Here is a 55695-nt window from a genome sequence, read left to right as displayed (position 1 = left end):
TCGATTTCGTGCGCAACGAGAGCGTCGACATCACCGCGATCACCGGCGGCAACCCCGGGCTTTCGGCCGACAACCGCCATGTCTTCAATGCGCGGGTGAGCATTCGGCCGTTCACCGAGACCAATTTCGGGATCAACGCGAGCTACAGCGATTCGCGTGCGCGCAATGCGATCCTGGGCTTCCCAGGGGCCAGCGCGGAGATCGAGGCGGCCTTCCCCGATCGCTTCGTGCGTGATCCAGACGGGCGGCTGCTCAGCATCGATTACCGCCCGATCAACGTCGATCGGCAGGACCGGACCCAGTTGCGCTGGGGATTGGACTTCTCGATCCCGATCGGATCGCCGCAGGCCAGGGAGATGCAGGCCCGGATGACCGCCTATCGCGCGGCAGTCGTCGAATCGCGTCGCACCGGCCAGCCACTGCCGCCCGAATTCACGGCCCAGCAGGAACAGATGCGCCGCCTGGGCCAGCAGCAGAGCCTGTTCGGCAGCAACCAGCGCCGTCCGGGACAGGGCCAGGCTCAAGGTCAGGGCCAAGCCCAGCCGCAAGCGCAGGGCCAGCCGGGCGCGGAGCAAGGTCGCGAACGCGGCGAGGGCCAGGGCGCCGGCCCCGGTGCCGGTGGCGGCTTCCGCGGCGGACAGGGCGGGGGACGCGGCTTTGGCGGCGGCCCGGGCGGCAATCGCGGCAACCAGATCCGCTTCACGCTCAACCACACCTGGATACTCAAGGACGAGATCCTGATCCGCTCCGGCCTGCCCGTGATCGACCGGCTCGACGGATCGAGCGCGCAGAGCGTTGCGGCGCACCAGGTCGACGGGCTCGTCGCAGTCAAGCGCGATGCCTGGCTGCTACAGGTCAATGGGCGGTGGCAAAGCGGATCGCAGCGGATGACCGGCGCGCTGGGCAGCCAGACCGAACTCGACTTCGGCAGCCTCGCCACGATCGGCCTGCTGGCCGAATATAATCCGGGCCAGGACTTCGATGCCGTGCTCAGGCATCCGTGGCTGCGCGGATCGCGGGTCCAGCTTCGCGTCGACAATCTGTTCAACGCCAGGCAGCGGGTTACCGACGGCAATGGCGAGGTCCCGGCCGCCTATGTGCCGAACCTGGTCGATCCGTTCGGCCGGATCGTCCGGCTGACGTTCCGCAAGCAGTTCTTCTGACGCCTCAGCGGGCGGCGAGCACCGGCTGCTTCATCCCGCGGCCAGGCCGGCCGCTGCCCTTGTCCTGATCCATGATCCGGCGGAACAGGAGGGTGATCGAGACGCGGCGGTTGCGCGGGTCGGTGGGGTTTTCGACGATCAGCGGTTCGCGGTCGGCGACGCCTTCGATCCGTTCGAAGCGCATCTCCGGCACGCCGCCGCCGGACAGCCGCCGGCGGGTCGCTTCGGCGCGGCCGCTGGAGAGCATCCAGTTGTTCATGTTGCGCGGGTCGCCATAGCCCAGGCTGTCGGTATGGCCGCGGATCATGATCGGGTTTTCCATCCCCACGATCGATTCGGCCACCGTGCCGATCAGCGCGCTGGCATCGGTCACCAGCGCCGTGGTGCCCAGATCAAACATCGAATAGTTGGCGTCGTCGAGCAGATCGATGCGCATCCCGTCGCGCGTCGCGACGAAGCGGATATGCTTGGCGAGCTTGGCCAGCTGCGGGCGCGAGCGCATCTTCGCCTGGATCGCCTTGGCGGTCTGGTTGAAGTTCTTCTGGTCCTGCGCCTCCAGCGCGCGCTGGTCCTTGAGCGTGCCCTTCTCGCCCGTGCCGACATCCTTGCCGCCGGTGCCGCCGACGGGAACGGTCATCGATCGCGTCCCGGTCTGGCCGGCGCGGTTGGGATAATTGTCCTGCGCATTGATCGCATCGCCGCCGAACAGCCCGTTCGAGCCGGCGCTGTTCTGCTTGAACTCCACCAAAGTCGGCGCGAAATAATCGGCGAGCGCCTTGCGCTGCTTCTCGGTGGTCGCGCCGAGCAGCCACATCAGCAGGAAGAACGCCATCATTGCCGTCACGAAATCGGCATAGGCGACTTTCCAGGCGCCGCCGTGATGGCCGCCATGCCCTTCGATATAGATCTTCTTGACGATGATCTTGGGCGGCTGGTTCGATCCATGGGGCGCACGTGCAGCCATGACGTCAGCGTCCGCGCAGGCCGTCGAACACTTCGCCGAAGCCCGGCTGGTTGCTGTGCGCGATGCCCGAGCGTGCGGCCTCGATCACCAGCGGCTGCGGGTGGCCGTGGAGCGACGCGATGATGATCTGCTTGACCGTGTGATAGATCGCCGCATCGGCATCGATCACCTGCTGGAGCCGGGTCGCGAGCGGACCGACGATGCCGTAGGCGAGCAGCACGCCCAGGAACGTGCCGACCAGCGCCGAGCCGATCATCCCGCCCAGGATGCTCGGCGGCTTGTCGATCGAGCCCATCGTCTTCACCACGCCGAGCACCGCGGCGACGATGCCCAATGCGGGCAATGCGTCGGCAAGCCCCTGGAGCGTGGTCTGCGGGCCCTGGACTTCGTGATGATGGGTCTTGATCGCATTATCCATCACTTCCTCGACTGCGTGCACGTCGAGTGTGCCCGACGAGACGACGACGAGGCGCAGCGTATCGGTGATCAGGTTTATCAGCGTGTGATCGGCGAGAAGGCGGGGATATTCGGCGAAGATCGCGCTCGACTTGGGATCCTCGACATGCGGCTCCAGCGCGATCGGCCCTTCGGTGCGCAGCATCTTCATCAGCTTGGAAACCAGGAAGATCGTGTCGAGATAATCCTGCTTCTTGTACTTCGGACCCTTGATGACGCGCATGAAGCCGCCGCCCAGCGCCTTTATCTCCTTCATCGAATTGCCGATGATCAGCGCGCCGACGGCGGCACCGCCGATGATCAGCATCTCGTGGGGAAGGGCATGGAGCACAGGTCCCAGCGCGCCGCCGGTGATGGCGAATCCGCCGAACACCATGGCGATCAGGACGACAAAGCCGATCAGCGGAAACATGCGACTAAACTTCCCCCTGTGCCGCTATCCGGCCATTCGTTTTGGTAAACGACCGTTTCGCCGTAAGTTTGAGCGGAAAATCGTGCCCTTGCGGGCGCGACGTCAGAGATAATCGAACAGCGACAGGCCCGAGAGCTTGGAGAAGCTCGCCTGGGTCGCCTGCAGGATCGTCAGCGTCTTCTGCAGCTCGGTCACCGCCGTGGTGACGTCGGTATCCTCCAGCGCCGAGCGCACGTCCTCGCGCGCTTCGCCCGCGGCGGTCAGCCGGTCGGTGTCGAGCTCGAGCCGCGCCGAGCGCGCGCCCGCCGATGCCCGTGCCAGCGTCACGCTTTCCAGCGATCCCTTGATCCCCGACAGCGCGGTGTTGGCCGCCGCCTTGACGTCGCCACCGGCTTCCAGCGCGGCGGCGAAATCGGCGAGCACGGCGAACACGTCGCTGCCGCCGCTGGCGAAGGCGCGCGTGCCGGTCACGGTGCCCTGGATATCGACGCCGTCGCCGATCGGGATTGCCGATGGCTCGCCCGTGCCGGCAAAGGTGATCGATCCGTCGGTATTGCGGATATAGGCCACGTCGCCGCTCGCGCCGCCGAACAGCGGCTGGCCGCGCACGTCCTTGGTATTGGCCAGGGCGAACAGCGTATCGCGGATCGATTCGAGCTCCTTGCCGATCGCCGCGCGATTGGTGTCGGACATCGTGCCGTTCGCCGCCTGCGTCGCGAGCTCCAGCGCGCGGGTGATCTGCGCCTCGACGCTCTCCAGCGTGGTGTCGGTCTGGGCCAGCAGGCCCTGCGCCATGCCGATATTGGCTGCATAGGCGCCGTCGTTCGCATTCTGCCGACTGATGCCCTGCAGCCGCAGATAGGCGCCGGCATCGTCGGAAGGCGCGAGCAGCTTCTTGCCCGTCGCGATCTGGGTCTGGATCCGATCGGCGTCGGCAGTCAGCCGCGTCATCATCGACGTGGGGCGATTATAAAGCTGTGAAGTTGCGACGCGCATGGTCTGCCTCAGCGGATCTCGAGGATGGAATTCAGCGTCTCGCGCGCGATCTGGATCACGCGGCTCGATGCCTGATAGGCCTGCTGGAAACGAATGAGATCGACGGCTTCCTCGTCGACATTGACGCCCACGGCGGCGGCGCGCTCGGAAACCGCCGAATCGCGCATCGCGGTCTGCGCGCCGGCTACCGATTTGCGCGCCGAAAGCGCGGCAGCATTGGCGGAGGTTACGCTGGCGATGGTGTCTTCGAACCGGCCATCGGTACGCAGCGATTCCAGTCCGGCAAGATTGCTGTTGTCGCGGATGCCCGCACCCGTCGCCGCGGCGGCGATGCCGCGCGGATCGTCGAGCACCAGCTTGAGCTTGTAGGCAGGATCGCCGATCTCGAACATCGGCGCACCGGGATTGCCGTCGAGGTCCTCGCCCGCGGCCTGGACGGCGTTGACGCCCTCGGCGAATTCGGTGGCGAGCTTGCCGACTTCGCTGCGCGCCGCGGCGATGCGCTCGGCACCCTCGGCGAACCCGGCCAGCGCGCCGCCGGTCGGGAACACCGAACTGCCTTCGCCCTGAAAATGGAGCGTGTAGGCAACCACGCCTTCTTCGCTGCGCTTGTAGGTGATCGCCCCGGCGGTCTCGCCCTGGACGAGCACCGGACCGGCGACGCCGCCGACGCGTACGACGGCGCGCCCGGCAGTGTCGGTCATCACCGAGACGTCCGAAATCGCACTCATCTGTTCGAGCAGCCGGTCGCGCTCGTCGAGCAGGGCGGCCTGGCCGCTGGTGCCGTTCTGCTGCCGCCCGAGCCCGGCATTGACGCGGCCCAGCGACTTGGCGAGCGCGTTGAGCTGGGTGGCGCCGGCCTCGGCGCTCTTGTCGAGATCGGCAAGCGCGCCGTCCAGCGAGGCGCCGGTGGCGGCGAAGGACGCGCCGATGCTCGACGCGGCCTCTATCATCGCCGCGCGCGGCGCCAGCGATGCGGGGTCGGCGGCGACGGCCTTGGCCGAATTGAAGAAGGTGGTCAGCTGGCTGCCGACCTTGTTGCCAGTCAGCGATTCCTCGATGCGCTGGAGCCAGGTCGCGCCGGTCTCGGTCTTGGCGAGATCGGCGGAGGCGTTGCGCACTTCGGCGGTCTTGTAGACGTCGGCGGCGCGCGTCAGCCCGCGCGCGACCACGCCCATGCCCTGCGTCGTGCCAGTGGTGATGCCGGCGGGCGCGACGACTTCGCGAATGTCGGTGGCCCTGCGCGAATAGCCGGCATTGCCGGCATTCGCGATGTTCTCGGACACCGTGGTGAGCGCGGTCTGATAGGCCTTGAGGCTCGACAGACCGATCGAGAGCATGTCGCTCATGGCGTGCTGCTCGCTTCGGGCTGCGCGGCGGGCTCGAGCGCGGCGGATTTGGCGAGGAACTCGGTCATCGCCTTGCCGATGCCCATCGGGGCATGCGCTGCCATCGCCTGGGCGAGCTGCTGGTCCTGCATGTCGCGGAACTGCTCGGTCGCCTTGCTGTCGAACAGCCCGTCGCCCAGCTTGGCCGCGCGCATCGACTTGAGCATCATGCCGGTGAAGATCGCCTCGAAGCGCTTGCCCGCGGCATCCAGATTGTCCTTCGACGCCAGCCGGGACGTGTCGGTCGACACGCCGCCGCCGGGGGCGATCGGGCTGGCGACGCTGCTCACAAGATCACCAGCTCGGCCTTGAGCGCGCCGGCTTCCTTGAGCGCCTCGAGGATCGCGACGAGATCCGCCGGCGACGCGCCGATCGCGTTCACCGCCTTGACCACATCGGCCAGCTTGGGCCCGGGCTGGATCAGGAACATCGGCTTCTTCTCCTCCTCGACATCGACGGTGCTGTGCTGCTCCGTGACGGTCTCGCCCTTACTAAACGGCAGAGGCTGGCTCACATTTTGGGCCTCATCGATACGAACGGTAAGTTTACCATGTGTTACCGCGGCCGGGCTGACCCGGACGGCCGAGTTGATGACCACGGTTCCGGTGCGTGCATTGACGATCACGCGCGCGCGCGCCTCTGCGGCCTCGACGGTGAGGTTCTCGATTTCCGACATCAGTTCGGCGCGGACATCGGCGCCGGCGGGGGCCTGCACGGCGATCGACACGCCGTCGACGGCGCGGGCGCGGCCGACGCCGAAGCGGCCGTTGATCGCGTCCTGGACGCGCTGCGCCGTCGTGAAGTCGGCGCGGGCAAGGTTGAAGGTCAGGAACGGCGCGCGATCGAAGCCGGTATCGACCGTCCGCTCGACCGTGGCGCCCTCGGGGATGCGGCCGCTGGAGGGGATGTTGACGACGATCTTCGAACCGTCGGCGCCTTCCGCGCCCAGCCCGCCGACTGCGAGGTTACCCTGCGCCATCGCATAGATCTGGCCGTCGGCGCCCTGGAGCGGCGTCAGAATCAGCGTGCCGCCGCGCAGCGACTTGGACTTGCCCATCGACGATACGGTAATGTCGAGCTTCTGGCCCGGCTTGGCGAAGGCGGGCAGCTCGGCGGTGATCATCACCACCGCGGCATTCTTGAGCGCGGGGCTCACGCCCGGCGGCAGCTGCAGGCCGAAGCGCGAAGCGACGCCCTTCATCGACTGGACGGTATATTCCAGATTGTCGTCGCCGGTGCCGGGCAGGCCGACGACCATGCCATAGCCGGTGAGCTGGTTGGTGCGGATTCCCTGGAAGCCGCCCAGATCCTTGACGCGCTGCGCCTGTGCGGGCGCGAAGGCCAGCGTGGCGGCGGCAAGCGTGAGGAGGAATCGGATCATGAATCGGGCTCCGATCAGAAGGGGCTGAGGATCTGGAAGAACCGGCTCAGCCAGCCTTGGCGGCTGGCACGGGCGATGTCGCCCTTGCCGGTATAGGCAATGCGGGCATCGGCGACGCGCGTGCTGGCGATGCGGTTGTTCGCGTCGATGTCCGCGGTGCGGACGATGCCCTTGATCTGGAGGAACTCGTCGCCGCGATTGAGCGTCACGCGCTTCTGGCCCTGCACCAGCATCGTGCCGTTGGGATAGACCGCGGCCACCGTCACGCTGACTTCGCCGGACAGGGCATTGGCCTGGTCGGCGCTGCCGGCGCCGGTGAAGTTGCGATTCCCGCTCATGCTCGCATCGCTCTTGTCGAACAGGTTGAGCGCGCCGGTGGTCGGCGGCGTCAGCGAGAAGCCGCCGCCGCTGTCGAGCTTGGTGCCCGCGGACTTGGATGCGCTGGTCCGCTCGACCAGCACGATGGTCAGCGGATCGCCGACACGGCGCGCGCGCATGCCTTCATAGAGGGCGGCATAGCCGTCCCCGGCCTGGAAGATGCTGCCGTTCGCCGGCGCCGCTAAGGGGACGGGCGCTGGAAGCGTGGCGGAGAAATCCTCCTTCGCCTTCTTCTTGCCCAGCCCGAGGAACTGCGCCTTGGCGGGCGCCGCGGTGAACGCGACGGCGGCAACGACGAGCGCGCCGGTGGCAAGGCCGGTGAGGAACTTCATGGCTGCGGCCTCAGATGTTCTGGTTGACATATTTGAGCATCTCGTCGGTCGCCGAGATCATCTTCGAATTGACCTCGTACGCGCGCTGGGTCTCGATCATGTCGACCAGCTCCTCGACGACGTTGACGTTCGAAGCCTCGAGCGCGCCCTGGCGGATCTTGGCGCGGCCCGCCTCGTTGGGCGCACCCAGGCTCGCCGCGCCGCTCGCGGTGGTCTCGGTCAGGAAATTGTCGCCCGCGGCCTGCAGCCCGCCCGGATTGGGGAAGGTCGCGACCTGGATCTGGCCGAGCTGCGCGCTCTCGGTCTGGCCCGAGATCTGCGCCGATACGGTGCCGTCGGCGCCGATCGTGATCCCGGTGGTGCCCTCGGGGATCGTGATCCCGGGCATCACCTGATAGCCGTCGCTCGTCACCATCATGCCTTCGGCCGAGCGCGAGAAATTGCCCGCGCGGGTATAGCCGAGCTGGCCGCCGGGCAGCTGCACCTGGAAATAGCCTTCGCCCTCCAGCGCGAGATCGAGCGATCCGCCGGTGTTCTGGAACGAGCCCTGCGTCTCCACCCGCGCCGTGCCCTGGATGCGCACGCCGGTGCCCAGATTGAGGCCCGTGGCGTATTTGGTCTCCGCGGTGCTCGCTGCGCCGGGCGCCGTCACCGTCTGATAGGCGAGCGTCTGGAACGAGGCGCGATCGCGCTTGAACGCCGTCGTGTTGACGTTGGCGAGGTTGTTCGAGATCACGCGCATGCGCATGTCCTGAGCGTCGAGCCCGGTGCGCGCGATGTGCATTGCCGAGGAACCCATCGTCTAAATCCTTTCGTTACGCGGGCAGGCGCATCAGCGATGCGGCGCCCTCGTCCATGGTCTTGGCTTCCTTGAGCAGGCTGGCCTGCACTTCGTAGCTGCGCTGGTTCTCGATCATGTCGACCAGCGCCTGCGTCATGTTGACGTTCGATTGCTCGAGCGCGCCCGACTGGAGCTTGCCGTCCATGTCCTCGGGCAGCGCGCCGCCGCCCTTCACATGGAGCAGGTTGTCGAGGCCCTTGGCGGTCTGGCTGCCTTCGGGGCTGGCCAGCTTGATCTTGTCGAGCACCTGCGGCTGGGTCGGGTCGCCGCCCGGCGGCACGATCGACACGGTGCCGTCATCGGCGATGGCGATCGACTGGTGGGGCGGCACGGTGATGGGGCCCCCCGACCCCATCACCGGGAAACCGTCGCCGGTTTCCAGCACGCCCGAGGGCGCGACCGACAAGTCGCCGCGCCTCGTATAAGCTTCGCTGCCGTCCGTGGCCTGCACCGCAATCCAGCTGTCCGACGTCACCGCCACGTCGAGCGGCCGTGCGGTCTGCACGATCGTGCCGGCGCGGCGGTCGAAATCCTCGACCTCTTCCGCCGCGAGCTGCCGCGTCTCGAGCCCCGAGCCCTGCAGCACGAGCCGGTCGAAGCTGACGCGCTCGGCCCGGAAGCCGATCGTCGATGCGTTCGCGATGTTGTTCGCGATCGTCGACTGCGCCGACATCTGGCTGCGCAGCCCCGACAATGCAGTGTAGACCAGACGATCCATGCGGTGTCCCCCTCAGCCCTGGATCAGCTGCGGATGTTGAAGATGGTCTGCGAGATCTGGCTCGCGGTATCGAGCGCCTTGGCGTTCGCCTGGAAGTTGCGCTGCGCCGCGATCAGCCCGACGAGTTCCTCGGTGATGTCGACGTTCGAGCGCTCGACTGCGCCCGACATCAGCCCGCCAAAGCCGTTCGCGCCGGGCTCGCCGAGCCGCGGTTCGCCCGACAGGCCCGAGGCCGACCAGGTGCTGCTGCCGAGCTGGCGCAGGCCGGTGGAGTTGGAGAAGCTGGCGAGCACCACCTTGCCCAGCGCCTGGCTGTCGCCGTTGGAGAAGCTGGCGCGCACCGTGCCGTCATCGGCGATCGTCACGCCTTCGAGCTGGCCGACCGGCGAGCCGTCCTGCGTACTCGCATCGATGCTGAACGGCGAATAGACCTGCGTCGTCGCGTCGCCGAAATCGAGGCTGACCATCTGCTCGGTGGTCGCGCCGGGCGCGAGGAAGCCGAGGAAGCTGGTCGGGCCGGCCGGCGCGGTCAGCTTGCCGGTCGCATCGAAGGTCATCGAGATCGGCTGGATCACGTCGGGATCGGTGCCCGAATTGAGCTGCTTGTCGCCGACGAACGAATAGGCGGTCCAGTTGCTGGTCGGTTCGGTCGTGGTCGGCGTCGTCTCGCGGACGAAATAGGTGGTCAGCGTCAGCGCGTTGCCGTTGGCGTCGTAGATCGTGCTCTGCGCCGAATGATTATAGGTCGCCGGGTCGAACCGGTCGAATGCGTAGGGCACGTCGTTCCAGCGATCATTCTCCGACGGGATCACCGAATTGGCGTTGAGGTTGAGCGACAGGCTCACTTCCTCGGTCGCCTCGGGCTTGCCGCTGATCTGCGGCAGCCGCAGGCTGACGGTGGAGGCGAGGCCGGTCGCGACCACCGCGCCCGAACCATCGACCGGATAGACCTGCAGCTTGTTGCCCTGCGCATCGACGACATAGCGGTCCGAATTGACCAGGAAGCTGCCGTTGCGGGTGAACGACACATTGTTGCTCGCGTCGCTGCCCTTGACGATGAAGAAGCCCTCGCCCGAGATCGCGACGTCGAGCGCCGAGCTCGACTGGGTGAAGCCGCCCTGGCTGAACTGCTGGCGGACCGACTTCACCACCACGCCCGAGCCGACCATCTGGGTCGGGTTCGAATTGGACGTCGATGCGATCACGTCGGCGAACTGCGTGGTCGAGCGCTTGAAGCCGTTGGTCGAGACGTTCGCGAGGTTGTGCGAGATCGTCGACATTTCGGTCTGGGCAGCCTGGAGCCCGCTCAAGGAAGTGAAGAAGGACATGTGCGTTACTCCTGGAGTTCAGCCGACTTGCCAGACGGCGTCGAGGGACACCTGGCCGATGCCAGGGAGGGTGAGGACGGGCTTGCCATCGGCGCCCAGCGAAACGGTGGAGACCGGTGCCCAGACGAGCGGTGCCGCATCGACCTTGGCACCCGCGTTGAGCGCGGCGACCTTGACGGTGAAAGGACCCTTGCCGGCATCTTCGCCGCTCTCGGTCTTGCCGTCCCAGTCGAAGGCGACGGCGCCTGCGGCCTGCTTGCCGAGCGCGATCGTCTTCAATGGCTTGCCGTCGGCGTCGCTGATCGTGACGTTGACGTCGGTGGAGTCCTTGGCGAGCGCGACGGCGCCGGCGATCCCGCCGCTTTCGCGCGGATAGGCAGTGGAGCCTTCGGTGAGCACGGTCTTGCCGACATAGCCCAGCGCATCGCTCAGCGAGCTGCCGCCCAGCTTCGACGCGATGGCCTTCAGCGTCGTGCTCATCTCGGTGATGCCCGAGAGCGAGGAGAACTGCGCCATCTGCGCAACCATCTGGGTGTTGTCGACCGGCTCGAACGGATCCTGGTTCTTCAACTGCGCCGTCATCAGCGTCAGGAAGTCGCTCTGGTCCATCTCGGTCTTGCCGAGGCCCGAAGTGTCCTTGGTGCCGTTCGACGCCGAGCTCGACGCGCCGAAGCGGCTGATGCCCAGGGTCTGCAGCGTGCTATCGAAATCCATGATCAGCGGCCCAGCTTGAGGGTATCGACGATCAGCTGCTTGGCAGTCTGCATGACCTCGACATTGTTCTGATAGGTGCGCGACGATTCGAGCATGTCGACGAGCTCGCGGGTCTCATCGACGGCGCTCTCCCAGATGTTGCCATCCTTGTCGGCGAGCGGGTTGCCCGGGTCGTAGCGCTTGGTCGGCTCCGAACCGGCAGTGACGATCTGCTCGACATCGACGGTCGACAGGCCGGAGACTTCGTCGAACGCGCTGCGGAACACCGGCTTGATCGTGCGGTATGCCGCCTCGGGGCTCGATGCGACGGTGCCGGCATTGGCAAGGTTCGACGCAGTGGTGTTCATCCGCAGCAGCTGCGCGCTCATCGCGCGACCGGAGACCTGGAAGATCGAAAGGGGCTGGTTACCCATGGTTATTCTCCCCTGAGCGCGCGCGAGATCGTCGAGATGCGGCCGTTCAGGAACGACAGCGTCGTCTGATAGGCGACGGCATTCTCGGCGAAGGCAGTCTGTTCGGTGGCAAGCTCGACGGTGTTGCCGTCCTGGCTGGGCTGGAGCGGCACGCGATAGAGCGTCGCGGCATCCATCCCGGCATCGCCCGAAATGCCGGGCGTCTCGATCGAAGCCAGCGCGGCCTGGAAGTCGATGTCCTTGGCCTTGTAGCCAGGCGTCGAGGCATTCGCGATATTGGACGCGAGCACACCCATGCGCTGCGAGCGCACGGTAAGCGCTGCGCCGTGTACGCCGAAAAGGCTGTCGTTGGGCATTGCACGTCTCCCGCACAAAAGTTCGGGCGTGTCGCTGCAATGGCCGTGCCAATTTGCTCAGGAAGGCGCCAACACGTCGATTTCGTTCTACGCGCGGAACGGGCGGCAACATCTTGCCGGTCTGGCGGCAACCACCTGCCGCACTGCCACCACCCCCGTCACCCCCGGCCTTGTGCCGGGGTCCACCTGGCATCTGGGTGAGAAGATGGAGGCTCGTGTCATAATGCCGGCGGCGCGGTGGACCTCGGAACAAGTCCGGGGTGACGGAAATCCGCGCAGACTTTCCGACGTCGCGAGGCGCGCCGCGACTTGGCCCGGCCCTTGCAACCATGGGCGCATGAACTTCGCCCCCTTTCTCGATCCGATCGCGCTCGCCATCGTGCTGGGCGGGACGGTGCTCGCCGTCGTGCTGCGCACGCCGCTCGGCGATCTCGGCCGCGGGCTCGCCGCGCTGCGGACGATCGGTCGGCGCCGCTTCGATGTCGCGCCTTTGCTCGATCAGGTCGCTGCGTTCGGCCGCATCGCCCGGCGCCACGGCGTGATCGCGCTCGATCGCTCGGTGATCGCCGACCCCGATCTGGCCGCTGCCGTCGCGGCAATCGTCGACGGGGCATCGCCCGAACAGGTTGCTACGCTGATCGATCAGCGCCGCGTCGCGCGCTTCGAGCGCCACCGCGCCGCTGCGGAGATGTGGACCGGCATGGCAGATATCGCGCCGGCAATGGGGATGATCGGCACGCTGATCGGACTCGTCCAGATGTTCACGGCGATGCGCGATCCCAAGACGATCGGCGCGGCGATGGCGGTGGCGTTGCTCACTACCTTGTATGGCGCGATCGTCGCCTGCCTGGTCGCCACTCCGGTGGCGTCGCGGCTCAAGCGGCACGCCCGGCACGAGGCGCAGGAGCGCGCCCGACTCGTGGCGCCGCTTGCCGAGCTGGCGATCCTCCAGCCGCGGCTCGGCGCGCGCGAGCTCGCGGCATGACGCTCGACGACGATCTTCCCGCGCGGCCGATCTGGCTGACCACGCTCGCCGACCTCGCGCTGCTGCTGGTCGGTTTCTTCGTGTTGCTCCAGGCCAACCAGGTCGATCCGGCGACGCTGGCTGCCAGCTTCCGCGCCGGCTTCGGAGTCAAGGAGAATGCCCCGGCAATGCCGGTCGATCTCGCCGCGGTCAGCGGATTCGCGCCCGGCTCGGCGCAGCTTCCCGACACACAGGCTGCGCTCGCCTGGGCGCGCACGGCGGCTACCGATCCGCGCACTCGCCTGCGCATCATCGGCGAAGTCGATGGCAGCGCCGGCGACGTCGACTCGCTCACCGGCAGCGGGCCGATCCTTGCCGCCGATCGCGCCCGCGCGGTCGCCGCCATCCTCGTCCGCTCCGGCGCGATCGCGCCGGAGCGCATCGCCATCACTACTGCCCGCGGCCAGCGCCGCGCGGTCCTGTCGCTCGGCTATGACGGAGGCCGGCAATGATCTGCCGCCCGGCAACACGGCCTTGCCGCCGCCTGACTTTCAAGGAGACTTCGATGCTGCTGTCCCTGGCCCTTCTCGCCGCCACGCCGGCGGCCGCGCAGGATTTCCAATCGACTCAGGTGCTCGACACCATCGTCGCCCAGTTCACCGGCAAGCCGCTCGGCGCGCAGGGCGGCGCGCGCACCCCGGTCGACAAGAGGCTCAAGCTCCAGACCTGTGCCGCGCCGCAGCTCGAATGGCGCAGCGAGGCCAGGGACGCAGTGGTGGTTCGTTGCATGGCGCCGGCCTGGCGCATCTTCGTCGCGGTGGATGCCGTGCCGCAGCCCAGGGCCGCCCCGGTCGTGGTTGCCCAGGCGCCGGCCGCGCCGGTCAAGGCTGTGCCGGTGATTCGCCGCGGCGATCCGATCACCGTCGAGGCCGGCTCGCCGGGCTTTTCGATCACCCGCGATGGCGTCGCGATGGGCGATGCCGCCGCCGGCGCGCGGCTGATGGTCAAGGTCGACGACAGGAAGCCGCCGATCCAGGCAGTGGCGCTCGAATCGGGCCGCGCACGGCTGCCCGGCTGGGTGGAGTGATTTTTTTCTAAAGCGTTTCCGAACCCGGCCGTTTTTATCGCTGCAGGATTAGCTCCGAGGAAGCAGCAATGGTGGATCCCATCGGCAACAAGGCAGGCGCGGTCGCTGACCGTCGCATTGCGCCGGTCGCTCCCGCCGCGCCGGCGGAAATGGCGAAACCCGTCCAGAACGAAGTGAAGACGGTCGAATCGACTGCCGTCCAGCTGTCGGGCACGATGGCCGCCAAGCCGCCGGTCGATGCAGAGCGGGTCGCCAAGATCCGCAAGGCGATCGAGGACGGCAAATTCCCCATCTACCCCTCGACGATCGCCGACCGCCTTCTCGCGCTCAAGCTCGAATGGAGCCCCAATGACCCGGCGTGATGCGCTGATCGACGTCATCGAATCGCTGCACGCCGAGATCGCGGCGCTGAAGGCGAATGACGTTGCCGCGCTCGAATCCGCGACGCGCGCGAAGCTCTCGGGGATCGACACCGTCGCGCTCTACGATGGCGAAGCACCCTCGCCCGAGATCAGGGAGCTGGCGGCCGAGGCGCATCGCCTCAACGAGACCTGCCGGATCTATGTGAACCTGATGGCGGCAAATGTTCGCCGCCGCCTGCAACTTCTTTCCGGCGAAACCGCCCCGGCCTATCGGCCCGGAGGCTATGCCCTCGCCTGAGGGCGACTGGCACGGTCCTTGCTGATCCAGCCCTTACCTAGGGCAATCGGATCACAGATCGATGAGTATCGTATCGGTCACTTCAAAGGCAGGCATCCAGACGGCAATCGCCGCCGCCAGCCGCAAGACCGGAATCGACTTCAACTATCTGCTTGGGCAGGCGCAGGTCGAAAGCGGCATGCGCGCCAATGCGCGCGCCACCACGTCCAGCGCCACCGGCCTCTATCAGTTCATCGAACAGAGCTGGCTCGGCGTGATGAAGGGTCATGGCGGCGAGCATGGCCTTGGCTGGGCGGCCGATTCGATCCGCCAGACCGCCAGCGGCCGCTATGTCGTCAGCGATCCCGCCACCCGGCGCGCGATCCTCGACATGCGCAGCGATCCCGGCACCGCGGCGCTGATGGCGGCCGAACATGCCTCGGACAACAAGGCCGCGCTTGAACAGCGGCTCGATCGCCCGGCGACCGGGACCGATCTCTACATGGCCCATTTCCTCGGACAGGGCGGCGCCGCCAAGTTCCTCGGCGCGATGGAGAGCAATCCGGGCCGAACCGGCGCGGCGATGTTTCCCGCCGCCGCGCGCGCCAATCGCGGCATCTTTTATGCGAGCAATGGCCAGCCGCGCACCCTCGCTGAAATCTACACCCGCTTCGCCGGCAAGCTCGACAAGGGTGCGGCCGCAGTCGGCGCCACCGGGCTGGCCTCGGATGCGTTCGACGATCTCTCCGGCGGGATCGACGCGTTCGGCGCTGGCATGGGCGATTCCGAAGTCGTGCTCGGCACCGGCGCGGTCGATGGCGATCGCCACTGGGTCGAGACCACGCTGGCGCAGCTGAACAGCGCACGCACCGGCGCCGATGCGCTTGGCCGTGAAGCGCTCAATCCGTTCCGGCCGACACCGCAGACGGCGAAGCTCGCTTATCTGATGCTCGCGAAGCTGGGGGCCTGATCCACGTGAATGGAATGACCCTGCCTGCCGGCTTCGCACCGGCGATGCGGAGCTTCTCGCTTCCCGGCGCGATCCTGCTCCTCGTCGCGCTGATGGTGGTGCCGATCCCGGCCTTCCTGCTCGACGTCTTCTTCATCATGAACATCATGATCAGCCTCGCAGTACTGATGGTGGCGCTGAATGCGCAGAAGCCGCTCGACTTCTCCGCCTTCCCCAGCGTGCTGCTGTTCGCCACGCTGTTCCGCCTCGGCCTCAATGTCGCCTCGACGCGCGTCGTGCTGGTCAACGGGCATGAGGGCGGCGCGGCGGCCGGCCATGTCATCGAGGCGTTCGGCAATTTCCTGATCGGCGGCGACTATGTCGTCGGCCTGCTGGTCTTCTCGATCCTGATCATCATCAACATGATCGTGGTGACCAAGGGTGCGGGCCGCGTCTCCGAAGTCAGCGCACGCTTCACGCTCGACGCATTGCCGGGCAAGCAGATGGCGATCGACGCCGATTTGAACGCTGGCCTGATTACGCCCGACGACGCCCGTGCGCGCCGCGCCGAGGTCTCGACCGAAGCCGATTTCTACGGCGCGATGGACGGTTCGTCCAAGTTCGTGAAGGGCGACGCGATCGCCGGGCTGCTGATCCTCGCGATCAACATTGTCGGTGGCCTGATCCTCGGCGTCGTCAGCCACCAGATGGCGGTCGGCGACGCGGCCCAGGCCTATATCCTGCTTGCGATCGGCGATGCGCTGGTCGCGCAGGTGCCGGCGCTTTTGCTGTCGATCGCCGCCGCCGCGATCGTCACGCGAGTCAATTCGAAGCACGACCTTGCTGGTCAGATCGGCAGCCAGTTCGGCAGCCACAAGACCTGGACGCCGGTTGCGGTCATCCTCGCGCTGCTCGGCGTGGTGCCGGGAATGCCGCATTTCGTCATCCTCCCCGCCGCCGCCGCCGCCGGTTTCGCCGCGTGGAAGATGCGTGCGCACGCCAATCGTCCCCCGCCGCCCGAACCGATGCCCGAACCCGCCGACCTCTCGAAGATCGGCTGGGACGAAGTCACCGACAACATGCAGGTGATGCTCGACATCGGCTATGGGCTGGTCCCGCTGGTCGACGAGCGCCGCGGCGGTCCGCTGATGGGGCGGATCACCGGGGTGCGCCGCCAGCTCTCCAAGGATCTCGGCTTCGTCGTGCCGCAGGTCCGCGTCCGCGACGACATCAACCTCGCGCCGTTCACCTATCGCATCGTCATCGGCGGCGTCGTCGTCGGCGAAGACACCGTCGCGCCCGACGAGATGCTCGCGCTCGATACCGGCCAGGCAGTCGGCAAGCTCCACGGCAAGCCGGTGCGCGACCCCACCTTCGGGCTCGACGCGGTGTGGATCGCCAGCGGCGACGCCGATGCCGCGACCGGCGCGGGCTATCTCGTCGTCGATCCCGGCACCGTCGTCGCGACGCACCTCAACCATGTGCTGATCCAGAACGCCGCCGACCTGCTCGGCCCCGACGAAGTCCAGGCGCTGCTCGACGGATTGAAGGAGCGCGCCGCCTCGCTGGTCGCCTCGCTCTGCCCGCAGCCGGTGCCGCTCACCACGCTCACCACGGTGCTGCGCGGCCTGCTGCTCGAGAATATTCCGCTCAAGGAATTCCGCCGGATCGCCGCCGCGATTGCCGTCGCCGCGCAGAAGACGCTCGACGCCGAGGAAATCCTCGAGCTGATCCGGCCCGATCTCGGCCCGCTGATCATCCAGCGGCTGTGCGGAGTGCGCGAGCCGCTGCGGGTGATGACGCTGGAGGGTCAGCTAGAGGCGCTGCTCGGGCAGGCGGTCCGTTCCGATCCGTCGCGCCGTCATACGATCGAGCCCGATCTCGGCCGTCGCATCGCCGACGCGCTCCAGCACGCTGCCGGTCCGCTGATCGCCGAGGCCAAGCCGTTCGCGCTCGTCGTCCAGCCCGCGATCCGCGTCGCGATCCGCAAGCTGGTCAAGTCGATCCTTCCCGACACGCCGGTGATGAGCTTCTTCGAAGTGCCCGAGGACAAGGCCGTCGAAGTCGTCGCGGTGATCGGTGCGCCCGAGGCGCTGCCCGCATGAACGCCCATTCCCCGAGGAACCTCAAAGACATGGCTTCTTTGGCACCCGCTCCGCTGACCTATGACCGCGCGCCGTCACCGCAACGCGATGCCGAGGCGATGGTGCGCAAGCATCTGCCGCTGGTGCGCCGCATCGCGTGGCACATCCATGGATCGATGAGCTCGATCGTCGAGATCGAGGATCTCATCCAGATCGGCATGGTCGCGCTGATCGAGGCCGTGACCGGCTTCGAGGACCGCGGCCAGGTCACCTTCGAACAATATCTGATGACGCGCGTACGCGGCGCGATGATCGACGAGCTGCGCCGCCAGGCGACGCTGACGCGCGGCGCGATGCGGCGCCGGAAAGCCTATCAGGAGACCGTCGCCATGCTCGCCACCGAACTGGGCCACGCCCCGAGCGACCTGCAGGTCGCCGAGAAGCTCGGCGTCACTCCCGAAAAGCTTCGCGCCGAATATGCCACTGCCGAGGCAGTGCGCTTCGATTCGATCGACGACATGTATTCGGACGAATCGCCATGGTTCATGTCCGACGAGCCCAATGCCTTCGACCAACTCGCCGATGGCGACCAGCGCGAGGCACTGATCGCGGCCATCGGCGAATTGCCCGAGCGCGAGGCGCAGGTGATCCAGCTTTACTATGTCGAGGAATTGAACCTCGAGGAAATCGGCCAGGTGCTCGGCGTCGGCGCCGCTCGGATCTGCCAGATCAAGGCCTCGGCGCATGCGCGCCTCAAACGGGCGCTTGGGCGCCGGCTGGGCTAGCCCGGCGCACGACGCCTAAGGTCGCCCCTCCCGGCAAAGGCCGGACTCCGGAGCCTCAGGCGCTGTCCTGCCAGGATTGGCGCCCCGGCCGTTGCCGGAATGACGCGGTATCGGATCTCTCAATTTCCCAGCGCAACGCGCGCGAAGCGTGATATGGCGCTTGCGTGCGCCGGACCCTGTATCTGATCGCCGGCTTCGCGTCGCTCGTCCTCGCGGCGTTCGGCGTCGTCCTGCCGCTGCTGCCCACCGTCCCCTTCGTCATCCTCGCCGCCTTCTGCTTCGCGCGTAGCAGCCCGAAGCTGGAGCGCCGGCTGCTCGATCACCGCATCTTCGGCCCGCACATCCTGCGCTGGCGCGAACGCGGCGCGATCAGCCGCAAGGGCAAGCGTGCCGCCCTGGTCGCCTTCGCCGTCAGCGCGGTGGTGGCGCTGGTCCTGTCGCCGCTGCCCTGGTCGCTGATACCGCTCGCCGCCGCGGCGATCGGCGGCACCTGGATCTGGCGCCGCCCCGAAGCCTGAAGCCCGAACAAGCGAAAACCCCGGTGGTCACGCGGACCACCGGGGTTCCCCTTGCGCCCTCTCCCCGAAGCGAGAGGTGACCGGCCACGGTGCCTGTCAGGGGGGTGACACCCCGACCGGCACGCGCTTAACGGAGCAGCGAAAGAACCGTCTGCTGGCTCTGGTTCGCCTGGGCGAGCATCGCCGTCGAAGCCTGAGACAGGATCTGTGCCTTGGCGAGCGCGGTCGTTTCTGCCGAGAAATCGGCGTCCTCGATGCGGCTGCGGGCGTCAGACAGGTTGGTGACGTTGGTGGTCAGGTTGTTGACCACCGATTCGAGCCGGCTCTGCGACGCACCAAGCGTAGCGCGGGCGGTGTTGACTGCAGTGAGCGCGGTGTCGGCGTTGCTCAGCGTGGTGCCGGCATTGGCGACGCTGTCGACCTTGAAATCGGTCGCTTCATAATTGCTGCTGTTGAAGAAGGCCTTGGTCAGCGCGACGGTGTCGGTGCTGTTGATGCCGACCTGGATGTTGACGTCGTCGCTGGCGGTGTCGGTCGACGCATAGTCGAACACGGCGACGCCGTTGAACTTGGTGTCCTTGAGGATCGACTGGATCTGCGTGGTCAGAGCGCCGGCTTCCTTGTCGAGGTTGGCACGGTCGGTCGAGCTGTAGGTGCCCGATGCCGACTGGACCGCCAGCTCGCGGATGCGCTGCAGCATGTTGCTCACTTCGTCCAGCGCGCCGTCGGCGGTCTGGGCCAGCGAGATGCCGTCGTTCGCGTTGCGGACCGCCTGGTTCATGCCGCGGATCGCCGCAGTCATGGTCGATGCGATGGCGAGGCCAGCGGCGTCGTCCTTCGCGTTGTTGATGCGCTTGCCGGTCGACAGGCGCTCCATCGCGGTGCCCAGCAGCTTGTTTGCCGAGTTCGACGCGTTCGAAGCGCGAAGCGAGGCGATGTTGGTTCCGATAACAGTCATGTTCATCTCCATGCTCGTCGGCTTCCCGCGTCCCCCCTGAACGGGAGCCCGGAGCCGCCAAGCCAAGGAACGGCAGCGCTGCGGACGGCTTAAGCGAAAAAATCGTCCATCACGCGCGCGCGTAGACGGGCGGGGACCGCAGAAGTGCGCCGTTACGTAGTTTTACGGCGCGTTAACCAACTTGCCCCCACAAGGCCCTCACAACAGGGGGTCATTCATGCGTTCGATCGTTCCTTCGGCAGCAGTTCTCCGGCAGAAATATGCTCTGGTCTCGTCGCTTCGGGCGCAGGGCTTCGCGATTGGATCGTGCGAAGACGGCAAGCCGGGGGCGCAGGATCTGTTCCTGATCGCCGAGGGCGAAGTTCCGCCGGCGCCGGCCCGCACCCTCATCCTGGGCGAAGGCGATCGCGCCGCGGTCCCGTTCCGCGACGGCAATCCCGCCCGCCTTTGCTATGGCAGCGAAGATGCCGCGATCGGCGCCGGTTTCGCCAGTGCGATGGCGCGGGGGCCCTACGAGCCCGTCGCCGCCGATCCCGAGAGCCTGGCGCTGCTGGCCCTCGCCGAGCGTGTCGCCGCCTCCGACATCACCGTGCTGATCAACGGTCCCACCGGCACCGGCAAGGAAGTCCTCGCCAAGGCGATCCACATGGGCTCCACGCGCCGCGACGGCCCCTTCGTCGCGATCAATTGCGCCGCGCTGCCTGAATCGATGCTCGAAGCGATGCTGTTCGGCCACCACAAGGGCTCGTTCACCGGTGCGTCGTCGGGCGGGCAGGGCTTTTTCCGCGCTGCGAACGGCGGCACGCTGCTGCTCGACGAAATCGCAGAGATGCCGCTGGGGCTCCAGGCCAAGCTGCTGCGTGCGCTGCAGGAACGCGAAGTCGTTCCGATCGGCGGCACGATGCCTGAGAAGATCGACGTCCGCGTCATTGCCTGTGCCAATCGCGATTTGCAGGGCGAAGTCACTGCCGGCCGCTTCCGCGCCGATCTCTATTACCGTCTCGCCGTTTTCCCGCTCGCCACCAAGGCGCTCGCCGAGCGCACTGGCGACATTGCCGCGCTGGCCGCGGCGATGGTGCTCCGGCACGCGGGCACCCGTTCGACGCTGCCATGGATCACTGCCGACGCGGTCGAAATCCTCACCGATCACGATTGGCCGGGCAATGTCCGCGAGCTCGAGAACGTCATCCAGCGCGCCTTGCTGCTCGCGCCGAGCGACGTCATCGCCGCGGAGCATCTGATCTTCGATCGCCGCCCCGAGACGCGCCAGCAGGACCGTCCCGAGACGCTGAGCAACATCGTCCAGATGCACGAGTTCCAGGCGATCCGCGAAGTCCTTGCCGAGTGCAACGGCAGCCGGATCGAGACGGCGAAGCGGCTCGGCATCTCCGAGCGCACGCTGCGCTATCGCCTCGCCAAGGCGCGCGAACAGGGTGACGATATCGCCCAGGCGATCTCGGCATGAGCGGCGCGATCTCAGGGGCAGGAGGCGCGATGAGCGTCGACCGCGTCCTCGCGCTCCGCTCGCAGATCCTCGAGCGCAACGCCGCGCTCACCCGCGCGCAGCAGGCCCCGGCGCCCACCGCGCCGGCGGATGCCAAGCCGGCGAGCTTCACCGATACGTTCCAGGACGCGTTCAAGTCGGTCAACCAGGCCCAGGCCCAGGCTGGCGCGCTTTCGGAAGCGTATGAGCGCGGCGAAACCGTCGACATCGCCAAGGTGATGCTTGCCCGCCAGCAGGCCTCGGTCGGCTTCGAGGCGACGCTGCAAGTCCGCAACAAACTCCTGTCCGCATACAAGGACATCATGAGCATGCCGGTCTGATCCGATGAGCAACGCACTCGCCACCGCAACCCCCGAAGCCGCCGGTACGCCGGTCCGCTTCGAACCGCTCAAACAGGTCTCGGGCCTGCTCGGCCAGCCTGCAGTCAAGCGCAGCCTGCCGTTCGTCTTCCTGATCGGGCTCCTCCTCGCCGGCTTCCTCGCCTGGTCGATGGTGTCGAGCTCGCCGCAGCGCATCCTGTTCGCCAATGTCAGCGATGCCGACAAGGCGGCGATCTCGTCCGCGCTTCAGGGCGCGAGCATTGCGAACAGCATCGATGGCTCGGGTTCGATCACCGTCGCCGAAGAGGATTACCACAAGGCGCGGATGCTGCTCGCCAGCCAGGACCTGCCCAAGGCGGCGCCCGGCGGCTATGCGCTGCTCGACAGCCTCCCGATGGGCGTCAGCCGTGCTGTCGAAGGCGAGCGCATGCGCCAGGCGCGCGAGACCGAACTCGCCCGCTCGATCCAGGAAATCGACGCCGTCGCCGAAGCGCGCGTCCATCTCGCCACGCCCGAAGCCTCCGCCTTCGTCCGCGATCGCGCAAGTCCCACGGCCAGTGTGATCCTCAAGCTCCAGCCGGGCCGCGCGCTCGCTGAGGCGCAGATCCGCGCGATCGTCAATCTGGTCGCCTCGTCGGTGCCGGGCATGCAGCCCGATGCCGTGACGATCGTCGATCAGATGGGCGCACTGCTTTCCAAGTCGGGCGGCAAGGATGCCAGCGCCGGCGATACCCGCATCGATTTCCAGCGCCGCGTCGAAGACAAATATCGCGAACAGCTCGCGCAGTTGCTCACCCCGATGGTAGGCGCCGGCAATTTCACGGCCGAGGTCCAGGCCGATGTCGATCTCGACGAGAGCCAGGCGACGCGCGAAAGCTATGACAAGCAGGGCCAGGTGATGCGCGCCGAGCAGGGCGCGTGGACCGGCACGTCGAAGGATGGCCAGCAGCCCGGCGGCATTCCCGGAACGCTGTCGAACACGCCGCCGCCCGCCAGCACGCTGGTCGCGCCCAATGAAGGCGGCGCCGCCGCTTCGGCCGCACCTGCCGCGCCGCCGCCGCCGCAGACCAAGCAGAGCGACAGCTTCACCCGCACCTATGAGACCGGCAAGGAAATCTCGGTCACGCGCGCCACGCCCGGCAATGTCCGCCGGCTGTCGGTCGCAGTGCTGCTGCGCGAAGAATCGGGCAAGCCGCGCGGCATCGCCGAGATCAACCAGATCAACGAGCTGGTCCGCGCCACGGTGGGCTTCAATGCCCAGCGCCAGGATCAGGTGACCGTGGTCAGCCGCAAGTTCAGCGTCGCCGCCGATGCCGGCAAGGAAGGCCCGGCCTGGTACGAGGCTTCCTGGGTGCCGATGGCCGCGCGCAACGGCACGGCCCTGCTCATCGCGCTGCTGGTCCTGTTCCTCGGCGTGCGCCCGCTCGCCAAGGCGCTGCTCAAGAAGCGCGAGGACGCGACGCCGGCTCGCCCGGCATTGCCGATCGGCGGACCCGATGGCGAGGGTATTGCCGGCGCCGCCGCCGCACCGGTTCCCAGCGTGTCGATCGACATGCTCGAGGATCGTGGCAACAGCTATGACGATCGCGTCGGGCTGGTCCGCGGCTTCACGCGGGAGAATCCCGCGCGCGCCGCGCTGGCGGTCCGCGACATGATCAAGGCGGACGCACAATGAACATGGTCCGCAGCTTCAATGGCGTCGAACGCGCCGCGGTGCTGATGATGCTCGTCGGCGAGGAGGAGGCTGCGGCCATCCTCCAGAAGCTCGAGCCCGACGAAGTCCGCGAGCTCGGCCGGGCGATGTTCACCGTCGCCGATGTCAGCGAGGCGGAAGTCGATCAGGCGCTCGATGATTTCGTGTTCAAGGCGCGCGGGCGCTCCAGCGTGGTGTTCGATCCCCGGCCGCAGGTCGAGGGGATGATGACCAAGGCGCTCGGCGCCGAGCGGGCCGAGAGCGTGCTCGCGCGGATCGTCCCGGCCGAAGCGACGGCGCGGCTCGAGCAATTACAATGGTTCGAGCCCGAGGAGATCGCATCGATGATCGCCGAGGAGCATCCGCAGATCGCCGCGGTGCTGCTCGCCCAGCTCGATCCCGAAATCGCCGCGCAGGTCTTCGATCATCTGCCGCAGGACGCGCAACCGCAGATTTTGCGCCGCGTGGCCAAGCTCGGACCCGTCCCGCCGGAGGCGATCGAGACGCTGAAACTGATGCTCACCACCCACGCAACCACCGCCCGAAAATCGGTCGGGCTCCAGATGGGCGGCACGCGCGAGGCGGCCAAGATCCTGTCGGGTGCGCGAAAGGTCACCGAGCAGCGCGTCATGCCCAAGCTCGCCAAGATCGACCGCGAAGTCGCCAGGGCGATCGAGGAGGCAATGTTCGTCTTCGATAATCTGCTCGAGCTCGACGACAAGAACCTCTCCACGCTAATCCGCAGCGTCGATGCCGATGTGCTGACCAAGTCCTTGAAGGGCGTCGAGGAGGATGTCCGCAACCGCTTCCTCGGCTGCATGTCGAGCCGTGCCGCCGACGGCATCCGCGACGAGATGGAAGCGCGCGGACCGATGAAGCTCGCCGATGTGCTCGACGCACAGAAGGTGATGATCTCGATCGCGCGCGGTCTGGTGAAGGACGGCACGCTGCAAATGCCGGGCAAGGGCGGTGATGACGACTATGTCTGAGTTCGCTCCCGGCTTTGCAGGCCGCATTCATGCGGCCGCGCACGTTCTCCACCGCGCGTTCGACGGCGCGACCTTTGCCGCCGCCGATGTTGGCAGCATCGGGCGCCGCGCGTTCCAGGAGCCCGCGCCGGTCACGCCGCGGCACTTTTCGCCCGCCGAGCCCGGCGTCAATCCCACCGAAGGCTGGGACCCGTTCGCTGCCGAGGCGCCCGCCGCGCCGACACCGTTCGTCGATCCGATCGCTGCCGCGCATGAAGCAGGCTTCGCCGAGGGGCGCGCTGCCGCACTGGCCGAGATCGAAGAGGCCCGCGCCAGAGAAGCCGCATTGCTCGATCAGGTGTCGCAGGCGCTCGCCGCCGGCGCGCATTTCGATCGCGAGCGCATGGCCGGGCACCTCCGCCAGACTGTGCTCCACTTGGTTCAGCGGATGATCGGCGATGCCGGCATCGCGCCCGACATCCTCGCCGCTCGCATTTCCGCCGCCGTCGACCTGCTTGCCGACGGCGCTGAATCGGCGCTGCTTCGCCTGCATCCCGACGATGTGCCGCTCGTCCAGGGCAAGCTCCCGGCGACGATCTTCCCGGTCGGCGATCCGCACGTCACGCGCGGCAGCTTCGTCATCGAAAGCGCTTCAACAATCGTAGAGGATGGTCCCGAAATCTGGCTGGAGCAGCTGGCGCTGGCCATTGATCGCGTTCCGATCCCGCCCGCATGCTGAACAAGTTCACCGACGATTATCTGGACGGTCTCGGCTGCCGCGACTTCGCGCCGCGGGCCAAGGTCTCCGGCCGGCTGTCGTCGTATGATGGATTGCTGATGGAGGCGGTGGGTCTTTCGCTTCCCGTCGGCACGGTCTGCGCGATCGGCGACGGCACCAGCCGCATCGAAGCCGAAGTCATCGGATTCCGCGCCGGCCGCACGCTGATGATGAATCTCGGCGGGCCCGCTGCATTGCTGCCCAATGCGCCGGTACGGCCGATCGGTCCTCCGGGCGAAGCCGAAGTCGGCGCCGCCTTGCTTGGCCGGGTGGTCGATGGCGCGGGCAAGCCGATCGACGGGCTCGGCCCGATCCGTGGCGCGGGCAAATGGCCGCTTGCCGGCAAGCTTCAGTCGCCGCTCGATCGCGGCCGCGTGCTCGAGCCGATGGATGTCGGCGTGCGCGCGATCAACGGGCTGCTCACCATCGGCCAGGGCCAGCGCGTCGGCATCATGGCTGGTTCGGGTGTCGGCAAGTCGGTGTTGCTCGGGATGATCGTCCGTGCCGCGCAGGCCGATGTCGTCGTGGTCGGGCTGATCGGCGAACGTTCGCGCGAAGTCGCCGATTTCCTCGAGACCAAGGTATTCGGCGCCGCCCGCGCCCGCTCGGTGGTGGTGGCGGTCCCGGCCAATCATTCGCCGGTGCTCCGCATCCGCGGCGCGTTGCGCGCCACCGCAATCGCTGAATCCTTCCGGGCCGAGGGCAAGAAGGTCCTGCTCATCATGGATTCGCTGACGCGCGTCGCGCATGCCGGCCGCGAGATCGGCTTGGCGCTCGGCGAACCGGCCAGCGCGCGTGGCTATCCGCCCAGCGCCATCGCGATGCTGCCCAGCCTGATCGAACGCGCGGGCACCTGTGTCTCGTCGGGTGGCTCGATCACTGCGATCTACACCGTGCTCGCCGATGGCGATGACGGCAATGATCCGGTCGTCGACTCGGCACGCTCGATCCTCGACGGTCATATCGTGCTCAGCCGTGCGCTCGCCGAACGCGGCGTTTATCCAGCGATCGATCTCGGCCCGTCGGTAAGCCGCGTGATGACCGACATTGCAGCGAAGGACCACATCCACGCCGCGCGCGTGCTGCGACGGCACCTGGCGACCTATGAGGAAAATCGCGATCTCGTGCTGATGGGCGCCTATCGCCCCGGTGCCGATCCCGAGATCGACGCCGCGATTGCTTGCCACCCGGCCGTGATGGAATATATCCGCCAGGGCTCGGACGAAATCGTGACCTTGCCCGACGCCGTCGCCGAGTTGACCGGCGTGTTCGGCGATGCCTAGGACGGCGAAGAAGCTCGAACGGCTTCTGCGTGTCCGCACGCTTCAGCTCGATCAGGTTCGCGCGGCAGAAGTCCATGCGCGCACCAAGCTCAATCAGGAAGAATCGCTGCGCGAGCGCATCGCCGCCCTCGCCGCCAATGTCGCGCCCACTGCTGCGCCTGCACCCACCTTCGCGACGTCGCTGATCGCCGCCGCGCATTATCGCGATCGCCTACATCAGTCGGCGCACGCTGCCGAGCGCCGCGTCGTCGTTGCGCATCAGGGCCTCGCATCGGCGCGCGCCGCAACCAAGGAAGCGCGCCGCGACCAGAGCGCGATCGAGAAGCTGATCGAGCGCGAGGACGCCAAGGCCGCGCTTAAGGCACTACGCGAACTCGAGACGCTGCCGGCCACTGCGAAAAAACGGCACGATATTTGCTGAATACCCCCTGATTGTTCGCGACCGGGGTCTTAGTCTCTTGATTCAGCTTTCGACACTTCTTCCTGGGACAGTGCCCGGACCGGTGCGTCCGGCGCTGCTCGCATCGGGGAGCACCAGCGGCTTCGCGGTCGCGCTGGGCGCGCTCGCCCTGCCGCGCGCGCCTGCGGTGCCGGGCGGTGAAGTGCTGCTGCCAGGGCGGCAGGCACTTGCCGAGCCCGGCAAGGATCTGCCGGTCGTCGCGTCGGAAACGGGGGAGGAAGCCGAAGCCGAAGACAAGAATGACCGCGAAGACGGGCCGGACATCGCGTTCGCATGGTTTGCCACTGCGCCGATCACCGTAGCGACACCCGCGCCGGGTCTGGCCATCGAAGCGTCCAAGCCTCGCATTGCAGTCGCCGGACGACTCTCGGAGACTGATGCGTCCTTGCTGCCGACTCCACTGCAGCAAGGCGGCCCCGTGGAAGTGCCCGCACCCGTCGCTGCGGAGACGGAGGGTTCGCCCGCGAAGCCATTCGAAGTGGCGGGGCCGGTTCTAACTGCGCCACTCGACGAAGGCGCGCCCGGCATCATGGTGCCGGCAGTCGAGCCATCTCTTGCCGAGCCGGTTGTTCCCACTGAACTGCACCTCTCCAAGACGACTGCGCCACCGGTCCAGGGCGGAGCTCCCAGCAAACCGGTTTCCGCATTGCTCCAGCCGATCGTGCAGCAGGCCCGGCCGGCCGAGGGCTCCATCCAGCGGACCGGGACCACCACCCGGAGGATCGACGCCACGGCTGCCTCGGTACGCGCATCGTCAGGGCTCGCGCAGGTCGCTGCTCCGACCGCTCCGGTACACACCGCCCCGCCGGTGTTCCAAGCGCCGCTGGCGACCGAACCGTCCGGGCCGTCGCTGGCAGCCACCGTCTTCGCCACTGCACTCGACATGCCACGCGGGCAGCGCCGGACGACGACCGCGGCCGATCTCGCGGGCGTCACAGTGGCACCCTCGGCGCCGGAGGCGCTGCGCGCGCATGTCGTCGCCGCGTCCGCCAACGTCGAGCAGGGCGCGCTCGACATGCGGCGCCAGGAATGGATGGGCCAGATGGTCGAGCATATCGAGGCGATGCGCGACGCCTCGCCAGTGCGTGAGACCCGAATCAGCCTCGCGCCTGAGGCGCTTGGCAAGGTCGATGTGTCGATCCGCCAGGAGGGCGAGCATGTCCATGTCCATTTCACCACCGAGACGCAGGCCGCGCGCCAGCTGATCGCCGACGCCCAGCCGCGGCTGAGCGAACTGGCCGAAGCGCGCGGGCTCAAACTCGGACAGACCAGCTTCGAGAGCGGCACCGCCGGCCAGGGGGCGAACCGCGACAGCCGCGAACAGCCCAGCCAGCCGCAGTCGCTCAAACCGCGTGCCGCCTCCCCGGAATCGACCGGCGGCAGCACTGACGACCGCATCGCCTGAGATCAACGGAGACCATCATGGCCGACAAGACCGACGCAAACGCTGCGCCCGCCCCCAAGGGGAAGGGCAAGAAACTGATGCTCCTGCTGGGCTTCCCGATCGTGCTGCTGGGTACCGGCGGCGGCGCCGCGGTATATGGCATGCAGGCGGGCTGGTTCAGCGTGAAGCCGAGCGAAGCCGAATCCGACGAACCCAAGCTTCTGCCGAAGGGCGAAGAGAAGCGCGCCGCGCTCAAGGGTGAAGGCAGCGGCGAAGGGCATAGCGAAGAAGGAGGGGCCGAGGGGGGCCATGGCAAGCCGACGCCCAAGGGCGAAGGGGGCGACAAATATGCCTCCAGCTATTATCCGCTCGAAAAGGAGTTCACCTCCAACCTTCAGGACAGCGTCCATTTCATCCAGGTCGGCATCGCCGTCTCGACGCCCTATGACGAGCGCGTCCTCGAAAACATCAAGACCCATGAGATCGCGATTCGCTCGCAGGTGCTGATGGCGCTGGGCGAAACCAATGAGGAAGAAGTCTTCACCGCAGACGGCAAGCGCCGCATCCAGGACCGGCTGGCAAAGGCAATCAACGCGGTTTTGAAGGAAAAGGAAGGTTTCGGGGGCGTAAGTAACGTCTACTTTACCAATTTCATCGTTCAGTGAGCGGGCATGGTTAACGCCCCTTCAGAACTCGGCACGACCGAACGGCGGGAACGCCCCCGGGCCAGCGCGGAACACTCGCCGGCGCTTGGGACGGCGAACCTGAATCCTTTCGGCGACCTCGTCACACTGCAGCATCTGTGCGCGCGGCTGGCCAAGTCTTTGAAGCCGGTGTTCGACGGGATCTGCCGCGCCGACCTGCGCACCTGGGCCGAGCCGCTCGCGGTGCAGCGCTGGGCCGACTATCGTACCGAGCGCGGCCATGACCTGACGGCGTGGCAGCCGCTGGCGATGGGCAATGCCAAGGCGCGCGTCCAGCTGGTGCTCGACGCGAAGCAGCTGCTCGCGATGCTCGACGCATTCTTCGGTGGCGACGGCGAAGCGCCGAACCCGCTGCCGAGCGAATTCACCCCCGCTGCGGAGACGCTGGCGGTTCGCCTCGCCACTGCGCTCGCCGCACCGCTTGAAGCTGCCTGGGAGCCGCTGACTCGCGTCGCATTCCGCGCGATCGAAGGCGGTAGCCTTGGCACGCTCCCCGAATTCTCCGGCGACGATCCCGTCATCGTCACCCGATTCGGCATCGCGCTGGGTGATCGCAAGCCGGCATTCGTCGATATTCTCTATCCCGTCGCGGCGCTCAAGCCGCACGGCGCCGCGCTCGCGGTCAAGGTCCATGGCGTCCCTGCCGAAGTCGAGCCCGAATGGCGCAGCGGCCTCACTCGCGTGGTGATGGGCGTCAAATTTCCGATCCGTTCGGTGCTCGCCGAGCCCGTGGTGTCGCTCGGTCGCCTGCTCGAACTGCAGGCCGGCGACGTCATCCCGATCGATTTCGGCCCCGAGGTTCCGGTGATGGTGGCGTCGCGCCGTCTGGGCACCGGCCTTGTCGGCACAGCCAACGGCCGCGCGGCCGTTCGGCTCACCCAACTCGAACCGCTCAGCGAAGAGGACTTCCGATGAACGACATGACCGGCGGATTTGCGGTCGACACCGCCCTGGCGACCAATTTCCGGTTGCTCCAGGACGTCGACGTCAAGCTCACCGTCGAGATCGGTTCGACGTCGCTGTCGCTGCGCGAATTGCTCGCGCTCGGCGAGGAAAGCGTCATCGAGCTCGACCGCGACGCCAACGAGCTGCTCGACATCTTCGTCAACGGCACGCTGATCGGCCGCGGCGAAGTCGTCACCGTCGGCGAGAAGTTCGGCGTGCGGATGACCGAGTTGGTGAGCCCGGAGAAGCGGACCGCACGCGCATGATGTGGTCCTACATCCTCAAGCTGGTGATCCTGCTGCCGCTGGTCTGCGGGCTGCTGATCGGCTGCCTTTACGCCTGGCGCAAGCTCGAGGCGCGGTTGCCGAAGAATCAGGGCACGCGGATGGTGCAGGTCAAGGAAACGATGATGCTCGCGCCGGGCCTCCGCTTGGCCGTGGTCGAGTTCGAGGGGCAGAAATTGCTCGTCTCGGTCAGCCGTAGCGGAGTCACGCTGGTCGATAAGGCCGCGGGCTGATGTTCGCCGGTCTCATCGCACCCCGCACGATCGGCGGCCGCGCGGCACTGTTCGTCGGGCTGCTTGCCTTTTTCATTCTCTTCGCCGCGCCGGCATTTGCCCAGGCAGTGCCGACGCCGGCACCCGTTCCCGGCGTAGGCGACGCGGTGGACCGCGCACTCGGTGACCTTGGCGGCGGCGATGCGCCGCTCAGCCTGTCGCTCCAGGTCCTCATCATCATGGGCCTGCTCACGGTGCTGCCGGGCATCCTGCTGATGATGACCAGCTTTACCCGGATCATCATCGTGCTGTCGGTGCTGCGCCAGGCGCTGGGGCTCCAGCAGACTCCGCCGAACCAGGTGCTGGTCGGGCTGTCGCTGTTCCTCAGCTTCTTCATCATGTCGCCGGTAATCAACCAGGCGAACACTACCGCGATCCAGCCCTATGCCGCCGGCCAGATCAGCGCGACGCAGATGATCGAGGGCACCGGTAAGGCGCTTCACGGCTTCATGATCAAGCAGACCCGCAACCGCGACGTGAAGATGTTCGCCGACATGGCCCAGGCGGGTCCCTTCGCCAGTCCTGCCGATGTGCCCTTCTCGGTGCTGCTCCCCGCCTATGTGACCAGCGAGCTCAAGACCGCGTTCCAGATCGGCTTCCTGATCTTCTTGCCGTTCATCGTCATCGATCTCGTCGTCGCCACCGTGCTGATGAGTCTCGGCATGATGATGATGTCGCCGACGATTATCTCGCTGCCGTTCAAGCTGCTGCTGTTCGTGCTGGTCGATGGCTGGGCGCTGACGATGGGCAGCCTCGCCGCGAGCTTTGCGACCTAGCGATGGACGCCGATTATTTCCTTACTGTCGCGCGCGAGGCGATGTGGGTCGTCGCGCTCGCCTCGGCGCCGATCCTGATCCCGGCTTTGCTCGCGGGCCTCATCCTCGGCATGGTCCAGGCCGCTACGTCGATCCAGGAACAGACGTTGAGCTTCGTGCCCAAACTGATCGTCGTAGCGGTGAGCCTGGTGATCTTCGGCGGCATGATCCTCGGGCTGCTCGGCGACTTCACGACGAGCATCTTCGAACGCATTCCGGATCTGGTGAAGTGATCGACGCCGTCTCTTCTTCCCTCTCCCCTTGTGGGAGAGGGAAGGGGCCTGCTTGCGGAGCGAGTGGGAAGGGCGAGGGGGAGATGGCTCTCACTCCCCCTCGCCCTTCCCACTCGCTCTCTCTCCCACCAGGGGAGAGGGAATACGCATGATGGGCTTCGGCCTCTCGATCGAGCCGCAGCTGTGGACCCTGCTGTTCGCGATGGTGCGGATCGGTGCGGCGTTCGTCGCCGCGCCGGTGTTCAGCGCCGTCTCGATCCCCTTGCCCGCGCGCATCGCGCTCACCGGCGCGATCGGCGTGCTCGTGGTCAACACCACCAATATCACCCCGCCCGAGCAGATCTTCGCGCTCAGCACCTTCCTTGCGGTCGCTGCCGAGGCATTGATCGGCCTCGCGCTCGGCTTCGTGCTCCAGGTCGCCTTTTCCGCGCCGCTGGTGGCCAGCGAAGTGATCGGCATGTCGATGGGGCTCGGCTTCGCCAACGCGGTCGATCCCAACAGTGGTCATTCTACGCCCGCGCTCGGCCAGTTCCTCACGCTGCTGCTGACGCTGATGTTCCTCGCAGTCGACGGCCACCTCATCCTCGTCGATCTCGTAGTGCGCAGCTACGAGACGATGCCGCCCGGTGCCTGGCTCGCGCCCGAGCGGCTGTTCGGCATCGCCCTGTTCGGCGGCTATGTGTTCCTCGCCGGGCTGCTGCTCGCGCTTCCCGTGGGCTTCCTGCTACTCTGCCTCAACGTCATCGTCGGCATGCTCAGCCGCGCCGCGCCTGCGCTCAACCTGTTCGCGGTCGGCCTGCCCGCCAGCCTTGCCGTCGGCGTCGTCGCGATCCTGCTCGCACTGCCCGCGATGGGCGATTACCTGCTCGTCATCATTCGTGAAGCGCTCGACGCTGCGCCCCGGCTGGTGCTCGGCTGATGTCGGAGAGTGCAGGCGAAAAGACAGAAGCCCCAACCCCCAAGCGCAAGCGCAAGGCGGTAGAGGAGGGCCAGCTTCTCAAATCGAAGGATTTCGGCACCGCGATCGTGATCCTCGCCGGTTGCGCGTGGATGTCGTTCATGGGGCCCTCGCTGATCGGCGCGTGCAAGGAAGTGATGACCGCCAGCTTCTCGTTCGGGCGCGGCGATATCGAGCATTTCGAGCCGTGGCGGCCGATCGCATCGGCGGGCTGGAAGTTGGCGCCTTCGCTGGGCGGGCTGTTCGCGCTCGCGATGATCGCGGCGATCCTCAGCCAGGCCGGGCTCGGCTCGATCGGCTGGAACAACAAATTGTTCGCGCCCAAGGCATCGCGGATCAATCCGGGCGCGGGCATCAAGCGGATGTTCGGCCCCACCGGCTGGATCGAGCTCGGCAAGTCGCTGCTCAAGGTGATCCTGCTCGGTGCGATCGGCGCGTGGATGCTGCGATCGATCACGCACCAGTCGCTCGGGCTGGTCGCCGCCGATCTGCACGGCGCGATCGGCGCACTGAGCGGCCAGTTCCTCACCTTGATGTTCGTGATGGCAAGCGGCTTGCTGATCATCGCGGGTATCGACGTGCCGATCCAGATGATCCGCCATTTCCGCCAGCTGCGCATGAGCAAGCAGGAAATTCGGGACGAGCATAAGGAAACCGAGGGCTCGCCCGAGCTCAAGGCTCAACAGCGTGCACGCCAGCGCGAGATCCTAAAGGGCGGCTATCGCAAGACCGTCGCCACCGCGCATGTCGTGCTCACCAATCCGACGCACTTCTCGGTCGCGCTGCGCTACGATCAGGGTAAGGATCAGGTGCCGGTTGTGGTCGCCAAGGGCCGTGGCCAGACCGCGCTGGCGATCCGCGAGCTTGCCGCCGAGTTCGAAGTGCCGGTGCTCGAATATCCGCAGCTCGCCCGCGCCGTCTACTACACCAGCCGCGAAGGGCAGGAGGTCCGCGACGACCTGTATCAGGCGATCGCGATCGTCCTCGCCTTCGTCTTCGGGATAAATGCACGTGCCGGCGGCGCCCAGCCGCCGGTCACCGTTCCGCCGGGGGCATTGTTCGACGAAAACGGCGCAAAAATCGAGCGTCCGGCCTAAAGCGCGGCCCCGCGCGGCCGCTTAATGGGACAGGGGGAAACCATGGCCATCGAATCGATCGCAAAGACGCTGGGAACCGGCTCGGGAGTCGACGTCACTGCGCTCGTCACCGGGCTTGTCGAGGCGAGCTTCGCCAACAAGAACAAGGCCCTCGCCGCGAAGACCGAGACCCTCACGGCGCAGATCTCCAAGGTCAGCGAGCTCAAGAGCACGATCAGCGATTTCGCCTCCGCGCTCGCCGCGCTCACCACCGGCGGCACGCTCGCCACCCAGCCGACCAGCGCGCGCAGCGACGTCCTCACCGCCACCCGCCTCGCCGGCGCCGATCTCACCGGACTCAATGCCTCGGTCGAGGTGCGCCAGCTCGCACAGGGACAGGTCGCGAGCACGACGGCGTTCACCGGCGGCAAGGATACCGTGGTCGGCACCGGCACGCTGACCCTGACCTTCGGCGCCGCCACGATCGCCGGCACTTCGATGACCGGCTTCACGCCCGGGCCGGCCGCGCCGATTGCGATCACTGTGGACGCGGCGAACAATACGCTCGACGGCGTGGCCAAGGCGATCAACGCCGCCAATGCCGGCGTCACCGCGTCGATCATGACCGACGACAGCGGCGCGCGGCTGGTGATCAAGGGCGCAACCGGCGCGTCGCAGGCATTCGAACTCACCGGCAGCGGCGATCTCGCCCAGCTCGACATCGGCCGCACTGCTACAGCTTCGCAGATCAACAGCACTGCGCAGGACGCGTTGCTCGCGCTCGACGGCGTAGAGACGCGTTACGCGACCAACAGCGTCTATGGCCTGATCGAAGGCGTCCGGCTCGATCTCGTCTCCGCCGCGGTCGGCACCAAGGTCGGGATCGGCGCCAAGACGCCGACCACCGAGATCAACCAGACGATCACCAACTTCGTCGAGACCTTCAACGAAGTCTATAAGATGGTGAAGCTGGCTACCAACGCGGTCGACGGACCCTTGCGCGGCGATCCCGCGGCCAAGGACCTGCTTCGCCAGCTCAGAGGACTGACGCTTGCGGCGCTGGTGCCCGATGCCGCTGCCGACACGCCCAGGTCGCTCGCCGATATCGGCATTGCCACCCAGCGCGATGGCACGCTCAGTGTCGATACGGCACGCCTTGCCAAGGTGGTCACGTCGTTTCCGAAGAACGTCGAGGCGATCTTCGCTCAGGGCGCCGGCCTCACCAAGGCGCTCTCGGACATTGCTAGCAAGGCGGCCGACAAGACCACCGGGCTCGGTGTCAGCCAAGCCAATTACGAGAAGGCGCAGACCAAGATCGAGGACGCGAAGGAAGACATCCTCGCCGCGACCGAGAAGATGCGCAATCGCATGACCCAGCAATTCGCGGCGATGGATGCCAAGGTGGCTGCATATAAATCGACGCAGAGCTTCCTCGATCAGCAGATCAAGGCATGGAACGCAGGCAATTGACGTCATGACGCGCTACGCAACCCAGCTCGCCAATCCGGCCGCCACCTATCGCCAGGTCGATCTGGCGGGGCGCACCAGCGGCGCCGATTCGCACAGGCTGGTTGGCCTCCTCTACGAAGAAGGCGTCGCGGCGCTGCGCGCGGCCGCTTGCGCAGCCGAGACCCGCCAGTTCGCGATCAAGAGCGAGCGCGTCGCACGCGCCACCGCTATCCTGTTCGCGTTGGAAGCGGGCCTCGATTTTGACAAGGGCGGCGAAGTCTCGCGGACGCTGTCGAGCTTCTATCACGGGCTGCGGCAGCAGGTGCTCCATGCCAGCATTGGCACCGACCCCGCACCCTTTCGCGAAGCCGCGGCGAGCCTGGAGGAGATCGGCGGGGCCTGGGCCAGCGTGCGGGCTTCGTAAAGCGCGCGTGCGTATTCCGCTAGGATCGCCGCCCTACAGGTCGAGCTTTTCGTAATCCGCAGGCGGTGGGATCCCCTCCATCCGCTCGGACAGCAACGGCCGGAAGCTCGGGCGGCTCTTCATGCCGATATACCAGCGCTTGGCCTGGTCGTGGCTCTTCCAGTCGATCCCGCCGAGATAGTCGGCGATCGAGATTTGCGCCGCCGCGGCCAGATCGGCGAGGCTCATCGTCGGGCCGGCGAGCCAGGTGCGGTGATCGAGCAGGTAATCGATGTAATCGAGATGCGCGACTGCGGCCTTCATCGCCTCCCGCAGTGCCTTGGCGTCGGGCGCGACCTTGTGCACCACGCGCTTGATCATCCGCTCGTGGAGCAGCGGGGCAGTGATGTCCCCATAGAAATGATCGTCGAACCAAATCACGAGCCGGCGGATCTCGGCGCGGTCGGTGGCGGTGCCGTTGATCATCGCGTTCTTGCTGACCGTCTCCTCAAAGAACTCGCAGATCACCGTCGAATCGATCAGCGTCACGCCGCGCTCGGTATCGACCATCACCGGAACCTGCCCGGTGGGGTTCAGGTCGAGGAACTCGTCGCGGCGCTGCCAGGGCGATTCGCGCACCGGCTCATAGCCAATGGCCTTCTCGCCCAGCAGCAGGCGGACCTTGCGCGAAAACGGACAGAGCGGGAATTGAAGGAGCTGCCACATGCAGCCCGTATCTACTGCAGACGCGCGGCGCGTCCAGCCGATGCGTTAATAATCGTCGCCATAGGCCTCGGCCAGCCCGGCCAGCGCATCGCGCAGCCGATCCGTGGTGCGCGCCAGCTCGCCACTCATCGCCAGCGCATCGCCCGCGACTATTCCCGCACCGGCGACGGCGCGGCGCGTCTGATCGTGCAGCCGCGCCTCGAAATGCGGGTCGCGGCGGCGCTGGACATCGCGCAGCGTGTCCGACGGGCGGATGTCGTCGTCGGAATAGCGCGAGAGCGGCCCGACTTTGGTGTCCAATACGATCCCCGCGAGCGCGCTCATCGCCATAGCGACGCCTTCCTGCACCATCGGATCATTGAGCCGCCGCACCGCTTCGGCGTCGCCGCGCGATTGCGCAGCGGCGGGCAGGGCGATCGCGCAGAGCGCAGCAGCGGTGAAGACCAGACGCATGATATTCTCCCGAGTCGGCAGGATGTCACCTACATGAATTTCAGTAGCTTAGCACGGGATGAACGGCTTTCCGCCTATAGGGCGCAGGGTGCCGCCGGGATATGCCACGACATCAGGCCGGCGTTGCTCTGCACCCCGGCAATCTGAACGCGGTCCCCGGATCTGAACCTGGACGAGCACGAGGGCGAGCGTTCGATCGTCACGAGCGAGCCATCGTCCAGTTCGAGCCGCAGAATCGCCGAAGGCGGATGCTGAGTCCGTTTGCTCGGCGCCCCCGGCGTGAAAGCGACGACAACGGCCTGCCGCGCAATCACCGGCCCGCTTGTCGGAACCTGAAGCCAGAAGAACCAGACCATGAAGCCCAAAGGGGGGCGACCGCGGTTACCGCGCCGAGTTCTTGCGGGGCGAGGCGACGCAAGTCTTACTCCGCCGCGACCAGCTCGACTTCGTCGCTCAGCGGTCGGGGCAGGCGAGTCAGCATCTCCTTGGGTACGACTTGCCAGAAATGGCTGATCGCGCGGTCCCAATCCTCGAGGATGCCCTGCGACCATTTGCTGTCGGTCGCGTCGGCATGCGCCTGGACCAGCCCGCGCAGCTTGGTCTCCCAATGCGCCGAGGACAAACGCTGCCACACGATGCTTTCGGGATTGGCGCGGCTCTCGAAGCCGGCTTCGGGATCGTAGATGAACGCCATGCCGCCGGTCATGCCGGCACCGAAGTTCATGCCGACCTTGCCGAGCACCACCGCCGTGCCGCCGGTCATATATTCGCAGCCATTCGCGCCGCAGCCCTCGACCACCACTTCGGCGCCAGAATTGCGCACGGCGAATCGCTCGCCGGCCTGCCCGGCAGCGAACAGCCGGCCCGAAGTCGCGCCGTACAGCACGGTGTTTCCGATGATCGTATTGTCCTGGCTGGCGAGCGGCGAACTGACCATCGGCCGCACCGCGATCACGCCGCCCGACAGGCCCTTGCCGACATAGTCGTTGGCATCGCCGAACACTTCCAACGTGATGCCCTTGCACAGGAACGCGCCGAGCGACTGACCGGCGCTGCCGCGCAGCCGCACCTGGACATGGTTGTCGGCGAGCGTCGACATGCCGAACTTCCGGGTAACCTCGGATGACAGTCGGGTGCCGACCGCGCGGTGCGTATTCCGCACCGAATAGGTCAGCTGCATCTTCTCGCCGCGCGAGAACACCGCCGCTGCGTCGCGGATCATCTGCGCGTCGAGGCTGTCGGGAACCTCGTTGCGGAAGGTCGACAGGCTGAAGCGGCGGTTGGCGTCGTCGGCATCGACCTTGGCGAGGATCGGGTTCAAGTCGAGATCGTCGAGATGCTCGGCGCCGCGGCTGACCTGGCGGAGCAGCTCGGTGCGTCCGATGATCTCGTCGAGGCTGGAGACGCCGAGCTTCGCCAGGATTTCGCGCACTTCTTCGGCGATGAAGGTCATCAGGTTGATGACCTTTTCGGGGGTGCCGACGAACTTCTGCCGCAGCTTCTCGTCCTGCGTGCACACGCCGACGGGGCAGGTGTTCGAATGGCATTGGCGGACCATGATGCAGCCCATCGCCACCAGGCTCAGCGTGCCGATGCCGAATTCCTCGGCGCCGAGGATCGCGGCTATGACGATGTCGCGGCCTGTCTTGAGCCCCCCGTCGGTGCGCAAAGTCACGCGACCGCGCAGGCCGTTGAGGGTGAGCGTCTGGTTGACTTCGGTCAGCCCCATTTCCCACGGCGTGCCGGCATATTTGACCGAGGTCTGGGGCGAGGCCCCGGTGCCGCCGACATGGCCGGCGACGAGGATCACGTCGGCATGCGCCTTGGCGACGCCCGCAGCGACGGTGCCGATGCCCGCCGAGCTGACCAGCTTGACGCACACCCGCGCGCGCGGATTGATCATCTTCAAGTCATAGATGAGCTGCGCGAGGTCCTCGATCGAATAGATGTCGTGGTGCGGCGGCGGGCTGATCAGCGTCACGCCAGGCGTCGCATGACGCAGCTTCGCGATGAACTCGGTCACCTTGAAGCCGGGCAGCTGGCCACCCTCGCCGGGCTTGGCGCCCTGCGCGACCTTGATCTCGATCTCGTCGCAGGCGTTGAGATATTCCGCGGTCACGCCGAAGCGGCCCGAGGCGATCTGCTTGATCACCGAATTGGCGTTGTCGCCATTCTCATACGGCGTGTAGCGCAGCTTGTCCTCGCCGCCCTCGCCCGACACCGCCTTGGCGCCGATGCGGTTCATCGCGATCGCCAGCGTCTCGTGCGCCTCGGGAGAGAGCGCGCCGAGCGACATGCCGGGGGTGACGAAGCGCTTGCGGATCTCGGTGATCGCTTCGACCTGATCGATCGGCACGCCTTCGTTGGGGAAGTTGAATTCCAGCAGATCGCGCAGATAGACCGGCGGCATGTCGCGCACGCCGCGCGCAAACTGCAGATAGCTCGAATAGCTGTCGGTCGAGACCGCCGTCTGCAGCAGGTGCATCAGTTGCGCGGAATAGGCATGGGTCTCGCCGCCATGGCGCTGGCGATAGAAGCCGCCGATCGGAAGTGCCGCAACGGCGCGGTCAAACGCGGCTTCGTGGCGCATCATCGCGCTCAAATGGAGCGAGGCATAGCCTTCGCCCGAAATCTTGGCGGGCATGCCGGGGAACAGGTCGTTCACCAGCGCGCGGCTCAATCCGACCGCTTCGAAATTATAGCCGCCGCGGTAGGACGAGATCACCGCGATACCCATCTTCGACAGGATCTTGAGCAGGCCCTCGTCGATCGCCTTGCGATGGCGCTTGAGACAATCGGCGAGGCCGATGTCGCCAAACAGGCCGCGGGCCTGACGGTCGGCGATCGACGCTTCGGAGAGATAGGCGTTCACTGTCGTCGCGCCGACGCCGATCAGCACGGCATAATAATGCGTGTCGAGGCACTCGGCCGACCGGACGTTGACCGACGCATAGGAGCGCAGGCCGCGGCGGACGAGATGGGTGTGGACTGCCGCAGCCGCGAGCACGCCCGCGATCGCGACCTTGTCGGCGCCAAGATGCTCGTCGGTGAGGAACAATTCGGTGCAGCCGGCGCGAACCGCCTGTTCGGCTTCGTAGCGGATGCGCGCGATTGCCGCGCGCAGTGCGTCCGGACCGCCCTTGGCTTCAAACGTGCAATCGATCTCGGCCGACTGCGCGCCGAAATGCGCGCGCAGGCGATGCCAGTCGGCATTGGTCAGCACCGGGCTCTCGAGCACCAGCACGCGTCCGGGCGTGCCTTCGGCATCGAGGATGTTGGCGAGGTTCCCGAAGCGCGTGCGCAGCGTCATCACCTGGCGCTCGCGCAGCGAATCGATCGGCGGGTTGGTGACCTGGCTGAAATTCTGGCGGAAGAACTGGCTGATCAGCCGCGGCTTGTCCGAGATCACCGCAAGCGGCGTGTCGTCGCCCATCGATCCGATCGCTTCCTTGGCGGTTTCGACCATCGGCGCGAGAATCAGCTCCATGTCCTCCAGCGTCTGCCCCGCGGCAACCTGGCGGCGAGTCAGCTCGGTGCGGTCATACGGGCCATCGGCTTCGGCGGAGGGCAGGTCATCGACGGTAATGAACTCGCCGATCATCGCGGCGTAATTGGCCTCGCCGGCGATGCGGTCCTTGATCGCGGCGTCGTCGAACAGCACGCCATTGTCGAGATCGACAGCGATCATCTGCCCGGGGCCCATCCGGCCCTTGGCGACGACGCTCGATTCGGGGATCTGGACCATGCCGGTTTCGGAGCCGACGATCAGCAGGCCGTCGGACGTCTGGGTGTAGCGAAGCGGACGCAGTGCATTGCGATCGACGCCCGCCACTGCCCAGCGGCCATCGGTCATCGCCAGCGCCGCGGGGCCATCCCACGGCTCCATCACGCTGGCGAGATATTTGTACATTGCGAGGTGCGATTCGGGAGTGTCGTCGTCCCACGCCTCGGGCACCAGCATCAGCTTGGCAGTGGGCGCGTCGCGGCCGGAGCGGCAGATCGCCTCGAACACCGCGTCCAGCGCGGCGGTGTCGGAAGCGCCCGCCGGGATCACCGGCTTGATGTCCTCCGATTGCTCGCCGAACGCGATGCTCGCCATCTTGATCTCGTGGCTGAGCATCCAGTTCTTGTTGCCGCGGATCGTGTTGATCTCGCCGTTGTGCGCCAGGCAGCGGAACGGCTGCGCCAGCCACCATTGCGGGAAGGTGTTCGTCGAATAGCGCTGGTGGAAGATCGCCACTCGGCTGGTGAAGCGCTCGTCCTTGAGATCGGGATAGAATTCGGACAGCGATTCGGCGAGGAACAGCCCCTTGTAGATGATCGAGCGCGTCGACAGCGAGCAGATATAGAAGCCGCTGATCTGCGCGGCGATCACCTGTTTCTCGATACGGCGGCGGATCAGGTAAAGGTTCTTCTCGAATTCGGCGGCGTCAACCGCGTCGGGCATCGGCCCGGCGATCATGATCTGCTCGATCTCGGGGCGCGTCGCCTGCGCCTTCATCCCGATCACGCGGACGTCGACCGGCACCTGGCGCCAGCCATAGATGGTGTAGCCGGCCTCGATGATCTCCGATTCGACGATCGTCCGGCACGCTTCCTGCGCGCCAAGATCGGTGCGCGGCAGGAAGATCATCCCCACTGCCAGGCGATTCGGCATCACCCGGTGGCCGCCCGCGGCGATCGCGTCGTCGAAGAAGCGCACCGGCAAGTCGACGTGGAGCCCCGCGCCATCGCCGGTCTTGCCGTCGGCATCGACCGCGCCACGGTGCCACACAGCCTTCAGCGCATCGATCGCCGACTGGACGACGCGGCGCGACGGCTGGCCGTCGGTCGCCGCGACCATGCCCACGCCACAGGCGTCGCCTTCGAATTCGGGGCGATACATGCCCTCGCGGGCAAGGCGGGTGCGTTCGGTCTCGTTGATCATTGCTCGGTCTCGGTTTCGGGCTTGGGTGCCGGCGGCAAATGCGCAGTCTCTTTCTCGACGCGTTCCATGATCGCGGGCATTGCGCGCATCATCTCGGGCGCCGCTGCCGACATTTCCCGCATCATCTCGGGGTCCATGAACGTCAGCAGATAGTCGTTGGCGAATGCCGCGCCGGAAGGAGTCGCGAAAAACACTTCCATGTCGGTCAGCTGCTGGAGCGTGAAGCGCCGGGCAAAGGCCCTGCCGACCGCGGCGCGCACGCGCGGCTCCAGTCCGTCCATCAGCTTACCCATTTCCTCGCCCATCACGCGGGTCATGATCGTCATGCGCTCGCGAAAGGCGGGGTCCTTCTCGGCGGCCATCTGCTCGAGCGTCTTGCCCTTGCCGTCCTCGCCGAGATCGTCGGCGGAAATGCCGCTCATCTCGGCGATCATCGCCTGCATCATCTGCGGATAGGCATCGCGCATGATGCGCAGATAGATGCCCTGCGGAACGAGTTTGGCGACGACTTTCTGGGCGACTGCAAGACGAGCCGGGTCCGGCGTAGCCGCTGCCTGTCCGGGCGCCGAGACGGTCTGGGCTTGGGCGCAGAGGGGCGCCGCCAGCGTGGCAAGGGCGATTGCAAAGACGCGCATCATTTCTTCCCCGCGAGGAAATCGGCCGTCATCTTGACCGCAAGTGCGCGCAGCGACGTGCCGTGATCGTCGATCAGCCTGGCCGACCAGGCTTGGCTCGCAGCGGCGATCTTTGGATTCATACTCTGCATCTTCTGCGCGGCGCCGCTCGCGCCGAATGCGAGCAGCGCGGGATAATCCTCCGCAGTCAGGCTCGACATCACCGCCGCCATCGCGGCCTGCTGCATCTGTTCCTGGTTCTGACTCGGCTTGTCGGCCATCGACGCATAGACTTGCGTCTTGAGCTTCTGGCCGACCGGGCTGCGGAAGAAAGTAAGCGTGTCGGCGATCTCGGTAGACGTCATGTCGGTGGTGACGATGGCGCCAAGCTCGCGGCGCAGCGCGGGCAGCTCGCGGACCAGGATCTTGAGGAACGCGCCGCGGACGCCGGCGGCGACATGGTCCTTCAGCCCGGGATTGGCGTCATAGGCGCGCTTGAGCTTCGGATCGGCGGCAAGCTCCTGCTCGAGCCCGTTGTCGAACGCCTTGCCGCCCAGCGTGATCATCGCATCGTCGCCCATCAGCTCCGCGATCAATGCCTCGGCACCGGACGCAGCGACGGACGCCTGGCCGATCGCATCGGCATGCGCGAGCGCGGGCGACGCGGTGACGAGGGCAAGGGCGGCGAGCAGGCGCTTCATCATCGTTCCTTACGCAGCGCGCGCGGTGTCGGCGCGGGCACGCATCCACGCATGCATGTGCGCCGCGACATCGCGGCCGTCGCGGATCGCCCAGACCACCAGGCTGGCGCCGCGGACGATGTCGCCCGCCGCGAACACGCCATCGACGCTGGTCATCATCGACTTGCCGTCGGTGCGCAGCGTGCCCCAGCGCGTGACGCCGAGCTCGGCCGCGCCGAACAGCTTGGGCAGGTCCTCGGCCTCGAAGCCCAACGCCTTGATCACCAGGTCCGCCGGCAGCTGGAAGGCTCCACCCGGATCGACTTCGGGCGCGCGCCGGCCCGAGGCGTCGGGCGCGCCGAGTCGCATCTTCGACGCGCGCACCCCCGTCACCGTGTCGATACCGTCAAATGCTTCGGGGGCGGAAAGCCACACGAACTCGACGCCTTCTTCTTCGGCATTGGCGACTTCGCGCTGCGAGCCGGGCATGTTGGCGCGATCGCGGCGATAAAGGCACTTCACCGACGCCGCGCCTTGGCGGATCGCGGTGCGCACGCAGTCCATTGCGGTATCGCCGCCGCCGATCACCACGACATTCTTGCCCTCGGCATTGAGGCTGCCGTCGTCGAACGCGGGGACGGAATCGCCAAAGCTCTTGCGGTTCGACGCCGTCAGATAGGCGAGCGCCTCGACGATGCCCGCGGCGCCAACGCCCGGCGCCTTGATCCCGCGGGTCTTGTAGACGCCGGTGGCGATCAGCAGGGTGTCGTGCCTGGCGCGCAGTTCGTCCAGCGTCGCATCGCGGCCGACTTCGAAGCTGGCGTGGAAGACGATCCCCGCCTCCGCGAGCCGTTCGACGCGGCGCATCACCACTTCCTTCTCGAGCTTGAAGCCAGGGATGCCATAGGTCAGCAGCCCGCCGGCGCGATCGTGCCGGTCATAGACATGGACGTCATAACCCATCTCGCGGAGATACTCGGCGGCGCTGAGACCCGCAGGCCCTGCACCGATGATCCCCACCGACTGGCCGCGCGCCGGCCCGACGCGAACCGGCTCGACCCAGCCTTCTTCCCAGGCCTTGTCGGTGATGAACTTCTCGACCGATCCGATCGTAACCGCGCCATGGCCGGAGAATTCGATCACGCAATTGCCTTCGCACAGCCGGTCCTGCGGGCAGATACGGCCACAGATCTCAGGCATGGTCGAGGTGCTGTTCGACAGCTCATAGGCTTCGCGCAGCCGGCCCTCGGCAGTCAGGCGAAGCCAGTCGGGGATATGGTTGTGCAGCGGACAGTGAACCGAGCAATAGGGCACGCCGCACTGCGAACAGCGCCCGGCCTGCGCTTCCGCATCGGGCACGGCATAGCGTTCCGCGATCTCGCGAAAGTCCTCCGCGCGGAGTTCGGGCTCGCGCTTGGCGGGATATTGCTGCCCGCGCGCCACGAATTTGAGCATTGCATCGTCTGCCATGCCGCGCCCCTAGCCGAGGCACGCGCAGGAATAAAGCAGCTGTACTGACCTATTTATACACTTTATTCGATGAGTACAGCTGGCGGGCAGCAATAGCGCAAGCAATTAGGGCCGCATCGGCCTTAGCGGGCGCTGAGCCAAACCACCGCAGCAATCCCGGCGATGATTCGATACCACGCAAATGGTGCGAAACCATGCTTAGTGACGACCGCAAGAAACGCCTTTACCACCGCCAGTGCAACCACGAAGGCGACTACGAACCCCACTGCGATTAGCCCGAGGCTGTCCGATGTGATCGCATCGCGATGCTTGTAGAGCTGTAGCACGGTCGCGCCGGTCAGCGTCGGCAGCGCGAGGAAGAAGCTGAAATCGGCGGCAGTGCGCCGATCGATGCCGAGTGCCATCGCGCCCATGATCGTCGCGCCCGAACGGCTCACCCCGGGGATCATCGCGATGCACTGGACCAGCCCGATCTTGACCGACTGCATCGTCGATACACCCGAAATGCCGAGCACATTCTCGGTCTTCGCGAATCGCTCGACGACGAGGATCGCCACGCCGCCGACGATCAGCGCCCAGGCGACGACCATGGCATTCTCCAGCAGCGCGTCGATCTGGTCGCCGAATGCGAGCCCGAGCACCACGGCCGGCACGAAGGCGATCAGCAGGTTGCGGACGAACGCCACCGACGATGCTTCCCAGCGCAACAACCCTTTGAACACCGCGAGGAACGTACGCCAATAGAGCACGACGATCGCGAGGATCGCGCCGGGCTGGATCGCGATGTTGAACACCGCCCATTGCGCCGCGTCATAGCCCATCAGCTCGCTGGCAAGGATCAGATGCCCGGTCGAGGAGACCGGCAGGAATTCGGTGACGCCCTCGACGATGCCGAGCAGGATCGCGACGAGAAATTCGGTCATCGGGAGAGATGCCTCTCAAGCGGGGAACAGTGTAGTGCCGGCGCCCTGTTCACAGGGTCCGCTTCAGGCAGCGGCGCCGAGCCTGCCGAATCGGCCATGGCGCCGATACCGGACCAGCCAGGCGGGGGCGACGGTGGCCAGCGGAGTCGGCGTGATTCCGAACGCGCCAAAGCCTTCGGCACCGGCGGCGACGACATTGTCGCGCTGGAGCATGCGCCACTGATCCTGGTTGATCGGCGCGCCCGGCAGCGCCCCGAACATCGCAACGATCCCGCCCAGTGCATCGGGCAGCTCGACGAATCGGTCGGGCCGGCCGATCGTCGCGGCGATCCAGCGATTGAGTTCGCCCATCGTCAGCACGTCGGTACCGCCGAGTTCATAGACATGGCCGCCATATGCGGCTGGGTCGGCGAGCGCCTTGGCTACGACTGCCGCGACATCGGCGACATAAGCGGGCTGGAAGCGGGCGCCGGCGCGCAGGACCGGGACAACCGGCGCAGCGGCGATTAGCCCGGCAAAACGATTCACGAACGCGTCCTCGCGCCCGAACATCACCGAGGGACGCAGGATCGTCGCGTTCGGGAACGCCTCGGCCACCGCGCGCTCGCCCTGCGCCTTGGAACGGCCATAGGCGGCATCCGAATCGGCGTCGGCGCCGATGGCGGAGAGGTGGACCAGCGCAGTCGCGCCGGCCTGCCGCGCCGCGCGCGCTACGTTGCGTGCGCCATCGACATGCACCTTCTGCATAGCGCTGCCGAAGGTGCCGGCGAGGTTGACCACCATGTCCGAGCCTTCGACTGCGCGGGCGACGCTGTCGGGCCGGGTGATGTCGGCTGCGGCGAACTGGGTCTGGCCCAGCCCGCCCTGGGTCTTGAGGAACCAGGCGTCGCGCGGCCGCTTCTGCGCGATGCGGACGCGAGCCCCTGCGCGATAGAGTTCCTGTGCGACATAGCGCCCCAGAAATCCGCCGCCGCCGATCAGCGTTACCAGCCTGTCCTTCATGCCTGCCTCTTCAGCCTCGTGCGAGCCGCCCCCATGCCGCGTGGCCGCGCAAACGGCAAGCCGCCCGGGCAACGGACCGGCGCATGCGTGCGATGTCGCAAGTGCTGTTGACAGCCGCCCGACCCTCCAATAGAGCGCGCCGCCTACCCCGTGCCCAGATGGCGGAATTGGTAGACGCACCAGCTTCAGGTGCTGGCGATCGCAAGGTCGTGGAGGTTCGAGTCCTCTTCTGGGCACCATCCACCTATCTCAAGGCGTCCCAACGCATCGACAAAAACGGCAGAAATCTGCCACTTTTGCTCGGTTCGGTGTGAAAACGTCCGAGTGGGTCCCAGTCGATCCCAGGGCCATAAGGGCCACGATTCGGAGCCAGAAATGGCCCCGGATTTCTGGTAGCCCGACGGGCCATTTCGACAGGAAAAATGGTCGCCCTCCGAACAGAACCGATCGAATCGGGAGTTTGGAATATGGCTTTGAAAGATCTGGAAATCCGCGCCCTCAAGCCGAGGGACCGCATCTACAAGAAAGCCGACGAGCGCGGCCTCTAAATCGAGGTGCATCCTAACGGCTCGAAGCTGTGGCGTTTCAAGTTCAAGTTCCTCGGCAAGGACAAGCGAATTGCATTCGGGCGTTATCCCGAGGTTGGGTTGGCAGAAGCGCGCCAGAAGCGTGATGAGGCCCGGCAGAAACTTCGCGATGGGATCGATCCGCTTTTGGAACGGAAGCGCGCGAATTGCTGGCGGCGTACAGCGCGGCGAATACCTTCGACCAGATCGGCAAGGACTATATCGCGAAGATGGTCGCCGAGGGTCGGTCGGACACAACCACTGCGAAAGCGCACTGGTTGCTGAAGCAACTGAGCCCGCTGGCCGGGCAGCCGGTCGGAAACCTTAAGCCGATGTGCTCGCGGCGCTCAAACGGATGGAAGCGAAGGGCAAATATGAGACCGCGCGGCGTTGTCGGTCGTTCGCGGGCTGGGTCTTCCGGTATGCGATCGCCACGGCGCGTGCGGAAAGCGACCCAACCGAGTTCCTGCGTGGCGCGCTGATCACTCCGAAGCAATGCACCACGGTGCAATCTTCGAGCCGGCGGGGGTGGGAGACTGCTGCGATCGATCGATGCCTATCCTGGTCACAGGATCACCCGGCTGGCCGTGCAAATTTCCCCGCATCTGATGGCCCGACCTGGCGAACTCCGGCAGGCGTCATGGCCCGAGTTTGATCTGGAGAACGCGGTGTGGCGCATCCCGCCGAACGCATGAAGATGCGGCGGCCACACGCGGTCCCGTTATCCCGTCAGGTACTGGCGTATCTTGCAGAGCTTCGTCCGCTGACCGGGCCGGAGGGGTACGTTTTCCCGGCATTCCACACCTCCCGGCGACCGCTCAGCGAAAACACCGTCAATCAGGTGTTCCGTCGCCTCGGTTATGCCACTGGCGAAGTGACGGCACACGGCCTTCGCACGACCGCCTCCACGCTACTTAACGAGAGCGGCAAGTGGAGCGCCGATGCCATTGAGCGGTCGCTGGCTCATGCTGACAAGGATGCCGTGCGCGGCATCTACAATCGTGGCGCCTACTGGGATGAGCGCGTCGCTATGCGTCAATGGTGGAGTGATTATCTCGACTTGCTGCGGGACGGGCCCGAAGGGAGGGATCCGGCGTGGACGCCGGCGCCCTGCCGGGACCGGGTCAGGAGATAAGGGTCGAATAGCGGTCGAATGAAACCCGAAGCCCTGGGACGCCGCCTGAGTGGATGGCCTTGCGAGAAGTACCCGCTCCGTCGAGCGCGGAGCGGGTAGAGATCAGGCGGCGCTTTTTCGTCGGACCAGGTGGCAGCCATTCGATTTCTGCTCGAACACCCAACGTTGTCCTGTGAAGCGCTCGATAATGTCACGCGCGGTCAGCGCATGTTGGCTCGGCTTGACCGTAGTGAAGCTACCCCCGCCAGCGAGCGCAAAAGGCAGCAAAAGCTGGTCTGCCAGATAGGGTCCTGCGAACGCACCGGAAGCCAAAAACCCGGCCATTCGATGCGCTGCTGTCTTGGCGAGCGATTCCGCCGACAGGCCCAATTTGCCGAAGCCCGTGACGATTTCGATGGCATGGTCGAACGTCGCCTCCAGCAACAGCACGTTGCCCGGACCCTGCTCGTCCGGAAGCTCGCGGACAGCGAACGCTTCCTCTGGCCAGTCCGGCAGCAAATGGCGCACGGTCGCAATTTCACGCTCGGCGATGTTGTGCGCCAATGCCGCAAACAGGGCTGTCGCCGATACCGAGCGGAGCGCACCGCGGTCGAGGCAATCGATCGGTGCCAGCGAGCCCGGCACAATATCCACTTCGATCCGTCCTCCTCCACGCGGATAGAAGCCGTGACGGACGAGGCGCATTTCTATTTGCGCGCCCATGCGGCGCACCACCGGCACGAACGCCTTCGCCATGAAATCGAACGGGGGCGCCAACATATTGTGGGTGCCGCCTTCGAGGACCAGGCGTGAGGGCCCGCCGGCAAGCAGCAGCGGCATCAGCAGCGTCTGGAAGACCAGACCAGTGCTCCCGGCGGTGCCCACCGCGAAATGATATTCGCCTGGCATTACGCTGCCGGGCGCGAAGGTGAAGTCCGACGCGCCGACTGCCACCCCCTCACAAGTAGCGCCACCAATAGCGCACGCCGCCTCGATCGCGGTAACGTGCTGGCGCATCAACCCCGGCTTCTCGCGCTTGCCGCGCGCATTTATGATGCGGAAAGGCTGCCCGGTGACGAGCGACAGCGCGCAAGAATTGCGCACCACCTGCCCACCACCTTCGCCTTCCGATCCGTCGATGATGATCATGTGTTCAACAGTTCCAAGAAGAGTTGGTCGGCGCGATCGACAAAGCGATCGCGCAGCTTGCGCGCCGGGAGTTCGCCCGCCCGGTCGAGCTCGCCGCGAATCAGCGCGTCGATCTCGAACAGCCGCGCGCCGTTCGCCCGCTCATTGGTGCGCGCCTTGGCTTCGACCAGCGCATCGATCTGCTCGACCAGCACGGCCGGCAGATCGCTGGCCTCGACCAGTGCCTGGAGGTTCATCGGCGGGCGCGATGCCGGGTTCACCCGGATTGCGCGGATCGCCAGCGCAGGGCGCAGCGCGTAGAAATACTTCTTCACAGGCACATCCCCCTCCCCATCAAGCCAGCGGTCGGCCGCCAGCTTGCCTGAGCGCGCATAGTGATAGGCGATTGCCCTTGGATCGAGCAGATCGTCCGCAAGGCCAGCCAGCCGGGCGACGAAAGGGTCGTCAGGCCGATAGCGGATCGGCGATTCGATCCACTCGCTGACCACTGCGTTCGACTTGAGCAGCAGAGTCAGCGCCTTGCGCACGTCCCACCCATTCAGATCGATCTCGTCCTCGATAGGTGTCTCGATCACGTCGCGACCGGGCGCGAGCGACAAATACCAGTTGCGTGGGCGGACATAGAGGAAGCGCACATCGTAGTCGCTGTCCGGCGAGGGGAAGCCCCAGGCGCGCGAGCCGGACTCGATCGCGAGCAGCAGGCGCACGCCATGCTCCACCTCGATCCGCTCGAGGCGGGTCTCGATCTCCCGCCGCACCGTTGCCGGGATAGCAGTGTCAGTCGTCATCATATTCACCAGAACATCCATGCATCGGCGCGCCGGTCGTCCGACGGGACGATGCCAAAGTCGTTTTGCCCGATCATAAGATCGGTAAAGGCCGCGCGCAGTGATGGTGCGCGCGCAGCTCCGAACCCGAGGACCAGTCTGTCTTCGGCCGCATCGAGGCTGAGTGCCTCCTGCTCATGCCGATATTCGATACGCATGCGCTCGAACCGATCGCCCTTTGGCGGGCCGAAATTGGGCAGGCCCCAAACCTTCGAGGTGACCGGGCGGAGCTGCGCCGTGCGGTGGCTGGGCATCGCGTCAGCGACCATGCGGTCGATCAGCTCGGCCATCGAGGCGCAGCCGGCGGGGTCGGCATGGAAATGCCAACCGCGTCGGCTGCGGCCGAGCGCTGCGTATCGCCAGACATAAAGGTGACCCGCCTGCTGCCAGGCAGATACGCCGATGGTCATCTTCTACCCTTCGGGAAAATCGGTGGTGCGCGCCAATGGCTGACGAGAGCATTTAGCCCTTCACGCACACCACCTGCTTGAGCGTATGGACGATCTCGACCAGGTCGGCCTGCGCCGCCATCACGGCCTCGATCGGCTTGTACGCCTTCGGCGTCTCATCAATCACGCCTTCGTCCTTGCGGCATTCGACACCCGCAGTGTCGCGGATGTGCTCGTCGAGCGTCACCAGCTTCTTGGCTGCGGTTCGGGACATCACGCGTCCCGCGCCATGGCTGCAGCTGTCGAACGATTCGGGGTTGCCGAGCCCCCGAACGATGAACGACTTGGCGCCCATTGAGCCGGGAATGATGCCCAGCACGCCCTTCGCCGCGCGAACCGCGCCCTTGCGGGTGACCAGCACATTCTCACCGAAGTGATTTTCGCGCTGGACGTAGTTGTGGTGGCAATTGACTGCCTCAAGCTCCGCGTCGAACGGCTTGGCAATCTGCCCCCGCAGTGCGCGGATGACATTGGTCATCATCATCCGCCGATTCAGTGCCGCGAAGTCCTGCGCCCAGCCGACCGCCTCGACATAGTCGTCGAAATGATCGGTCCCCTCCGGGAAATAGGCGAGGTTCTCGTCGGGCAGGTTGATGTGCCACTTGCGCATGTCCTGCTTCGCCAGCTCGATGAAGTAGCTGCCGATCGCGTTGCCAATGCCGCGCGAACCCGAATGGAGCATCACCCACACGCGCTGGTCCTGATCAAGGCACAGCTCGATGAAGTGGTTGCCGGTGCCGAGCGTGCCCAGGTGCACCAGATTGTTGGTGTTCTTGAGCTTCGGGTACTTTTCGACAATCCGGTCGAAGCGCAGCGCAAGCGTTGCCCAAGCCTCGACAATCGCCGCGGGCGGATCGCCCCACGAGCCCTTGTCGCGCTTGCCGCGGCCGACGTCACGACCGTGCGGCACTGCCTGCTCGATCGCGGAGCGGATGCCCTCGAGATTGTCGGGCAGGTCGCTTGCCACCAGCGAGGTGCGTGCCGCCATCATGCCGCAGCCGATGTCGACACCTACCGCCGCCGGGATCACAGCACCCTTGGTCGGGATCACCGAGCCCACGGTCGCGCCGATGCCGATATGAACATCGGGCATCGCGGCGACATGCTTGAACACGAACGGCATCTGCGCCGCACGTGCAAGCTGGGCGCGTGCGCCGTCCTCGACCGGCACACCGCGGGTCCACATCTTGATCGGCACGCCACCTTCGACATGCTGGAAATCATACAAAGCCTCGGTCATCTCGACCTCCTTCAAACGCGATCATGGTGCCGGCGACGACAATTGGCGAGACATCCCGGGCGAGCCCGGGGGCGGGGTCGAACCGCCTCGGCCTTTCGGCCTTTACCGTGTAGTCCCGCCGGCATTCGCCAGCTTGAATGGGTTCCGGCGGCGAGGGATGCGATGGACGTTCCCCGAAGGGACACTGAAAAGGTGTAGTCCAACGCGGCATCCGCCGGAGAAAGTGGGCACGGCGACGAGAGATGAAACGGACGCCCCGAAGGGCCGGTGCTCTACCAGACTGAGCTACGGGCCCGAACGCATCGAAGACCCGGCGGGATTCGAACCCGCGACAGCCGCATTACCAATGTAGTCCGTTCCGGCATTCGCCGTGATGTTCGTGTCGGGCCGTGGCGACAAGAGTGACGAGAACGTCCTTGAGCTACCGCTGCAACGGGGGGATTCGAACCCCATCTCCCCTCCGGCATTGCTGCTTTCCGGGTGCTCTGCGCTGGACTTTCGGGTTTCCCCTTGGAGCAATGTAATCCCGCCGGCATTCGCCACGGCCCTGTTCGTTAGACCTCCGTCTGCTTGACGATGCTCACCCAGTCGCGCGTCTCGCCGGAGACGAAGCGCGCGATGGTGTCGAACACCGCGTCGGAGAAGCCTCCGACATTCAATATGTCCGCCCGACCCTGCGGCGCCTGGCTGGTGCCGTAGGGCTGGATGTCAACGCACACGAGCCTGGCCCCTGGGTTGCGGCTCTTCAGCCGCTCCCACTCACGCATCGTCGCGGTCGCGCCGTACCGGGTGGCGTCCACCCAGGATTCGTTGTCCGAGACGATCACGACCAGGTCGACCTGCGCCCGCTCCGCATTGAGCAGGGCGAGCGGCGCCGACACGTTGGTACCGCCTCCGCCGACCGCCGCCAGCTTCGCCGCATTGACGGCGACGCGGGCATTACGATCGAGCTTCAGCTTCACCACCGTCTGTTCGAACGGCAGGACGCGGGCATCACGGTTGGACCGCAACATCGCCGCCGCGACCAAAGCCGCGACATCGATGCACCGTACCTTCGACGATGCACCCTTGCGGGTGCCCGTCGCCGGCGAACCCATCGACCCCGACACGTCCGGGCAGAATACCACGCGGCCCGGCACCGCCGGCACACGAACGAGCGACTGCTCGAGCGCGTCCTCCAGTGCCGCCTGCACCTTGAGCGGTACGCCCTCGCCGGCCTGCCCCAAAGCCACCATCAGCTGATAGGGCATAGGCTTGACCTTCTGGAGCGCGCCCGCGTCGGCGAGCCGCGCGGCAACCGCATCGGTGACCCCCGCCACACCGAACGCGCCGTTGCGCGCAAGGGTGTTGAGGTTCATCCGCAATGCCTGCCAACCGATCCGCGTGGCCAGTTCCGCCCAGTTCTCCGCGGTAAGCGGAAAGGCGGTGAGCCACTCGAAGGGCACTGCCGGCAATGGCAGCGATCCGTCGGCCTTCCACGCCTCGAATGCGGCGATCTCGGCGGGCAGCGCGGCGACGTCATAGGGACGCCCGATCAGCCAACCATAGAATGCGCGCCTTGACGCATCGGCGGGCTTGGGGTGCACCATGCGGACGATATCCGCGAGGCTCGGATCCTTGCCCGTCGCCGCAGCCATCAGCTGCGGCATCGATGCCTGTTCCAGCCAGCGCTGGACCAGCCGCTTCGGCCGGGAGCCGAGCGAGCTGCGCCCGACCTGACCCGAGCGCATGATCTGCACGAAGTTGCGCAGCATGCGGCCATTGTCGATCACGCGGTTGAACACCGCGACCGAAAGGTCGGGGTCTGCAACCGTCAGATAGGCCGCCAGCAAGGCCGGCATGTCCTTCATCGCGCCTGACTGGCGCGCATAGACCGCCGCCTGCGCCACGAAATACGGATCACAGGCCTGCGCCGCAGTCAGAACGTCGCTCAACTGCGTCTCGGCGCTGCCGTAGAAATTGTCCGCAAGCGTACCGGTCGCGGCGAGCTGCGCGAGCTGGTGCTCGGGCCCATAGGCATAGGCGGGTGCGCCTTCCCGGTTCCGCGTGTCCGCCGCCGGCATCAGTCTTGCGATCGCCGAAGCGAAAAGTCCCTTGTTGGCCATTGTCCAACTCCCTTCAAACTGGTCAGGGCGGCAGGTTTTGAACCTGCGACCCCCCGGCTCCCAAGGCCGGTGCTCTGCGCGGCCTGAGCTACGCCCTGTGAAACCCTTTGGGGGCGGCCAGCCCATTCCGGCCGCCCCGCACTCCCGCCGCCGGTTGAGAGGTTCGACAGCTCCCGTCCGACGCCGATAATGATTGCAGTGTGTGTGCCAGTTTCGAAATGCGTAGGGAGAGATTCGCATAAGCGATTGATGATTCAGAGGTTTATCTGAATTTGCGCTAGCGCTGCGGTACCGATCTCAGATGATAATGTGCAACTTTGCTATCGCGTGATATCGGATTTTATCCTATCGGATAACTATGAAGCCCCTCATAGTCATTGGGTTCCTGGGTTCGACGCTCGATGCCAGCAAATTTGGCCCATCGCGCTGGAACAAGTGGCGCCCCTCGGTCGCCCTCACCATGCACGAGGATCTGCGCGTCGATCGCTTCATCCTGCTGCATGGAGCGCCACACAGCCGCCTCGCCGAATATGTCGCCGAGGATATCCAGTCGGTATCACCCGAGACGCGCGTGGACCTGCGCCGTCTCGACTTCAGCGATCCGTGGGATTTCGAGGAAGTGTACGGGAAGCTGCTCGATTTCGCGCGAGCCGAGCCATTCGATCCCGATGCCGAGGAGTATCTGGTCCACATCACGACCGGCACGCACGTGGCGCAGATCTGCCTCTTCCTGCTGACCGAGGCGCGCTACTTGCCCGGACGGTTGCTTCAGACCCAACCGGCCAAGCGCGCTGAGGATGGAGGGGCGCCGGGGCGCTGGACGGCGATCGATCTCGATCTCTCCCGCTACGACAGTATCTCCACGCGCTTCGCCGTGGCTGCGCAGGAGAGCACGTCATTCCTGAAGTCCGGCATCGAGACGCAGAGCCTGACTTTCAATCGCATGATCGATGAGATCGAGCGGGTCGCGCTACGCTCGAAGGCGCCGATCCTGTTGATGGGCCCCACCGGGGCGGGCAAGAGCCAGCTCGCCCGTCGCATCTACGAGCTTAAACGCCTCAAACACCAGATCGCAGGCCCCTTCGTCGAGGTGAATTGTGCGACGCTGAAAGGTGATGGCGCGATGTCTGCGCTTTTCGGCCATCGCAAAGGCGCATTCACCGGGGCGATCGCTGACCGCCCCGGACTGTTGCGCGCCGCCGACAAGGGGATGTTGTTTCTCGATGAGATCGCGGAATTGGGCCTGGACGAGCAAGCGATGATCCTGCGCGCGATCGAGGACAAGCGCTTCCTGCCGGTGGGTTCAGACAAGGAGGCGGGGTCAGAGTTCCAGCTCATCGCGGGCACCAACCGCGACCTTGGCGAGGCGGTGGCTGCCGGCCAGTTTCGCGACGATCTCTACGCGCGGCTCAATCTCTGGACCTTCCGTCTGCCCGGGCTCGCCGAACGGCGCGAGGATATCGAGCCCAATCTCGATTACGAGCTTGATCGCTTCGCCGAACGCGAGGGTGATCGCGCCAGCTTTAACAAGGAGGCGCGCCAGCGCTATCTCGCCTTTGCGACAAGCGCAGATGCGAATTGGCCGGGCAATTTCCGCGATCTCGCGGCAAGCGTCACGCGCATGGCGACACTCAGCCCAAAGGGCCGGATCGATATGGACTGTGTTGAGGCTGAGATCGGACGCCTGAAGCGTTTATGGTCCGGGCAGCGCGACGACGGCGCCAGTCTGCTGACCGGAATTCTGACGCCCGAGGCTCTTGCCGAAATCGATCCCTTTGACCGCGTACAGCTCGCGGAGACCATTCGAATCTGTCGGAGAAGCCGCTCGCTTTCAGAAGCCGGCCGCGCGCTCTTCGCGGCTTCGCGCGCGCGGCGGACGTCCGCGAACGATGCCGATCGGCTACGCAAGTATCTTGCGCGGTTCGGGCTGGATTGGGCAGCCCTGGCATAGATTTGGCCCCGCCACCGAACTGGTTCGGGCCGGGAATGGCCAGAGATTGGGTGCTAGCTGTCAGGCAGCTAATGATCAAAGCGGGCGGGCCGGTTGTGGGCCGCAAGCGGACTGGCGGTTCGTGGGCGCCCTGACGTGCAGATCAT

General features: G+C 66.2%; 56 protein-coding genes, 2 tRNA genes and 1 pseudogene (1 of these 59 cut by a window edge). 31 read left to right on the top strand and 28 right to left on the bottom strand.

All coding sequences use genetic code 11. The features are described from left to right. Positions 1-1163 carry the 3' end of a hypothetical protein gene (locus tag BXU08_RS13700; RefSeq protein ID WP_077510559.1) on the top strand. Its footprint begins 1825 nt before the window's first position, so the window shows 1163 of its 2988 coding nt (coding positions 1826-2988); the start codon falls outside the window, past its left edge; the stop codon is at positions 1161-1163. A 4-nt stretch (positions 1164-1167) separates the two neighbouring features. On the opposite strand, the gene BXU08_RS13695 is transcribed toward BXU08_RS13700, so the two are convergent. The 13 genes from BXU08_RS13695 to flgB form a co-directional block, all read right to left on the bottom strand. Then, entirely contained in the window at positions 1168-2127 is a 960-nt protein-coding gene (locus BXU08_RS13695; RefSeq protein WP_077510558.1) for a flagellar motor protein MotB, read from the bottom strand. A 4-nt stretch (positions 2128-2131) separates the two neighbouring features. Continuing rightward, a complete protein-coding gene (gene motA / locus BXU08_RS13690; RefSeq protein ID WP_077510557.1) occupies positions 2132-2995 on the bottom strand; it encodes a flagellar motor stator protein MotA in 864 nt (287 codons plus the stop codon). 102 nt (positions 2996-3097) lie between these two features. Then, complete coding sequence (gene flgL, locus BXU08_RS13685) at positions 3098-3991, bottom strand: flagellar hook-associated protein FlgL (protein ID WP_077510556.1); 894 nt, start codon at positions 3989-3991, stop codon at positions 3098-3100. Positions 3992-3999: 8 nt separating this feature from the next. After that, positions 4000-5340, bottom strand: a complete 1341-nt coding sequence (gene flgK / locus BXU08_RS13680; RefSeq protein WP_077510555.1) for a flagellar hook-associated protein FlgK — start codon at positions 5338-5340, stop codon at positions 4000-4002. Beyond that, positions 5337-5669 carry a rod-binding protein gene (locus tag BXU08_RS13675; protein ID WP_077510554.1) on the bottom strand — a complete coding sequence of 111 codons (333 nt, stop codon included), beginning with the start codon at positions 5667-5669 and terminating at the stop codon, positions 5337-5339. Before BXU08_RS13675 ends, flgK begins: the two co-directional genes overlap by 4 nt. Then, positions 5666-6760: a flagellar basal body P-ring protein FlgI gene (locus BXU08_RS13670; protein WP_077510553.1), complete on the bottom strand. Its 1095-nt coding sequence runs from the start codon at positions 6758-6760 to the stop codon at positions 5666-5668. Before BXU08_RS13670 ends, BXU08_RS13675 begins: the two co-directional genes overlap by 4 nt. Positions 6761-6774: 14 nt before the next feature. Continuing rightward, the gene (locus BXU08_RS13665; RefSeq protein ID WP_253190378.1) at positions 6775-7470 is read right to left on the bottom strand and encodes a flagellar basal body L-ring protein FlgH; all 696 of its coding nucleotides are present in this window, start codon (positions 7468-7470) and stop codon (positions 6775-6777) included. 10 nt (positions 7471-7480) lie between these two features. Continuing rightward, positions 7481-8269 carry a flagellar basal-body rod protein FlgG gene (gene flgG, locus BXU08_RS13660; RefSeq protein WP_077510551.1) on the bottom strand — a complete coding sequence of 263 codons (789 nt, stop codon included), beginning with the start codon at positions 8267-8269 and terminating at the stop codon, positions 7481-7483. Positions 8270-8285: 16 nt separating this feature from the next. Beyond that, complete coding sequence (locus BXU08_RS13655; RefSeq protein ID WP_077510550.1) at positions 8286-9029, bottom strand: flagellar basal body rod protein FlgF; 744 nt, start codon at positions 9027-9029, stop codon at positions 8286-8288. A 23-nt stretch (positions 9030-9052) separates the two neighbouring features. After that, positions 9053-10357: a flagellar hook protein FlgE gene (locus tag BXU08_RS13650; protein ID WP_077510549.1), complete on the bottom strand. Its 1305-nt coding sequence runs from the start codon at positions 10355-10357 to the stop codon at positions 9053-9055. Between the two features lie 18 nt (positions 10358-10375). Continuing rightward, complete coding sequence (locus BXU08_RS13645) at positions 10376-11071, bottom strand: flagellar hook assembly protein FlgD (RefSeq protein WP_077510548.1); 696 nt, start codon at positions 11069-11071, stop codon at positions 10376-10378. Positions 11072-11073: 2 nt separating this feature from the next. Then, entirely contained in the window at positions 11074-11484 is a 411-nt protein-coding gene (flgC, locus tag BXU08_RS13640; protein WP_077510547.1) for a flagellar basal body rod protein FlgC, read from the bottom strand. A gap of 2 nt (positions 11485-11486) precedes the next feature. Continuing rightward, entirely contained in the window at positions 11487-11840 is a 354-nt protein-coding gene (flgB, locus tag BXU08_RS13635) for a flagellar basal body rod protein FlgB (RefSeq protein WP_077510546.1), read from the bottom strand. Positions 11841-12177: 337 nt separating this feature from the next. Between flgB and BXU08_RS13630 the strand changes: the two genes are divergently transcribed. The 9 genes from BXU08_RS13630 (at position 12178) to BXU08_RS13590 (ending at position 18866) form a co-directional block, all read left to right on the top strand. Then, positions 12178-12825 (top strand): motility protein A, encoded by a 648-nt coding sequence (locus BXU08_RS13630; RefSeq protein ID WP_077510545.1) that lies wholly within the window; start codon positions 12178-12180, stop codon positions 12823-12825. Next, entirely contained in the window at positions 12822-13316 is a 495-nt protein-coding gene (locus tag BXU08_RS13625; RefSeq protein ID WP_171982524.1) for a flagellar motor protein MotB, read from the top strand. Before BXU08_RS13630 ends, BXU08_RS13625 begins: the two co-directional genes overlap by 4 nt. 53 nt (positions 13317-13369) lie before the next feature. Beyond that, complete coding sequence (locus tag BXU08_RS13620) at positions 13370-13891, top strand: flagella basal body P-ring formation protein FlgA (protein ID WP_077510544.1); 522 nt, start codon at positions 13370-13372, stop codon at positions 13889-13891. Between the two features lie 68 nt (positions 13892-13959). Further along, positions 13960-14253, top strand: coding sequence for a flagellar biosynthesis anti-sigma factor FlgM (gene flgM, locus BXU08_RS13615; RefSeq protein WP_077510543.1), 294 nt, complete (start codon positions 13960-13962; stop codon positions 14251-14253). Continuing rightward, the gene (locus BXU08_RS13610) at positions 14240-14551 is read left to right on the top strand and encodes a flagellar protein FlgN (protein WP_077510542.1); all 312 of its coding nucleotides are present in this window, start codon (positions 14240-14242) and stop codon (positions 14549-14551) included. The genes flgM and BXU08_RS13610 overlap by 14 nt, the downstream gene beginning before the upstream one ends. 61 nt (positions 14552-14612) lie before the next feature. Further along, positions 14613-15500 carry a flagellar biosynthesis protein FlgJ gene (locus BXU08_RS13605; RefSeq protein WP_077510541.1) on the top strand — a complete coding sequence of 296 codons (888 nt, stop codon included), beginning with the start codon at positions 14613-14615 and terminating at the stop codon, positions 15498-15500. Between the two features lie 14 nt (positions 15501-15514). After that, complete coding sequence (gene flhA, locus BXU08_RS13600; protein WP_077510540.1) at positions 15515-17584, top strand: flagellar biosynthesis protein FlhA; 2070 nt, start codon at positions 15515-15517, stop codon at positions 17582-17584. Between the two features lie 29 nt (positions 17585-17613). Further along, the gene (locus BXU08_RS13595; RefSeq protein ID WP_150125536.1) at positions 17614-18348 is read left to right on the top strand and encodes a sigma-70 family RNA polymerase sigma factor; all 735 of its coding nucleotides are present in this window, start codon (positions 17614-17616) and stop codon (positions 18346-18348) included. 164 nt (positions 18349-18512) lie between these two features. Next, the gene (locus BXU08_RS13590) at positions 18513-18866 is read left to right on the top strand and encodes a YbaN family protein (RefSeq protein ID WP_077510538.1); all 354 of its coding nucleotides are present in this window, start codon (positions 18513-18515) and stop codon (positions 18864-18866) included. 127 nt (positions 18867-18993) lie between these two features. Here the strand turns inward: BXU08_RS13590 and BXU08_RS13585 are convergent, their stop codons facing one another. Beyond that, positions 18994-19824: a flagellin gene (locus BXU08_RS13585; protein ID WP_077512404.1), complete on the bottom strand. Its 831-nt coding sequence runs from the start codon at positions 19822-19824 to the stop codon at positions 18994-18996. Positions 19825-20041: 217 nt separating this feature from the next. Here BXU08_RS13585 and BXU08_RS13580 point away from each other — a divergent pair, with 217 nt between their 5' ends. The 18 genes from BXU08_RS13580 (at position 20042) to fliS (ending at position 35374) form a co-directional block, all read left to right on the top strand. Continuing rightward, the gene (locus BXU08_RS13580) at positions 20042-21289 is read left to right on the top strand and encodes a sigma-54-dependent Fis family transcriptional regulator (protein ID WP_077510537.1); all 1248 of its coding nucleotides are present in this window, start codon (positions 20042-20044) and stop codon (positions 21287-21289) included. Next, on the top strand, positions 21286-21648 hold the full coding sequence (gene fliE / locus BXU08_RS13575; protein ID WP_077510536.1) for a flagellar hook-basal body complex protein FliE: 363 nt from the start codon (positions 21286-21288) through the stop codon (positions 21646-21648). The genes BXU08_RS13580 and fliE overlap by 4 nt, the downstream gene beginning before the upstream one ends. A gap of 4 nt (positions 21649-21652) precedes the next feature. Then, positions 21653-23323 carry a flagellar basal-body MS-ring/collar protein FliF gene (gene fliF / locus BXU08_RS13570; protein WP_077510535.1) on the top strand — a complete coding sequence of 557 codons (1671 nt, stop codon included), beginning with the start codon at positions 21653-21655 and terminating at the stop codon, positions 23321-23323. Next, positions 23320-24330 (top strand): flagellar motor switch protein FliG, encoded by a 1011-nt coding sequence (gene fliG / locus BXU08_RS13565; RefSeq protein ID WP_077510534.1) that lies wholly within the window; start codon positions 23320-23322, stop codon positions 24328-24330. Before fliF ends, fliG begins: the two co-directional genes overlap by 4 nt. After that, entirely contained in the window at positions 24314-25048 is a 735-nt protein-coding gene (locus BXU08_RS13560) for a FliH/SctL family protein (protein ID WP_253190377.1), read from the top strand. The genes fliG and BXU08_RS13560 overlap by 17 nt, the downstream gene beginning before the upstream one ends. Beyond that, positions 25042-26370, top strand: coding sequence for a FliI/YscN family ATPase (locus tag BXU08_RS13555; protein WP_077510532.1), 1329 nt, complete (start codon positions 25042-25044; stop codon positions 26368-26370). Before BXU08_RS13560 ends, BXU08_RS13555 begins: the two co-directional genes overlap by 7 nt. Beyond that, complete coding sequence (locus BXU08_RS13550; protein WP_077510531.1) at positions 26363-26791, top strand: hypothetical protein; 429 nt, start codon at positions 26363-26365, stop codon at positions 26789-26791. Before BXU08_RS13555 ends, BXU08_RS13550 begins: the two co-directional genes overlap by 8 nt. A gap of 70 nt (positions 26792-26861) precedes the next feature. Further along, positions 26862-28235: a flagellar hook-length control protein FliK gene (locus BXU08_RS13545; RefSeq protein ID WP_171982523.1), complete on the top strand. Its 1374-nt coding sequence runs from the start codon at positions 26862-26864 to the stop codon at positions 28233-28235. Between the two features lie 17 nt (positions 28236-28252). After that, positions 28253-28879: a flagellar basal body-associated protein FliL gene (gene fliL, locus BXU08_RS13540; protein WP_077510529.1), complete on the top strand. Its 627-nt coding sequence runs from the start codon at positions 28253-28255 to the stop codon at positions 28877-28879. A gap of 6 nt (positions 28880-28885) precedes the next feature. Next, the gene (locus BXU08_RS13535; RefSeq protein ID WP_077510528.1) at positions 28886-29833 is read left to right on the top strand and encodes a FliM/FliN family flagellar motor switch protein; all 948 of its coding nucleotides are present in this window, start codon (positions 28886-28888) and stop codon (positions 29831-29833) included. Beyond that, the gene (fliN, locus tag BXU08_RS13530) at positions 29830-30129 is read left to right on the top strand and encodes a flagellar motor switch protein FliN (protein ID WP_077510527.1); all 300 of its coding nucleotides are present in this window, start codon (positions 29830-29832) and stop codon (positions 30127-30129) included. Before BXU08_RS13535 ends, fliN begins: the two co-directional genes overlap by 4 nt. After that, complete coding sequence (locus BXU08_RS13525) at positions 30126-30380, top strand: flagellar biosynthetic protein FliO (RefSeq protein WP_077510526.1); 255 nt, start codon at positions 30126-30128, stop codon at positions 30378-30380. Before fliN ends, BXU08_RS13525 begins: the two co-directional genes overlap by 4 nt. After that, a complete protein-coding gene (gene fliP, locus BXU08_RS13520) occupies positions 30380-31195 on the top strand; it encodes a flagellar type III secretion system pore protein FliP (RefSeq protein ID WP_077510525.1) in 816 nt (271 codons plus the stop codon). The genes BXU08_RS13525 and fliP overlap by 1 nt, the downstream gene beginning before the upstream one ends. A 2-nt stretch (positions 31196-31197) precedes the next feature. Further along, positions 31198-31467 (top strand): flagellar biosynthesis protein FliQ, encoded by a 270-nt coding sequence (fliQ, locus tag BXU08_RS13515; protein ID WP_077510524.1) that lies wholly within the window; start codon positions 31198-31200, stop codon positions 31465-31467. A 148-nt stretch (positions 31468-31615) separates the two neighbouring features. After that, a complete protein-coding gene (gene fliR / locus BXU08_RS13510) occupies positions 31616-32386 on the top strand; it encodes a flagellar biosynthetic protein FliR (protein ID WP_171982522.1) in 771 nt (256 codons plus the stop codon). Continuing rightward, on the top strand, positions 32386-33522 hold the full coding sequence (gene flhB / locus BXU08_RS13505) for a flagellar type III secretion system protein FlhB (protein WP_077510523.1): 1137 nt from the start codon (positions 32386-32388) through the stop codon (positions 33520-33522). Before fliR ends, flhB begins: the two co-directional genes overlap by 1 nt. A gap of 42 nt (positions 33523-33564) precedes the next feature. Then, positions 33565-34971, top strand: coding sequence for a flagellar filament capping protein FliD (fliD, locus tag BXU08_RS13500; RefSeq protein WP_171982521.1), 1407 nt, complete (start codon positions 33565-33567; stop codon positions 34969-34971). A gap of 4 nt (positions 34972-34975) precedes the next feature. Next, positions 34976-35374 (top strand): flagellar export chaperone FliS, encoded by a 399-nt coding sequence (fliS, locus tag BXU08_RS13495; RefSeq protein ID WP_077510521.1) that lies wholly within the window; start codon positions 34976-34978, stop codon positions 35372-35374. Between the two features lie 33 nt (positions 35375-35407). Here the strand turns inward: fliS and BXU08_RS13490 are convergent, their stop codons facing one another. The 8 genes from BXU08_RS13490 to BXU08_RS13450 form a co-directional block, all read right to left on the bottom strand. Further along, entirely contained in the window at positions 35408-36079 is a 672-nt protein-coding gene (locus tag BXU08_RS13490; RefSeq protein WP_077510520.1) for a glutathione S-transferase family protein, read from the bottom strand. 45 nt (positions 36080-36124) lie between these two features. Continuing rightward, a complete protein-coding gene (locus tag BXU08_RS13485; RefSeq protein WP_077510519.1) occupies positions 36125-36532 on the bottom strand; it encodes a hypothetical protein in 408 nt (135 codons plus the stop codon). Positions 36533-36953: 421 nt separating this feature from the next. Continuing rightward, on the bottom strand, positions 36954-41459 hold the full coding sequence (gltB, locus tag BXU08_RS13475; protein ID WP_077510517.1) for a glutamate synthase large subunit: 4506 nt from the start codon (positions 41457-41459) through the stop codon (positions 36954-36956). Continuing rightward, the gene (locus BXU08_RS13470) at positions 41456-42097 is read right to left on the bottom strand and encodes a hypothetical protein (RefSeq protein ID WP_077510516.1); all 642 of its coding nucleotides are present in this window, start codon (positions 42095-42097) and stop codon (positions 41456-41458) included. The genes gltB and BXU08_RS13470 overlap by 4 nt, the downstream gene beginning before the upstream one ends. Then, positions 42094-42774, bottom strand: coding sequence for a DUF2059 domain-containing protein (locus tag BXU08_RS13465; protein WP_077510515.1), 681 nt, complete (start codon positions 42772-42774; stop codon positions 42094-42096). Before BXU08_RS13465 ends, BXU08_RS13470 begins: the two co-directional genes overlap by 4 nt. Positions 42775-42783: 9 nt before the next feature. Next, a complete protein-coding gene (locus tag BXU08_RS13460) occupies positions 42784-44223 on the bottom strand; it encodes an NAD(P)-dependent oxidoreductase (RefSeq protein WP_077510514.1) in 1440 nt (479 codons plus the stop codon). Between the two features lie 122 nt (positions 44224-44345). Then, complete coding sequence (locus BXU08_RS13455) at positions 44346-45146, bottom strand: undecaprenyl-diphosphate phosphatase (protein ID WP_077510513.1); 801 nt, start codon at positions 45144-45146, stop codon at positions 44346-44348. Between the two features lie 63 nt (positions 45147-45209). After that, on the bottom strand, positions 45210-46148 hold the full coding sequence (locus tag BXU08_RS13450) for a complex I NDUFA9 subunit family protein (RefSeq protein WP_077510512.1): 939 nt from the start codon (positions 46146-46148) through the stop codon (positions 45210-45212). Between the two features lie 152 nt (positions 46149-46300). Between BXU08_RS13450 and BXU08_RS13445 the strand changes: the two genes are divergently transcribed. Beyond that, positions 46301-46387: transfer RNA gene (locus BXU08_RS13445), tRNA-Leu, on the top strand. A gap of 336 nt (positions 46388-46723) precedes the next feature. Beyond that, positions 46724-47849 (top strand): annotated as a pseudogene (locus tag BXU08_RS20575) (tyrosine-type recombinase/integrase). Between the two features lie 102 nt (positions 47850-47951). Here the strand turns inward: BXU08_RS20575 and rtcA are convergent. The 6 genes from rtcA to BXU08_RS13410 form a co-directional block, all read right to left on the bottom strand. After that, positions 47952-48977 (bottom strand): RNA 3'-terminal phosphate cyclase, encoded by a 1026-nt coding sequence (gene rtcA, locus BXU08_RS13435; RefSeq protein ID WP_077510511.1) that lies wholly within the window; start codon positions 48975-48977, stop codon positions 47952-47954. Then, entirely contained in the window at positions 48974-49765 is a 792-nt protein-coding gene (locus BXU08_RS13430; RefSeq protein ID WP_171982520.1) for a nucleotidyltransferase domain-containing protein, read from the bottom strand. The genes rtcA and BXU08_RS13430 overlap by 4 nt, the downstream gene beginning before the upstream one ends. 5 nt (positions 49766-49770) lie before the next feature. Next, the gene (locus tag BXU08_RS13425; protein ID WP_077510509.1) at positions 49771-50214 is read right to left on the bottom strand and encodes a hypothetical protein; all 444 of its coding nucleotides are present in this window, start codon (positions 50212-50214) and stop codon (positions 49771-49773) included. A gap of 52 nt (positions 50215-50266) precedes the next feature. Continuing rightward, complete coding sequence (locus tag BXU08_RS13420; protein ID WP_077512400.1) at positions 50267-51493, bottom strand: RtcB family protein; 1227 nt, start codon at positions 51491-51493, stop codon at positions 50267-50269. Between the two features lie 554 nt (positions 51494-52047). Beyond that, positions 52048-53598, bottom strand: a complete 1551-nt coding sequence (locus BXU08_RS13415) for an RNA-binding protein (RefSeq protein ID WP_077510508.1) — start codon at positions 53596-53598, stop codon at positions 52048-52050. A gap of 19 nt (positions 53599-53617) precedes the next feature. Beyond that, positions 53618-53696, bottom strand: a tRNA-Pro gene (locus BXU08_RS13410). A 260-nt stretch (positions 53697-53956) separates the two neighbouring features. Between BXU08_RS13410 and rtcR the strand changes: the two genes are divergently transcribed. Next, positions 53957-55549, top strand: coding sequence for an RNA repair transcriptional activator RtcR (rtcR, locus tag BXU08_RS13405; RefSeq protein WP_077510507.1), 1593 nt, complete (start codon positions 53957-53959; stop codon positions 55547-55549). Positions 55550-55695: the final 146 nt, after the last annotated feature.

Source organism: Sphingomonas sp. LM7 (genome assembly GCF_002002925.1).
Classification (GTDB): Bacteria; Pseudomonadota; Alphaproteobacteria; order Sphingomonadales; family Sphingomonadaceae; genus Sphingomonas.
The sequence above is the reverse complement of the archived record's forward strand: the minus strand, read 5'-3'. Positions and strand labels throughout refer to the sequence as shown.

Excerpts from the sequence above, each read along its gene's own strand:
- flhA (WP_077510540.1), top strand. The coding sequence starts at position 15,515 with ATGACCCTGCCTGCCGGCTTCGCACCGGCGATGCGGAGCTTCTCGCTT.
- BXU08_RS13425 (WP_077510509.1), bottom strand. The coding sequence starts at position 50,214 with ATGACCATCGGCGTATCTGCCTGGCAGCAGGCGGGTCACCTTTATGTC.
- fliG (WP_077510534.1), top strand. The coding sequence starts at position 23,320 with ATGAACATGGTCCGCAGCTTCAATGGCGTCGAACGCGCCGCGGTGCTG.
- BXU08_RS13420 (WP_077512400.1), bottom strand. The coding sequence starts at position 51,493 with ATGACCGAGGCTTTGTATGATTTCCAGCATGTCGAAGGTGGCGTGCCG.
- flgL (WP_077510556.1), bottom strand. The coding sequence starts at position 3,991 with ATGCGCGTCGCAACTTCACAGCTTTATAATCGCCCCACGTCGATGATG.
- motA (WP_077510557.1), bottom strand. The coding sequence starts at position 2,995 with ATGTTTCCGCTGATCGGCTTTGTCGTCCTGATCGCCATGGTGTTCGGC.
- flgB (WP_077510546.1), bottom strand. The coding sequence starts at position 11,840 with ATGCCCAACGACAGCCTTTTCGGCGTACACGGCGCAGCGCTTACCGTG.
- BXU08_RS13645 (WP_077510548.1), bottom strand. The coding sequence starts at position 11,071 with ATGGATTTCGATAGCACGCTGCAGACCCTGGGCATCAGCCGCTTCGGC.
- BXU08_RS13550 (WP_077510531.1), top strand. The coding sequence starts at position 26,363 with ATGCCTAGGACGGCGAAGAAGCTCGAACGGCTTCTGCGTGTCCGCACG.
- gltB (WP_077510517.1), bottom strand. The coding sequence starts at position 41,459 with ATGATCAACGAGACCGAACGCACCCGCCTTGCCCGCGAGGGCATGTAT.
- fliF (WP_077510535.1), top strand. The coding sequence starts at position 21,653 with ATGAGCAACGCACTCGCCACCGCAACCCCCGAAGCCGCCGGTACGCCG.
- fliS (WP_077510521.1), top strand. The coding sequence starts at position 34,976 with ATGACGCGCTACGCAACCCAGCTCGCCAATCCGGCCGCCACCTATCGC.
- BXU08_RS13610 (WP_077510542.1), top strand. The coding sequence starts at position 14,240 with ATGACCCGGCGTGATGCGCTGATCGACGTCATCGAATCGCTGCACGCC.
- flgK (WP_077510555.1), bottom strand. The coding sequence starts at position 5,340 with ATGAGCGACATGCTCTCGATCGGTCTGTCGAGCCTCAAGGCCTATCAG.
- BXU08_RS13580 (WP_077510537.1), top strand. The coding sequence starts at position 20,042 with ATGCGTTCGATCGTTCCTTCGGCAGCAGTTCTCCGGCAGAAATATGCT.
- BXU08_RS13525 (WP_077510526.1), top strand. The coding sequence starts at position 30,126 with ATGATGTGGTCCTACATCCTCAAGCTGGTGATCCTGCTGCCGCTGGTC.
- fliN (WP_077510527.1), top strand. The coding sequence starts at position 29,830 with ATGAACGACATGACCGGCGGATTTGCGGTCGACACCGCCCTGGCGACC.
- BXU08_RS13470 (WP_077510516.1), bottom strand. The coding sequence starts at position 42,097 with ATGATGCGCGTCTTTGCAATCGCCCTTGCCACGCTGGCGGCGCCCCTC.
- rtcA (WP_077510511.1), bottom strand. The coding sequence starts at position 48,977 with ATGATCATCATCGACGGATCGGAAGGCGAAGGTGGTGGGCAGGTGGTG.
- BXU08_RS13560 (WP_253190377.1), top strand. The coding sequence starts at position 24,314 with ATGACGACTATGTCTGAGTTCGCTCCCGGCTTTGCAGGCCGCATTCAT.
- BXU08_RS13430 (WP_171982520.1), bottom strand. The coding sequence starts at position 49,765 with ATGACGACTGACACTGCTATCCCGGCAACGGTGCGGCGGGAGATCGAG.
- BXU08_RS13605 (WP_077510541.1), top strand. The coding sequence starts at position 14,613 with ATGAGTATCGTATCGGTCACTTCAAAGGCAGGCATCCAGACGGCAATC.
- BXU08_RS13620 (WP_077510544.1), top strand. The coding sequence starts at position 13,370 with ATGCTGCTGTCCCTGGCCCTTCTCGCCGCCACGCCGGCGGCCGCGCAG.
- BXU08_RS13555 (WP_077510532.1), top strand. The coding sequence starts at position 25,042 with ATGCTGAACAAGTTCACCGACGATTATCTGGACGGTCTCGGCTGCCGC.
- BXU08_RS13490 (WP_077510520.1), bottom strand. The coding sequence starts at position 36,079 with ATGTGGCAGCTCCTTCAATTCCCGCTCTGTCCGTTTTCGCGCAAGGTC.
- fliD (WP_171982521.1), top strand. The coding sequence starts at position 33,565 with ATGGCCATCGAATCGATCGCAAAGACGCTGGGAACCGGCTCGGGAGTC.
- fliP (WP_077510525.1), top strand. The coding sequence starts at position 30,380 with ATGTTCGCCGGTCTCATCGCACCCCGCACGATCGGCGGCCGCGCGGCA.
- BXU08_RS13460 (WP_077510514.1), bottom strand. The coding sequence starts at position 44,223 with ATGGCAGACGATGCAATGCTCAAATTCGTGGCGCGCGGGCAGCAATAT.
- BXU08_RS13695 (WP_077510558.1), bottom strand. The coding sequence starts at position 2,127 with ATGGCTGCACGTGCGCCCCATGGATCGAACCAGCCGCCCAAGATCATC.
- BXU08_RS13630 (WP_077510545.1), top strand. The coding sequence starts at position 12,178 with ATGAACTTCGCCCCCTTTCTCGATCCGATCGCGCTCGCCATCGTGCTG.
- BXU08_RS13595 (WP_150125536.1), top strand. The coding sequence starts at position 17,614 with ATGGCTTCTTTGGCACCCGCTCCGCTGACCTATGACCGCGCGCCGTCA.
- BXU08_RS13465 (WP_077510515.1), bottom strand. The coding sequence starts at position 42,774 with ATGAAGCGCCTGCTCGCCGCCCTTGCCCTCGTCACCGCGTCGCCCGCG.
- BXU08_RS13670 (WP_077510553.1), bottom strand. The coding sequence starts at position 6,760 with ATGATCCGATTCCTCCTCACGCTTGCCGCCGCCACGCTGGCCTTCGCG.
- BXU08_RS13585 (WP_077512404.1), bottom strand. The coding sequence starts at position 19,824 with ATGACTGTTATCGGAACCAACATCGCCTCGCTTCGCGCTTCGAACGCG.
- BXU08_RS13450 (WP_077510512.1), bottom strand. The coding sequence starts at position 46,148 with ATGAAGGACAGGCTGGTAACGCTGATCGGCGGCGGCGGATTTCTGGGG.
- BXU08_RS13665 (WP_253190378.1), bottom strand. The coding sequence starts at position 7,470 with ATGAAGTTCCTCACCGGCCTTGCCACCGGCGCGCTCGTCGTTGCCGCC.
- flhB (WP_077510523.1), top strand. The coding sequence starts at position 32,386 with ATGTCGGAGAGTGCAGGCGAAAAGACAGAAGCCCCAACCCCCAAGCGC.
- BXU08_RS13535 (WP_077510528.1), top strand. The coding sequence starts at position 28,886 with ATGGTTAACGCCCCTTCAGAACTCGGCACGACCGAACGGCGGGAACGC.
- BXU08_RS13625 (WP_171982524.1), top strand. The coding sequence starts at position 12,822 with ATGACGCTCGACGACGATCTTCCCGCGCGGCCGATCTGGCTGACCACG.
- fliL (WP_077510529.1), top strand. The coding sequence starts at position 28,253 with ATGGCCGACAAGACCGACGCAAACGCTGCGCCCGCCCCCAAGGGGAAG.
- BXU08_RS13415 (WP_077510508.1), bottom strand. The coding sequence starts at position 53,598 with ATGGCCAACAAGGGACTTTTCGCTTCGGCGATCGCAAGACTGATGCCG.
- BXU08_RS13485 (WP_077510519.1), bottom strand. The coding sequence starts at position 36,532 with ATGCGTCTGGTCTTCACCGCTGCTGCGCTCTGCGCGATCGCCCTGCCC.
- BXU08_RS13455 (WP_077510513.1), bottom strand. The coding sequence starts at position 45,146 with ATGACCGAATTTCTCGTCGCGATCCTGCTCGGCATCGTCGAGGGCGTC.
- rtcR (WP_077510507.1), top strand. The coding sequence starts at position 53,957 with ATGAAGCCCCTCATAGTCATTGGGTTCCTGGGTTCGACGCTCGATGCC.
- BXU08_RS13650 (WP_077510549.1), bottom strand. The coding sequence starts at position 10,357 with ATGTCCTTCTTCACTTCCTTGAGCGGGCTCCAGGCTGCCCAGACCGAA.
- flgC (WP_077510547.1), bottom strand. The coding sequence starts at position 11,484 with ATGGGTAACCAGCCCCTTTCGATCTTCCAGGTCTCCGGTCGCGCGATG.
- fliR (WP_171982522.1), top strand. The coding sequence starts at position 31,616 with ATGATGGGCTTCGGCCTCTCGATCGAGCCGCAGCTGTGGACCCTGCTG.
- fliE (WP_077510536.1), top strand. The coding sequence starts at position 21,286 with ATGAGCGGCGCGATCTCAGGGGCAGGAGGCGCGATGAGCGTCGACCGC.
- BXU08_RS13655 (WP_077510550.1), bottom strand. The coding sequence starts at position 9,029 with ATGGATCGTCTGGTCTACACTGCATTGTCGGGGCTGCGCAGCCAGATG.
- flgG (WP_077510551.1), bottom strand. The coding sequence starts at position 8,269 with ATGGGTTCCTCGGCAATGCACATCGCGCGCACCGGGCTCGACGCTCAG.
- flgM (WP_077510543.1), top strand. The coding sequence starts at position 13,960 with ATGGTGGATCCCATCGGCAACAAGGCAGGCGCGGTCGCTGACCGTCGC.
- fliQ (WP_077510524.1), top strand. The coding sequence starts at position 31,198 with ATGGACGCCGATTATTTCCTTACTGTCGCGCGCGAGGCGATGTGGGTC.